54 protein-coding genes are annotated in these 56,331 nt (G+C 61.4%); 22 read left to right on the top strand and 32 right to left on the bottom strand.

Features of this window, described 5'->3' with window-relative positions:
- The first annotated feature begins 124 nt into the window (after window positions 1-124).
- Together VVD49_RS05065 and VVD49_RS05060 are read left to right on the top strand one after the other, a co-directional pair.
- A complete protein-coding gene (locus VVD49_RS05065; RefSeq protein ID WP_327598046.1) occupies window positions 125-1,348 on the top strand; it encodes a DUF2252 domain-containing protein in 1,224 nt (407 codons plus the stop codon).
- Window positions 1,345-2,058 (top strand): DUF1345 domain-containing protein, encoded by a 714-nt coding sequence (locus VVD49_RS05060; RefSeq protein WP_327598045.1) that lies wholly within the window; start codon window positions 1,345-1,347, stop codon window positions 2,056-2,058. The genes VVD49_RS05065 and VVD49_RS05060 overlap by 4 nt, the downstream gene beginning before the upstream one ends.
- 47 nt (window positions 2,059-2,105) lie before the next feature.
- Here the strand turns inward: VVD49_RS05060 and VVD49_RS05055 are convergent, their stop codons facing one another.
- The 4 genes from VVD49_RS05055 to egtB form a co-directional block, all read right to left on the bottom strand.
- Entirely contained in the window at window positions 2,106-2,480 is a 375-nt protein-coding gene (locus tag VVD49_RS05055) for a hypothetical protein (RefSeq protein ID WP_327598044.1), read from the bottom strand.
- 129 nt (window positions 2,481-2,609) lie between these two features.
- Complete coding sequence (locus VVD49_RS05050; RefSeq protein WP_327598043.1) at window positions 2,610-2,888, bottom strand: DUF427 domain-containing protein; 279 nt, start codon at window positions 2,886-2,888, stop codon at window positions 2,610-2,612.
- 63 nt (window positions 2,889-2,951) lie between these two features.
- Window positions 2,952-3,935 carry an L-histidine N(alpha)-methyltransferase gene (gene egtD / locus VVD49_RS05045; protein WP_327598042.1) on the bottom strand — a complete coding sequence of 328 codons (984 nt, stop codon included), beginning with the start codon at window positions 3,933-3,935 and terminating at the stop codon, window positions 2,952-2,954.
- An 11-nt stretch (window positions 3,936-3,946) separates the two neighbouring features.
- Window positions 3,947-5,260: an ergothioneine biosynthesis protein EgtB gene (gene egtB / locus VVD49_RS05040; RefSeq protein WP_327598041.1), complete on the bottom strand. Its 1,314-nt coding sequence runs from the start codon at window positions 5,258-5,260 to the stop codon at window positions 3,947-3,949.
- Between the two features lie 446 nt (window positions 5,261-5,706).
- On the opposite strand from egtB, the gene VVD49_RS05035 reads away from it, so the two are divergent.
- Window positions 5,707-6,609, top strand: coding sequence for a hypothetical protein (locus VVD49_RS05035; RefSeq protein ID WP_327598040.1), 903 nt, complete (start codon window positions 5,707-5,709; stop codon window positions 6,607-6,609).
- 146 nt (window positions 6,610-6,755) lie between these two features.
- Here the strand turns inward: VVD49_RS05035 and VVD49_RS05030 are convergent, their stop codons facing one another.
- The 3 genes from VVD49_RS05030 to VVD49_RS05020 all read right to left on the bottom strand — a co-directional run bounded on the left by VVD49_RS05030 (window position 6,756) and on the right by VVD49_RS05020 (window position 8,637).
- Entirely contained in the window at window positions 6,756-7,589 is an 834-nt protein-coding gene (locus VVD49_RS05030) for an aldo/keto reductase (protein WP_327598039.1), read from the bottom strand.
- Between the two features lie 23 nt (window positions 7,590-7,612).
- Window positions 7,613-8,245: a class I SAM-dependent methyltransferase gene (locus tag VVD49_RS05025; protein WP_327598038.1), complete on the bottom strand. Its 633-nt coding sequence runs from the start codon at window positions 8,243-8,245 to the stop codon at window positions 7,613-7,615.
- Between the two features lie 113 nt (window positions 8,246-8,358).
- A complete protein-coding gene (locus VVD49_RS05020; protein WP_327598037.1) occupies window positions 8,359-8,637 on the bottom strand; it encodes an HU family DNA-binding protein in 279 nt (92 codons plus the stop codon).
- A gap of 758 nt (window positions 8,638-9,395) precedes the next feature.
- On the opposite strand from VVD49_RS05020, the gene VVD49_RS05015 reads away from it, so the two are divergent.
- Window positions 9,396-10,382 carry a substrate-binding periplasmic protein gene (locus VVD49_RS05015; protein ID WP_327598036.1) on the top strand — a complete coding sequence of 329 codons (987 nt, stop codon included), beginning with the start codon at window positions 9,396-9,398 and terminating at the stop codon, window positions 10,380-10,382.
- Between the two features lie 11 nt (window positions 10,383-10,393).
- Here VVD49_RS05015 and VVD49_RS05010 read toward each other — a convergent pair whose 3' ends face one another.
- From VVD49_RS05010 to VVD49_RS04970, 9 genes are all read right to left on the bottom strand, one after another.
- Window positions 10,394-12,721 (bottom strand): ATP-binding protein, encoded by a 2,328-nt coding sequence (locus VVD49_RS05010; RefSeq protein ID WP_327598035.1) that lies wholly within the window; start codon window positions 12,719-12,721, stop codon window positions 10,394-10,396.
- Between the two features lie 150 nt (window positions 12,722-12,871).
- Complete coding sequence (locus tag VVD49_RS05005) at window positions 12,872-15,562, bottom strand: CHASE domain-containing protein (RefSeq protein ID WP_327598034.1); 2,691 nt, start codon at window positions 15,560-15,562, stop codon at window positions 12,872-12,874.
- A 7-nt stretch (window positions 15,563-15,569) separates the two neighbouring features.
- Window positions 15,570-16,535 carry a Bug family tripartite tricarboxylate transporter substrate binding protein gene (locus VVD49_RS05000; protein WP_327598033.1) on the bottom strand — a complete coding sequence of 322 codons (966 nt, stop codon included), beginning with the start codon at window positions 16,533-16,535 and terminating at the stop codon, window positions 15,570-15,572.
- Window positions 16,532-17,482 (bottom strand): Bug family tripartite tricarboxylate transporter substrate binding protein, encoded by a 951-nt coding sequence (locus VVD49_RS04995; protein ID WP_327598032.1) that lies wholly within the window; start codon window positions 17,480-17,482, stop codon window positions 16,532-16,534. Before VVD49_RS04995 ends, VVD49_RS05000 begins: the two co-directional genes overlap by 4 nt.
- Window positions 17,483-17,582: 100 nt before the next feature.
- On the bottom strand, window positions 17,583-18,527 hold the full coding sequence (locus VVD49_RS04990; RefSeq protein ID WP_327598031.1) for a diguanylate cyclase domain-containing protein: 945 nt from the start codon (window positions 18,525-18,527) through the stop codon (window positions 17,583-17,585).
- The gene (locus tag VVD49_RS04985; RefSeq protein ID WP_327598030.1) at window positions 18,524-19,117 is read right to left on the bottom strand and encodes an Hpt domain-containing protein; all 594 of its coding nucleotides are present in this window, start codon (window positions 19,115-19,117) and stop codon (window positions 18,524-18,526) included. The genes VVD49_RS04990 and VVD49_RS04985 overlap by 4 nt, the downstream gene beginning before the upstream one ends.
- Window positions 19,118-19,314: 197 nt before the next feature.
- Window positions 19,315-20,529: an alanine transaminase gene (alaC, locus tag VVD49_RS04980; protein WP_327598029.1), complete on the bottom strand. Its 1,215-nt coding sequence runs from the start codon at window positions 20,527-20,529 to the stop codon at window positions 19,315-19,317.
- Between the two features lie 115 nt (window positions 20,530-20,644).
- Entirely contained in the window at window positions 20,645-20,974 is a 330-nt protein-coding gene (locus VVD49_RS04975) for a hypothetical protein (protein ID WP_327598028.1), read from the bottom strand.
- 92 nt (window positions 20,975-21,066) lie between these two features.
- Window positions 21,067-21,522: an NUDIX hydrolase gene (locus tag VVD49_RS04970; protein WP_327598027.1), complete on the bottom strand. Its 456-nt coding sequence runs from the start codon at window positions 21,520-21,522 to the stop codon at window positions 21,067-21,069.
- Window positions 21,523-21,667: 145 nt separating this feature from the next.
- Between VVD49_RS04970 and VVD49_RS04965 the strand changes: the two genes are divergently transcribed.
- The gene (locus tag VVD49_RS04965) at window positions 21,668-22,555 is read left to right on the top strand and encodes a GGDEF domain-containing protein (RefSeq protein WP_327598026.1); all 888 of its coding nucleotides are present in this window, start codon (window positions 21,668-21,670) and stop codon (window positions 22,553-22,555) included.
- An 18-nt stretch (window positions 22,556-22,573) separates the two neighbouring features.
- On the opposite strand, the gene VVD49_RS04960 is transcribed toward VVD49_RS04965, so the two are convergent.
- Both VVD49_RS04960 and VVD49_RS04955 read right to left on the bottom strand, forming a co-directional pair.
- The gene (locus VVD49_RS04960) at window positions 22,574-23,542 is read right to left on the bottom strand and encodes a GGDEF domain-containing protein (RefSeq protein WP_327598025.1); all 969 of its coding nucleotides are present in this window, start codon (window positions 23,540-23,542) and stop codon (window positions 22,574-22,576) included.
- A gap of 247 nt (window positions 23,543-23,789) precedes the next feature.
- The gene (locus VVD49_RS04955) at window positions 23,790-25,277 is read right to left on the bottom strand and encodes a pectinesterase family protein (protein WP_327598024.1); all 1,488 of its coding nucleotides are present in this window, start codon (window positions 25,275-25,277) and stop codon (window positions 23,790-23,792) included.
- Window positions 25,278-25,624: 347 nt separating this feature from the next.
- Here VVD49_RS04955 and VVD49_RS21860 point away from each other — a divergent pair, with 347 nt between their 5' ends.
- On the top strand, window positions 25,625-25,708 hold the full coding sequence (locus tag VVD49_RS21860; protein WP_465188982.1) for a small membrane protein YohP: 84 nt from the start codon (window positions 25,625-25,627) through the stop codon (window positions 25,706-25,708).
- A gap of 61 nt (window positions 25,709-25,769) precedes the next feature.
- Here the strand turns inward: VVD49_RS21860 and VVD49_RS04950 are convergent, their stop codons facing one another.
- From VVD49_RS04950 to dnaA, 4 genes are all read right to left on the bottom strand, one after another.
- Window positions 25,770-26,873 carry a M23 family metallopeptidase gene (locus tag VVD49_RS04950; protein ID WP_327598023.1) on the bottom strand — a complete coding sequence of 368 codons (1,104 nt, stop codon included), beginning with the start codon at window positions 26,871-26,873 and terminating at the stop codon, window positions 25,770-25,772.
- A gap of 77 nt (window positions 26,874-26,950) precedes the next feature.
- Window positions 26,951-29,458: a DNA topoisomerase (ATP-hydrolyzing) subunit B gene (gene gyrB, locus VVD49_RS04945; protein ID WP_327598022.1), complete on the bottom strand. Its 2,508-nt coding sequence runs from the start codon at window positions 29,456-29,458 to the stop codon at window positions 26,951-26,953.
- A gap of 227 nt (window positions 29,459-29,685) precedes the next feature.
- Window positions 29,686-30,792 carry a DNA polymerase III subunit beta gene (dnaN, locus tag VVD49_RS04940; RefSeq protein ID WP_327598021.1) on the bottom strand — a complete coding sequence of 369 codons (1,107 nt, stop codon included), beginning with the start codon at window positions 30,790-30,792 and terminating at the stop codon, window positions 29,686-29,688.
- A gap of 276 nt (window positions 30,793-31,068) precedes the next feature.
- Window positions 31,069-32,496, bottom strand: coding sequence for a chromosomal replication initiator protein DnaA (gene dnaA / locus VVD49_RS04935; protein WP_327598020.1), 1,428 nt, complete (start codon window positions 32,494-32,496; stop codon window positions 31,069-31,071).
- A 611-nt stretch (window positions 32,497-33,107) separates the two neighbouring features.
- On the opposite strand from dnaA, the gene rpmH reads away from it, so the two are divergent.
- The 7 genes from rpmH to VVD49_RS04900 all read left to right on the top strand — a co-directional run bounded on the left by rpmH (window position 33,108) and on the right by VVD49_RS04900 (window position 38,166).
- Entirely contained in the window at window positions 33,108-33,242 is a 135-nt protein-coding gene (rpmH, locus tag VVD49_RS04930) for a 50S ribosomal protein L34 (protein ID WP_327598019.1), read from the top strand.
- Between the two features lie 49 nt (window positions 33,243-33,291).
- Window positions 33,292-33,720 (top strand): ribonuclease P protein component, encoded by a 429-nt coding sequence (gene rnpA, locus VVD49_RS04925; protein ID WP_327598018.1) that lies wholly within the window; start codon window positions 33,292-33,294, stop codon window positions 33,718-33,720.
- Window positions 33,623-33,952: a membrane protein insertion efficiency factor YidD gene (gene yidD, locus VVD49_RS21855; protein ID WP_465188847.1), complete on the top strand. Its 330-nt coding sequence runs from the start codon at window positions 33,623-33,625 to the stop codon at window positions 33,950-33,952. The genes rnpA and yidD overlap by 98 nt, the downstream gene beginning before the upstream one ends.
- 74 nt (window positions 33,953-34,026) lie before the next feature.
- On the top strand, window positions 34,027-35,703 hold the full coding sequence (gene yidC, locus VVD49_RS04915; protein WP_327598016.1) for a membrane protein insertase YidC: 1,677 nt from the start codon (window positions 34,027-34,029) through the stop codon (window positions 35,701-35,703).
- Window positions 35,687-37,048 carry a tRNA uridine-5-carboxymethylaminomethyl(34) synthesis GTPase MnmE gene (gene mnmE / locus VVD49_RS04910; RefSeq protein ID WP_327598015.1) on the top strand — a complete coding sequence of 454 codons (1,362 nt, stop codon included), beginning with the start codon at window positions 35,687-35,689 and terminating at the stop codon, window positions 37,046-37,048. Before yidC ends, mnmE begins: the two co-directional genes overlap by 17 nt.
- 11 nt (window positions 37,049-37,059) lie before the next feature.
- Window positions 37,060-37,386, top strand: a complete 327-nt coding sequence (locus VVD49_RS04905; protein ID WP_327598014.1) for a hypothetical protein — start codon at window positions 37,060-37,062, stop codon at window positions 37,384-37,386.
- 18 nt (window positions 37,387-37,404) lie between these two features.
- Complete coding sequence (locus VVD49_RS04900; protein WP_327598013.1) at window positions 37,405-38,166, top strand: TSUP family transporter; 762 nt, start codon at window positions 37,405-37,407, stop codon at window positions 38,164-38,166.
- Between the two features lie 46 nt (window positions 38,167-38,212).
- Here VVD49_RS04900 and ahpF read toward each other — a convergent pair whose 3' ends face one another.
- Window positions 38,213-39,799 (bottom strand): alkyl hydroperoxide reductase subunit F, encoded by a 1,587-nt coding sequence (gene ahpF / locus VVD49_RS04895; RefSeq protein WP_327598012.1) that lies wholly within the window; start codon window positions 39,797-39,799, stop codon window positions 38,213-38,215.
- A 145-nt stretch (window positions 39,800-39,944) separates the two neighbouring features.
- A complete protein-coding gene (gene ahpC / locus VVD49_RS04890; protein WP_327598011.1) occupies window positions 39,945-40,508 on the bottom strand; it encodes an alkyl hydroperoxide reductase subunit C in 564 nt (187 codons plus the stop codon).
- A gap of 195 nt (window positions 40,509-40,703) precedes the next feature.
- Between ahpC and VVD49_RS04885 the strand changes: the two genes are divergently transcribed.
- Window positions 40,704-41,882: a PQQ-dependent sugar dehydrogenase gene (locus tag VVD49_RS04885; protein WP_327598010.1), complete on the top strand. Its 1,179-nt coding sequence runs from the start codon at window positions 40,704-40,706 to the stop codon at window positions 41,880-41,882.
- On the opposite strand, the gene VVD49_RS04880 is transcribed toward VVD49_RS04885, so the two are convergent.
- Complete coding sequence (locus VVD49_RS04880) at window positions 41,869-42,645, bottom strand: DUF4184 family protein (RefSeq protein WP_327598009.1); 777 nt, start codon at window positions 42,643-42,645, stop codon at window positions 41,869-41,871. The genes VVD49_RS04885 and VVD49_RS04880 overlap by 14 nt on opposite strands.
- Window positions 42,646-42,724: 79 nt before the next feature.
- A complete protein-coding gene (gene creD, locus VVD49_RS04875) occupies window positions 42,725-44,089 on the bottom strand; it encodes a cell envelope integrity protein CreD (RefSeq protein WP_327598008.1) in 1,365 nt (454 codons plus the stop codon).
- A 263-nt stretch (window positions 44,090-44,352) separates the two neighbouring features.
- Here creD and VVD49_RS04870 point away from each other — a divergent pair, with 263 nt between their 5' ends.
- Complete coding sequence (locus VVD49_RS04870; protein ID WP_327598007.1) at window positions 44,353-44,997, top strand: PEP-CTERM sorting domain-containing protein; 645 nt, start codon at window positions 44,353-44,355, stop codon at window positions 44,995-44,997.
- A gap of 156 nt (window positions 44,998-45,153) precedes the next feature.
- On the opposite strand, the gene VVD49_RS04865 is transcribed toward VVD49_RS04870, so the two are convergent.
- Window positions 45,154-45,963, bottom strand: a complete 810-nt coding sequence (locus tag VVD49_RS04865) for a siderophore-interacting protein (RefSeq protein ID WP_327598006.1) — start codon at window positions 45,961-45,963, stop codon at window positions 45,154-45,156.
- A gap of 92 nt (window positions 45,964-46,055) precedes the next feature.
- Here VVD49_RS04865 and VVD49_RS04860 point away from each other — a divergent pair, with 92 nt between their 5' ends.
- Both VVD49_RS04860 and VVD49_RS04855 read left to right on the top strand, forming a co-directional pair.
- Window positions 46,056-46,523 carry a MarR family winged helix-turn-helix transcriptional regulator gene (locus tag VVD49_RS04860; protein WP_327598005.1) on the top strand — a complete coding sequence of 156 codons (468 nt, stop codon included), beginning with the start codon at window positions 46,056-46,058 and terminating at the stop codon, window positions 46,521-46,523.
- A gap of 79 nt (window positions 46,524-46,602) precedes the next feature.
- On the top strand, window positions 46,603-47,010 hold the full coding sequence (locus tag VVD49_RS04855; protein WP_327598004.1) for a DUF6892 domain-containing protein: 408 nt from the start codon (window positions 46,603-46,605) through the stop codon (window positions 47,008-47,010).
- Window positions 47,011-47,169: 159 nt separating this feature from the next.
- Here VVD49_RS04855 and creC read toward each other — a convergent pair whose 3' ends face one another.
- The 3 genes from creC to creB are packed head-to-tail and all read right to left on the bottom strand — an operon-like array spanning window position 47,170 to window position 49,785.
- Entirely contained in the window at window positions 47,170-48,600 is a 1,431-nt protein-coding gene (gene creC / locus VVD49_RS04850) for a two-component system sensor histidine kinase CreC (protein WP_327598003.1), read from the bottom strand.
- Window positions 48,597-49,085: a GNAT family N-acetyltransferase gene (locus tag VVD49_RS04845; protein ID WP_327598002.1), complete on the bottom strand. Its 489-nt coding sequence runs from the start codon at window positions 49,083-49,085 to the stop codon at window positions 48,597-48,599. Before VVD49_RS04845 ends, creC begins: the two co-directional genes overlap by 4 nt.
- Before the next feature lies 1 nt (window position 49,086).
- Window positions 49,087-49,785 carry a two-component system response regulator CreB gene (gene creB, locus VVD49_RS04840; protein ID WP_327598001.1) on the bottom strand — a complete coding sequence of 233 codons (699 nt, stop codon included), beginning with the start codon at window positions 49,783-49,785 and terminating at the stop codon, window positions 49,087-49,089.
- Window positions 49,786-50,047: 262 nt separating this feature from the next.
- Here creB and VVD49_RS04835 point away from each other — a divergent pair, with 262 nt between their 5' ends.
- Window positions 50,048-50,353 carry a hypothetical protein gene (locus tag VVD49_RS04835; protein ID WP_327598000.1) on the top strand — a complete coding sequence of 102 codons (306 nt, stop codon included), beginning with the start codon at window positions 50,048-50,050 and terminating at the stop codon, window positions 50,351-50,353.
- A gap of 81 nt (window positions 50,354-50,434) precedes the next feature.
- Here the strand turns inward: VVD49_RS04835 and VVD49_RS04830 are convergent, their stop codons facing one another.
- The gene (locus VVD49_RS04830; protein WP_327597999.1) at window positions 50,435-50,896 is read right to left on the bottom strand and encodes a hypothetical protein; all 462 of its coding nucleotides are present in this window, start codon (window positions 50,894-50,896) and stop codon (window positions 50,435-50,437) included.
- A gap of 196 nt (window positions 50,897-51,092) precedes the next feature.
- Window positions 51,093-52,109 carry an HTH-type transcriptional regulator GntR gene (gene gntR / locus VVD49_RS04825; protein ID WP_327597998.1) on the bottom strand — a complete coding sequence of 339 codons (1,017 nt, stop codon included), beginning with the start codon at window positions 52,107-52,109 and terminating at the stop codon, window positions 51,093-51,095.
- A gap of 226 nt (window positions 52,110-52,335) precedes the next feature.
- Here gntR and VVD49_RS04820 point away from each other — a divergent pair, with 226 nt between their 5' ends.
- From VVD49_RS04820 to VVD49_RS04805, 4 genes are all read left to right on the top strand, one after another.
- Window positions 52,336-52,884 (top strand): gluconokinase, encoded by a 549-nt coding sequence (locus VVD49_RS04820; RefSeq protein WP_327597997.1) that lies wholly within the window; start codon window positions 52,336-52,338, stop codon window positions 52,882-52,884.
- A 31-nt stretch (window positions 52,885-52,915) separates the two neighbouring features.
- Entirely contained in the window at window positions 52,916-53,419 is a 504-nt protein-coding gene (locus VVD49_RS04815; protein ID WP_327597996.1) for a TRAP transporter small permease, read from the top strand.
- 3 nt (window positions 53,420-53,422) lie between these two features.
- Complete coding sequence (locus VVD49_RS04810; protein ID WP_327597995.1) at window positions 53,423-54,700, top strand: TRAP transporter large permease; 1,278 nt, start codon at window positions 53,423-53,425, stop codon at window positions 54,698-54,700.
- 185 nt (window positions 54,701-54,885) lie between these two features.
- The gene (locus VVD49_RS04805; protein WP_327597994.1) at window positions 54,886-55,899 is read left to right on the top strand and encodes a TRAP transporter substrate-binding protein; all 1,014 of its coding nucleotides are present in this window, start codon (window positions 54,886-54,888) and stop codon (window positions 55,897-55,899) included.
- Window positions 55,900-56,331 lie beyond the last annotated feature (432 nt).

The raw sequence follows: 56,331 nt of genomic DNA, 5'->3' as shown, positions 1-56,331 counted from the left end.
CACTGTACGCCGAAGCCTGCATGGCGACCCGCGCCCCGTCTTGCAGTTCGGGATCGCCGCCACCCGCCGCAGCGCGAATGCAGGGAGAATGGGGCAAAGCAACGGGACCGGCCGGGGAGCATCGATGAAACAGCGCGGGGAAGACGTCGTCAGCGCCATCTTGAATTACAACGCCGGGCGCGACCCGGAGCGGCTGGCGATGAAGTTCGCCGCGCTACGCAGGGACGCGCATGGCTTCCTGCGCGGCACCTGCCATCGCTACATGGACTGCCTGCCCGGTCACGCGCTGCTCGACAGCGCGCCACTCGCATGGAGCTGCGGCGACATGCACCTGGAGAATTTCGGCAGCTACGTCGGCGACAACGGGTTGGCGTACTTCGACATCAACGATTTCGACGAAGCCGCGCTGGCGCCGCTGGTGCACGACCCGCTGCGCCTGCTGAGCAATCTATTCGTGCTTGTCGATGCGTTGTCGCTGAGCCCTGCCGACGCGGAAGACATGGCGCAGCACTTCATCGCTACCTACGCCGACACCCTCGCCAGCGGCAAGGCGCGCTGGGTCGAGCGCGACACGGCGCAAGGGCTGGTGCGCGATCTGCTCGATGATCTGCGCACGCGCACCGTCGCGAAGATGCTCGACAGCCGCACCGAGCGGAGAGCAGGTCGGCGGCGCATCCGCTGCGACGGCATCAAGGCCCTGCCCGCCTCGAAGGCGCAGCAGGTTGCCGTCAGCGGCTTGCTGGCCAGCTTCGCCGCCAGCCAGCAGGACCCGGCGTTCTACAAGCCCGTCGACATCGCACGACGCATCAGCGGCAATGCCAGCCTCGGGCTTGAGCGCTACATCATCGTGGTTCGAGGCTCGGGCTCACCCGGCAGCAATGCCCTGCTCGACCTCAAGCTGGCAACCCCTTCCGTGCTGGCTACAGCGCTAGGCAATACACAGCCCGCATGGAGCAATGAAGCTGCACGGGTGGTGGCCCTGCAGGGCGCCATGCAGGCCATGCCGGTCGCCTTCCTCCATGCGCTGCGCGCCGGCAAGAGCCGTGAGCCCTCCTTCGTGCTGCGCGCCCTGCAGCCGGGTCAGGATCGTGTCGAGCTGGAACGTTGCCGTGGCAAACCGAAGCGCCTCGGCAGACTACTTGCGACGATGGCACAGACTGTGGCCTGGGCACAGCTGCGCAGTTGCGGTCGTCAAGGCGCGGCGAGCACGGATGCGCTCATCGCCTTCGCACAGCAGAAGCCGTGGCGCAAACAACTGCTGGCGCTGGCGCGACAATGCGCAGCGCAGGTCGAGACGGACTGGCAGGCCTATGCAAAGGCCTTCGACAAGGGAGCAGTGAAGGCATGACAAAGGAATCACCCGCGCAGGTCGCATCACCCGCACAGCCAAAGCGCTGCCCTGGCTTCCTGACCCAGCAGGCGCATCTGCATCCACGACTGATCGCTTCGGTGCTGGTGGGCGTGGTGATCGCCTGGCTGATACCGCGCAGCGTCGTGAACGAAACCATCACGCGCGTGTTGCTCGGCTGGAACGTGAGCGCCTGGCTGTACCTCGTGCTCGCCGCCATCATGATGCTGCGCTCCACGCACGAGAGCATGCGCGCCCGCGCCGAGTGCGAAGACGAAGGCAAGGTGCTGCTGCTCATCCTCGTCATCATCACGGCCATTGCAAGCCTCGTTGCCATCGTCGTCGCCCTGCTGGCGGCGAAGGACTTGTCGGGTGGCGACAAGGCCGCGCACCTCACGCTGGTGGCCTGCACCATCGTCGCCTCATGGGCTTTCACCCACACCATGTTCGCGCTGCATTACGCGCACGACTTCTACGTGGCACTGGCCAACGAGCGCGATGGGGGACTGGTTTTTCCGGGCACGAAACACCCCGACTACAGCGACTTCCTCTACTTCGCCGCCGTCATCGGCACGTCCGGGCAGACCGCCGATGTGTCCTTCAGCTCGCAACGCATGCGCCGCATCGGCGCGCTGCATTGCGTACTGGCGTTTTTCTTCAACACCTCGGTGCTGGCGCTGACGATCAATATTGCGGCGAGCATGTTGTGAGGGCCGGTAATTTCATTGGCGCCTCGAGGTCCGATACTTCAAGGCGCTTACCAGTTGCCATCGACAAGGCCGAACACTCCTGCGACACACAGGTATGTGATGGCTGAGGCAAAAAGAATCCCGACGAGCAACAGCACCCATCGCCATCGTAGCCAGGCTTCTCGCATGGAAGATTGCTGAACTACGATGTCCGGCAGATATGCGGCGCAATAAACAACGTTTGCGAGAACCGCCAGGATAAAGATCACAAGCAGGAAGTCAGTGTGCAGCGCCCGCTTCGACACGGGCCAACCTGCTGCAAAGGCACCTGCAACGACGAGAAGCAACACGCTGTTGTAGATGAGACGGCGAGGCTCCCAATAGCAAAGAGCGTTTCCCAGTACTTCGCGCATTGGGGGAGATTGTGGTTCGGTCGTATTCATTTGGTGTGAAGTTGTCGGAGCTCGTGACATCGAGTACAGAAGTGTGGGCTGTCACTGCATTCGGCCTGACCTAGATGTCGTTGGCGAACGACTTGGTGGGTTGTCGCTTCGCTCCGAACCCACCCTACCTTACATCACCTCCACACCCTTCCAGAACGCCACGCGACCCTTGATCTGTTCGGCTGCTTCCGAGGGCTCGGGGTAGTACCAGCAGGCGTCGGCGTTTTCGACGCCGTCCACGACGAGGGTGTAGTAGCTCGCCGTGCCCTTCCAGGGGCAATGGCTGTGCTTGTCGCTGGTCCTGACGAAGGCGCGCTTGAGCGCTGACTCGGGAAAGTAGTAGTTGCCTTCAATCGTTACGAGGTCGTCACTTTCGGCAATGGTGACGCCGTTCCAGATTGCTTTCATGTTGCATCCTTTTCAGTCAGCCCGGTCAGCTGTTCTCATCCGCAATTCATATTGGCCGAGGCGTCATGCAGGCGCTTCGAGCCAGTGCATACAGAACCAGCGCTGCGCGTCGAACCATGAAGCGCGCGCACGGAAGCCGACTTCGGCGGCAAGCGCCTGGAAGCCTTCCACGGTGAACTTGTAGGAGTTCTCGGTATGGATGGCGTCACCCGCAGCAAAGTCAAAGCGTTCATCGGCAATGCGCACCTGCTGTGCGCAGCGGCTGACGAGGTGCATCTCGATGCGTTGCTGCTGCGGATTGTAGAAAGCGTAGTGCGCAAAGTCGTTGACCCTGAAACCGGCGTCCAGTTCGCGATTGGCGCGCACCAGCAGGTTGCGGTTGAACGCGGCCGTCACGCCGGCCGCGTCGTTATAGGCAGCGTGCAGGGTGAGCGGGTCTTTGACGAGATCGGTGCCGATGAGCAGGCCGCCACCGCGTAGCTGGCCCGCCAGCAGGCGCAGGAAGCGGCGCGCCTCGGCGGGATCGAAATTGCCGATGCTGGAGCCAGGGAAAAAGCCGACACGCCGGCCATGGCCCGGCAAGCGCGGCGGCAGGGCCACCGGACGCGTGAAGTCAGCGACGACGGGGCGCACATCCAGCGCCGGGTAATCCGCGCGCAATACCGCCGCCGAGGCGTGCAGGTGTTCGCCGGAAATGTCGATCGGCACGAAGCGCTGCGGTCGTTCGAGTGCGTCGAGCAGCAGGCGTACCTTGCGGCTGGCGCCAGCGCCGTATTCGATGATTTCCGCGTTTGCGCCGATCAACCCGGCCATGTCGGCAGCATGTTCTTGCAGGATGGCCAGCTCGGTGCGCGTCGGGTAGTACTCGGGCAGTTCGCAGATCTGGTCAAACAGTGCGGAACCGGTCGCATCGTAGAAGAACTTGGGCGAGACCTGGCGCGGCCGCGCACGCAGGCCGGCAGCAAGCTCCTGCGCGAACTCGCTCGGATCATCGTCGGCGACGAGCGATGGAAACATCGGCACTGCATTGCTGGCCACACTGATCATCGCCACTCCCCTTAGAGGTCTCGTGCCAGGCGCAAGCCGGAAAACTGCCAGCGCGCACCCGGTGGAAAGAAATTGCGGTAGCTCGGCCGTATGTGTCCTTCCGGTGTGGCACAACTGCCCCCACGCAACACGACCTGGCCGACCATGAACTTGCCGTTGTACTCACCCACGACGCCGTTCAGGGGCTTGAAGCCTGGATACGGATCGTAGGATGAGCGTGTCCACTCCCAGACATCACCATACATCTGTTGCAAACCCGCGCCGGGCTGCGCCGCTGCGGGATGCAGTCGCGCGGCATCGAGGAAGCGCCCGTCGAACGCAACGCCCAGACTCGCCGCCTCCCACTCGAACTCCGTCGGCAAACGCGCACCAGCCCACTGTGCGTAGGCCGCAGCCTCGTAAAGACTCAGGTGGCATACCGGCTCCAGCGGATCGATATCACGCAGGCCGTGCAGGGTGAAGTTGCGCCAGATGCCGTCACCGGCTTCCTGCGCCTCCTGCCAATACAAGGGTGCGCGCCAGTCCTGTGCCCTGCTCAGCGCCCAGCCATCGGACAGCCAGAACTCGGGCCGCCGGTAGCCGCCATCGGCCATGAACGCAAGATATTCGCCATTTGTGACACAGCGGTTGGCGAGCTGATACGGCCGCAGTAGCACCTCGTGCCGCGGCGTTTCGTTGTCGAACGCAAAACCGGCGCCTTCATGGCCAAGCTCGACACGGCCGCCCGGACAGTCCACCCAGCCGAGGGACAGCACATCCTGTGCCTGGATTGATGTGCCAATGGAATAGCTGGCGGGGTAACCGGCGCAGTAGGCGGGATTGAGCGCGTTGCGCGACAGCAGGTGCTTGATGTCCGTCAGCAACAGCTCCTGGTGCTGCTGCTCGTGATTGAGGCCCAGCAGGATCATCGGCGCGGCGACGGACCATGTATCTTCGTCTGCTGCCCTTGCAAAATCGCGCATGCTGGCGTCGACATGCTGGCGATAGTCCATCACCTCCGGCAGCGACGGGCGACTCAGCAGACCGCGCTCGGCACGTAACTGCCTCGGCCCGAGCGCTTCGTAGTAGGAATTGAAAAGGTAGTGGTAGTGCTCGTTGAAAACGCGGTAGCCGGGCATGTGAGCACGCAGCACCACCGTCTCGAAAAACCAGCTGGTATGTGCGAGATGCCACTTCGTCGGACTGGCGTCCGGCATCGATTGCACGCACTGGTCCTCCGCCGACAAGGGCGCCGCCAGCGTCTCGCTGAGTGCACGCACCACATCGTAGCGGCGGGTCAGCAGCTCGCGCCCATCGTGGATTCTGGTCTGATGCAGATCGAGCAACGCATTCTCCTGCTGGACGCCGGGACAAGCATAAGGGACAGGGACAACAGGATGCCGCAAGGCCGGGCCGCAAACGCCGCTGCTCACTTCGGTCTTTGTAGCATCGCTAGCGATGACACGCCAGCAGGCTACACAAGCAACAAAAAGGCCCGCTGTTCAGGCGGGCCCTTCTGCAATTCATCAGTAATCGAGTCGCGTTACCGGATGATCTACGCGGAGCACTCCGTCAAAGCACTCACGCTGACTTCACCCGACTTCACAACAGATGAAAAATACTCCACGGATCACCTCCTTTCGCGTTGAACGAGTCTGCATCGTTCAATAAAGTGCGGAGGGAGTCAAGTGGTGCAGGCATGACAGTGTGACGCTTCTGCCAGGTCATGATTCACTGGTCGACTTCCGCACTTAGAATATCTGCATACAAGAATTGAAACGGGGAGCGGCGAATGCGTTTGTACGGTTTTCCATTGCTGTTTGTGATGCTGGTGTGTGCAATGAGCACAGCAGGGGCACAAACGAGCGACAGATTCTATTTTTATAGTTTCCGGACGGCGCTTGCTTCACCTGAAGCCCGCGAGGTCCTCAATCCTGCCGTCAGGCTTTATTGGGGTGCGATGCCAGCTCCTGAGCTGGGAGAACAGGCTCGGCGGGACACATTCTCCGGAACGGAGAAGAACAGTCGCGTGTTCATTCGCTCTGAACCACGTGACGTATGCATGCGGGTCTTCGCCAAGGCGCTCCACTCATTCACCGTGGACGCTATTGCTCGAGGCTACGATGCGGTGGTCAATATCAAAGGAGAAACGGCGGGTGCTCAAGGCTCCAGCGACGTCGGTTTCGATTGCGATGCCGGATATCAGATTACAACCGTACGCCTGACGGCCCAATTGGCCCTGACCAAGAGTGCTTCGGACCTTGCTGCAGAAATCGAGCGTGATCCTGCGCGCTGGGTACCACCCAAACGCACGGTCCCCCTTTCGAAGAACGCGATCATTCTGTCCCTGCAAGAAATCCTGGACTCATCCGATGCAAGACAGATTCTCGGCTCGATCAAGACTCACGTCGGCTTGCACCATGCTCCCGCGTACAGCGAACGCTGGGGACCCGAAGAGTATGGGGATGACGCAAGAATCTCCGAGTTTGGAACCGAAGGCGCCTGCAAGAAAGCCACGCTGCTCGCCCTCGCCTCGATGGTCTCGGATGTAAAGGAGCAGGGTTACAACGGCATCATCAAGATCCAGAGCTATCTCGACGGACAGCCTGCGGGCAAGGATACCGACCTGGAATGCGAAGTCGACCGCAAATCCGCTTCAGTAAATCTGAAAGGTACGCTGGTTACGGTGAAGTAGCCCGATTCTGGAGACCTGCGGTTGGCAGTGCTTTCAGACTCATGGAAATCTGCACAGGAGACACCCTGCTTCCAAGCCCGACCGGGCGCCGATAGCAGAAACCTCTGCAGCCGTTGGAAAGGGCCGTGACATTCACGCCGTCGAATTCAGAGCATCTCCAGCGGCTGCGCTTTTGTCGGCGGCGGAAACAGGACGTCGAGTTCGGCGAGCTGCCCGGCGCTCAGCGGATGCTGCAAGGCCCGCATGTTCTCGCGCAGGCGATTGCGGTTGGCCGTCTTCGGAATGATCATGACGTTGTCTTTTGACAGCAACCACCCCAGCGCGACCTGGGCGGGCGTCATGGCGTGACTCTGGGCAAAATCGACGAGGCGTTTCTCGGCCACCAGACGTGCCTGTTCGATCGGGGAATAAGCCATCAGTGGAATACCGTGATCACGACACCAGGGCAGAAGGTCCCACTCGATGCCCCGCCGCGCGAGGTTGTAGAGCACCTGGTTGGTGGCGACAGCCTTGCCTTCGGCTTCGCCGAGCAGTTCCTGCATGTCATCGACGTCGAAGTTGCTGACCCCGAAATGGCGGATCTTGCCGTCGCGCTGCAGGCGCGTAAAAGCCTCCAGAGTTTCGTGCAGGGGTACGCTGCCACGCCAATGCAACAAGTAGAGATCGATGCAGTCGGTACGCAGGCGCTTGAGGCTGCGCTCACAGGCGGCAATCGCTTCGCGGCGCGAAGCGTTGTGCGGATAGACCTTGCTGACCAGAAACACCTCGTCCCGCAGACCGCTGATGGCCTCGCCGATGAGTGTCTCGGACTTGCCCTCGCCATACATCTCCGCCGTGTCGATCACCTTCAGGCCAAGGGAGACGCCCAATTGCAGGGTCGCGATTTCCTCGGCGCGCGCGGCCCTGTCGTCGCCGATGTTCCACGTACCCATGCCCAGCGCCGGAACGGTTTCGCCAGAAGGCAAGATGACGGTATTCATAGCGGGTCTCTCCATGGATGTGATCAACGGGAACGCCACACGCTCGCGAGCCAGGGCTGCTGCTCGCGCGGCAAGCCCGGCGGCCGGTAGTAGTGATCCACTTCGACAAAGCCCGCCGCGCTCACAAAAGCGCGCCAGGCATCGAGATCATGATATGCGCCGTAGCGATCACCGCTCCAGCCTTCTTCGTTACGCCCGCGCGGGTTGGAGCTGAACAGCACGCCGCCGGGTTTCAGGCAGACATGCAGCTGGCGCAATACGCGTGGCAACTCCTGCGTCGGCACGTGGAACAGTGAGGCATTGGCAAACACGCCATCGAAACGCGCAGCCGGCAGGTCGAGTGCGAGGAAGTCCTGGTGCAGCACTTCGCAGCCGCTGTAAGCGCGCGCCATCTGCGCAAAGCGCTCTGCGCCATCAAGGCCGACCGCGATGTGGCCTGCCTCGGTAAAGCGCTTGAGATCGCGCCCCGGGCCACAGCCGAAATCGAGAATCGTGAACGGCGCCTCGCCTTCGATATGCGTCAGCAGCGCCGCGATGTTCTGGCTCACGTCGTGATCGCGCGTGCCTTGCCAGAAAGACTCAGCGGACTGGTTGTAGTGGTTCAGCGTGACACCACTGATCTGGCGCAGCCTGTTGTCTTCGTCACTCGCCGTCATTGCACCCACCCGACCCACTCGTCATATCCGTGAAAACGACAAAGGCCCCGAAGGGCCCCTGTCACCACTGCCTGTGTGCGGCCTCGTCAGCGAGACCGCGCATCGGTCAGCAATCAAGCACCAGCAACGACATCCTTCAGCGCCTTGGCAGCGGAGAAGTCAGGCACGTTCTTGGCGGCGATGTCGATTTCCTTGCCGGTGGCAGGGTTACGACCCTTGCGAGCGGCCTTGTGCTTGACAGACAGCTTGCCGATGCCTGGCAGAGTCACTTCGCCGCCGGACTTCAGCTCGTCCTGCACAACGCTACCCACGGTCTTGAGCAGTTGCTCCACGTCGCTCTTGGAGAGGTCAGCAACTTCGGCCACTTTGGCGATGAGTTCGGATTGGTTCAATGCGTGCTCCTTGAGTAAATTTTCGGGTGGTTACTACGACTAGCCTGGAGCTTGCCAACTCGCACTCTGGCGCAGCCGGCGACCTCAGGCGGTGATCGGACTCGCACGGTCGTGATGGCCTGTTCTTGCTGCCTTCGACGACGGACTTCGTTCCAGGACCTGACGAACGAAAATCGGCGATGGGCGATTTATAGCGTGTTTTGCGCGTTCTGTGTCATTCCGCTCGGCAGGCAATCCCCCAGAACCTGAGCAACGACAAGGTTTGCTGCTTCGCAGCAATGACAATTGCAGGTTTTTCCGACGTGGAGCAACCGCCATGCCCGCGGTCGGAGTCCTCCTCCTTTAGGTAATGCTTTCAATGCTCTACTGCATCTTGCGAAGGCCCTGCACAAAGCACCTGGCCGGCAAGCCGGCGACGGCTTGCCGGATCGCGCGAGCAGACTGCAGCCCTGTCACGCTTCGTGTCAGGCGCGACCGCTCGACGGAAACCGGCTGCGATTCTGCGCGACGCAGATTGCAGGAATGTAAAGCTCACCACTTGTCGACCTGCCGCCAGGCCTGACATCACGTGTCAGGCGAGGGCTCGGCGATGGCACAAACTTATAACGCGCACATCACAACAATTTTCACTCTTGTCGCGCGCTGCGAGGCTGCGAGGTGGCATATTGCTGCACGGCATGGGTAGCGCCTGCCGCACTCAAGCGCCGTTATCCATCAACCGTAATATCGAGCATGCCGTACTGTCTGTTCCTCTTGCCATGATCCGTCCGCTCCTACCGCTCCAGCGCACCCGTCGACACCTGTTTGCATCTGCCGCACGCATCTATTGCGTGCTTGGCCTGGGCATTCTGGGCATGCTGCCATCGCATGCCGGCGCTGAAGACGTGCTGAAGCTGCATCGTCGTGAAACTGCAGTACGCGCCGTGGTGCACTCCGATCTCGTACTGGCAGAGGCCATGCGCCGCACCCGCGCCAAGTACGGCAGTTATCGCATCGAGTACACCAAGATCAACCTGGTACGCGAGCGTGTGCTGATCGAGGCGATCAAGGGCGATCAGATCAATGCGGCGACGGTAGCCATCCAGCCCACCTGGGAGGAGCGCATGATTCCGGTGTGGATTCCGCTCGACATGGGTGTATCGAGCTTCCGCATCGGCTTCGTCAAGCGCGACCGGCAGGACAGGCTCGCAAGCGTACGCAACGAAGCCGACCTGAAGAAATTGCGCGTGGGTGTCGGCCTCGGCTGGTCTTCCCGCCAGGTATTCGAGGCCAATGGCCTGACGCTTGAAACAGCGATCGACCAGGCGGCACTGACGCGCATGCTGCTCGCCGATCGTCTCGATTATTTTCCACGCGGCGTGAACGAAGTTTTCAGCGAGTACGACGCAATGGTGCAGCCCGATCCGCAACTGGCGATCGACAAAGAGCTGTTGCTGTATTTTCCACTGCCCAACTATGTCTTCGTTTCGCCACGCTACCCGCGTCTGGCCAAGCGCCTGACCGACGGGCTGGAATCCATGGTGCGCGACGGCACCCTCCTGAAAATGGTCAAGACGTATCACGCCGAAATGTTGCAGCGCGCCGAGCTGTGCGCGCGGCACATCATCCGCCTCGACAACCCCTTCCTGTCTGCGAGCAATCCACTGAGCCGCAAGGAGCTCTGGTTCGATCCCTATGACAAGAAGCGCGGCATATGCAATTCCGTCTCGACCGCGCGCTCCAGCGAGAAGGCCGGCAAGTCCTGAGCTCGCGTCACTCAGTCATTCGCAGCGCTGGCGGCTTTGGCTGCCGTACCTCGCGCCAGCATCTCCAGCAGGTTCTCCAGGGAGTCGGCCAGCTCCAGCGTCAGCACCGGCGCGTCGCTTTGTTCACCTTCGCCGGAATGGATCTTCTTCGCCAGCGCGTGCAGCTCGCCCGCTTCGAGATTGCCTGACACGCCTTTGAGGGTGTGCGCGAGAAACTTCATGGTCTGGGTATCGCGACTCCTGACGGCCTCGCGCAGTTTCCGCGGCGTGTCGCCATGTGTGCGCAGCAGGGTGGCGATGAGCTTCTCGACGAAAGCGGTGCGCCCCTTGTAGCGATGCATCAGGGCATCCCAGTCGATGAGACGGCGTACGTCATGCAGCATGTGCATGGGGGGCTGGTCGGCTGTCTGCACGCTGGCGGCAGCTACCACTTCGCGCGGCAGATCGCAGTACTGCAGGATCGTGGCGATCAGCAAGTCTTCCTCGATCGGCTTGATAACGTGCGCCACCATGCCGCAGGCGAGACACTTCTCGCGCTCTTCACTCATGGCGTGGGCCGTCAGGCCAATGATGGGCAGGCGCGGCCAGGTCTGCGCGATGCGCTGCGCCAGCTCGTAGCCATCCATGATCGGCATCTGGATGTCCGTCAGCACGACGTCATACACTTCAGCGCCCTTGCTGGTGATGAGCGCGAGGGCCTTTTCGCCATCCTCGGCGAAATCCACCGTCGCGCCCTCGTTGGTCAGCAGGTCTTCGAGCACGAAGCGATTGAGTTCGATGTCTTCCGCGGCGAGCACGCGCAAGCCCTTGAGCCGCTGCACGCGCACCCTTGGAACGGGGGCCCGCGTCTGCGCGGTTACGGCGGCCAGCGGCAAGCTCACGGTGAAGGTGCTGCCGACACCGGGGAAGCTCTCCACGCTGATGTCGCCACCCATCTGAACGGCCAGACTACGGCTGATCACGAGACCGAGGCCGGTGCCACCGTACTTGCGCGTTGTCGACGAATCCGCCTGTTCGAAAGCGCTGAACAGGCGGCTGACCTGGTCGGCGCTCATGCCGATGCCGGTGTCGGAGATGCGGAAGACGATGTCGCTGGATTCGCGCGAGCGCGACACCGCCACCGAGACCTCGCCACGCTGCGTGAACTTCACCGCGTTCGACAACAGGTTGATGAGGATCTGCTCGACGCGCAACCGGTCGCCGCGCACCCAGCCTGGCAGGTCGATGCCGATGTGCGAGTCGAATTCGAGGCGCTTGAGCATGGCGCGATCGCGCACCAGTTCAACCGCCTTGTTGACCGCCGCGGCCAGCTCGAAGGGCTGCACATCGATCTGCATCTTGCCGGCCTCGATCTTCGAGAAATCGAGGATCTCGTTGATCACGCCAAGCAGATGCTCGCCTGCCTGCAGGATGCGATTGGCGGTGTCCACGGAGCGCGGGTTGCTGTCGTCACGCACAATCATTTTCGCCAGGCCGAGTACCGCATTGAGCGGCGTGCGGATCTCATGGCTCATGTTCGCCACGAAGGCACTCTTGGCACGATTGGCGGCTTCGGCGACCTCCTTGGCCTCGGCCAGCTGCGTCGTGCGCTGCACCACGGTCTGCTCCAGTTCGGCGCGGTGACGTAGCTCGCTCTCGCGAATCGCCTCTTCCGCCTGGCGCCGCTCGACGAGGGCGTCGCGGAAACGATGCATGGCCGTCGTCATGCGCCCGAACTCGTCGCGCCGCTCCGTGTCGGGCAAGGCCACATAGGTCTGGCCCGCCGCCAGTTGGTCCAGCCCGTTGGTGATCTGCGCGAGCGGGCGCGTCAGGGAGCGAAACGCCCACAGCGCTGCACAGATGGTGGCAACCGCCATCAACAGGCCGCCGATGATGGTCTCGAACATGGCGTTGTAGAGTTCGGCGTCAAGGCTGGTACGCGAGAACGCCAGCTCGATGGAGCCTACGTCGAGCTGGCGCTTGGGCGTCTTGTGCGTGATCGCCTTCTTGATGGTCAGCAAGACCTCGCCCACCTCGGCCGGATTGGCGCGGTCGACGACCACTTTGCCGGCGCTGTCCAGCACACGCACGCGACGCACGTCGGCATGCGATTCCAGCGCCTTCACGCCGGCCTCGACAGCCAGCGAGTTGAATTCGTACATGGGCAATGCCAGCGATTCCGCCAGCAGGCTCGCGAGACGCGTGGCGCGCTCCTTCTGCCCCGTCTCCGAGGCGCGCGCGTGGTGCCAGAACAGCAGGCCGCTGTAGATCGTCACCGTCAGCGTGATCAGCACGATGGTGGCGAGAATCAGCTTGAAACGGAAACTGCTGCGCCAACGATGCGACAGGGCTTCAATCACCACCGGGCCTCCTCGGCCAATTCGAGTTTTGTCAGGTCTGCTGCCTTGCCGTAGGTCAGGAAGCCCGGTCTGATACCGGGATCACATTACCTTGACGACGTCCGGCATGAAAAGCTTTAGACGGCAGCGCAGCATTGCAAGGCCGTCCGCTCAGGATTCTGCGCGCGAATGAGCACGTGGCAGCCAATGCCTGAGCTTGATCAGCAACTCGTTGGCATCGATCGGCTTGGACAGGAAATCGTCCATGCCGACGGCAAGGCATCGTTCTTCGTCTTCGGCAAAGGCATCGGCCGTCACCGCAATGATGGGCACGCGTTGCTGGCTGAAGGCCTCCCACTCGCGGATCATGCGCGTTGCCTCGAGGCCATCCATGACGGGCATCTGGCAGTCCATCAGCACCAGATCGAAATGCGCACCGGAGGTCACGCTGGCAAACGCCTCGGCGCCGTTCGTTACCGACTGATACGTGAGGCCGTGGGTCTGCAGCAGCGACTCCAGCACCAGGCGATTGGAGGAATGGTCTTCGACGATCAGGATGTGGCCGCCATCCGCGGCGGGCCGGGCCTTTCTGTTGATGTCAGAGGACATGAGGGCCGCGCTCGGCTTGTCAGGCAGGGCGAGTTCGATGCGGAACCAGAACCTGGAGCCGCGATTGACCTCGCTGTCGACGCCCACGCTGCCGTTCATGCGCTCGGCCAGATTGCGCACGATGGACAGGCCCAGCCCCGTGCCGCCGAAACGACGGGTGTTCGAGCTATCAACCTGCGAGAACGGTTTGAACAGCAGGTCGCGATGCTCGGGGGCGATGCCGATGCCGGTGTCGCGCACGCTGAACTCAAGCACGGCAAGCCCGTCCCTGCGGTCCAGTTCATAAGCGTCGACACGGATCTCGCCCGCGAAAGTGAACTTGATGGCATTGCTGACGAGATTGGTGAGCATCTGGCGCACCCGCATCGGGTCGCCCACGTACAAGGCCTCATCGTCTTCATGCCATTTCGCTGCCAGTGAAAGCCCTTTTTCGGCAATCGATCCCGTCATCAACGACGCGACTTCGCGCACCAGTTGCGCCGGTGCGAAAGGTGCCGTGCGCAGTTCGAGCGCGCCGGCCTCGACCTTGGACAGATCGAGAATGTCGTTGAGCAGGGTCAGCAGGGTGCGCCCGGAATCGAGGATGACCTGCACGAACTCGCGCCGCTCTTCCTCGCTGTCGACCGGGCCCGACAACAATTGCGCCATGCCGAGGATGCCGTTCATGGGCGTACGGATCTCGTGCGACATGGTGGCGAGGAAGCGGCTCTTGGCAAGACTGGCTTCTTCGGCCACATGCTTGGCCTCGCGTAGCGCCTCCTCGGCGCGCTTGCGTTCGGTGATCTCGAGATGGGTCCCCGCAACCCATTCGGGCTCGCCCGCCGGCGTGCGCGAGAACAGCCGGCCGCGCGCCGAAATCCATACCCACGCCCCCTCCGCATCGCCCACCGGTTTGTGGCGCATGCGTAGTTCGCAATCGTAGTAAGCCAGCTCGCCGGAGAAATGTCGTGTCAGCATCTCGCGCGCACGCGTCACATCGTCGGGGTGCGTGTACCTGACCCAGGTATCGACAGTGATCGGCTCGAGTTCCGCCAGCGTATAACCCAGCATGCCGGCCCAACGTTCGTTGAGGTCCAGCGCACCGGTTTGCACATTCCACGCCCAGGTGCCCGCATTCGTACCTTCGAGGATGTTCGTCAATTGCTGGCGTTCAGCCTTCAGGGCCTCGTCCGCTGTCTCGATCTCGCGTCGACTGCGCTGCTGGCGATAGAGGGAGAACACCAGCAGGAACGTAAGCGTCAGGCCCGCAATGAAGGTAGCCAGCGCGTCGTTGCGCGCACCACTGCGCAGGAACTCGCTGCGCGGATGGAGAATGATTTCCCATGGCCGCGCACCGACCTCCACGGTCATGACCAGGTCCTGGTCGCTGGTCTGGTACGCGGCATCATTCGTTGTTGCGGCGCCGTCACCCCGTGCAGCGAAGATCAGCTGACGCGGTTCGGCAGCGCGGTCAAATACCAGCAGGTCGAGCTGTGCCGCGTCGGCGCGAAACGCAGCATCATGCAGGATGGCCGGGACCTGTATGACGCCGGCAACATATCCCATCAGCCGCTGACGACGCTCCGCCACGCTGCTGGTCGGGCCGGGGAAATAGACCGGGGCGGAAATCGCGAATGCGCTGGCTTCGGTCGCTTCCGTACCGCTGCTGATGATCTTGAAGGTTTCCGACGCAATCGGTCTGCCCGTATCGCGCGCCTTGAGCTTGGAGCGCATGCGCGCCGGATCGAAACCCATATCGACGCCGATGGCGCCGGTATTCTCGGGCCATGCGAACAGGATGGGCACGTACTCGGCGCGCGGCTGCACGGGCACCAGGCGCCCGTCGCGCGGTTCGGTCACGCGGAAATTGCCGAAGCCCTGGGCGCGGGCCATGGCTTCGAACTGCGGCAAGCGACCGGCGGGCACCATCGGCTGCCATTCGATGAAGGTCAGGGAGCGCGTGTCGCTGGTCAGTCGCTGGCTGTATTCGAGAAAGTTCTTGCGCTCCAGCTTCTGGCTGGCTGCGATCATCAAGCCAAGGCCGCGCACATTCTCGACCGTACGCATCAACTCCAGATCGAAAGAACCGATGACCGCCTGGCCCGCAGCCCCAAGACGCTCACGCTCCTGCAGATGCGCATTGCTGTCGATGGCGCGGTAGAGCAGCCAGGACCCGGTCAGGCCGACGGCCAGGGTGAGCACGACACTGAGCGCGTCAAACAGGCGCTTGCGTGACGAGGTCGTTGCGAGTCTGGCACCCCAGGTCTGGCTCATCGTGCGCTCACCTTGCGAGGTCAAGCGTAGTGATCAGTTCGTCATAGAGCAGGAACTGATCGCGCATGAATTGATCCGGGTCGCCCATGGTGCGGATCGCCGGCAACCCGCCCGAGCGGATGGTCGACGCAATCCATTCAGGATCGCGCGACACCTTGTCGAGCGCATCCTTCCAGCGCGCCACGATACTGGCGGGCAGGCGAGGCGGCCCCAGCAGGGCGGTCCAGCCAACGATGCGGCCCATGTCGCGCAGGCCTGCTTCGCTGGCATTGGGCAGTTGCGGCAGTACGCTCATGCGCCCCGGCGCAGTCGAGAACAGGCCGCGCAACTGGCCTTCCTTGATCGGCTCGATCAAGCCGCCCGCAATGCACGCAAACTGCACCTTGCCGCTCACCACCGCCTGCACGGCCTCGAGGCCGCTCTCGAAATGCACGGCGACGGCAGCGTCCCGCTTCAAGCCCGCCAGGTGCAGCATGTACTGCACACTCAGATGCGTGTTCGTGGCCGGCCCGACGGTGCTGTACTTCAGCGCGCCGGGCTGCTTGCGGATGGCGTCCAGCAGTTCGCGTGCACTCGCATACGGCACGTCCTTATGCACGGCACATATCAGCGGATCGATATCGAGTACCCCCAGTACCGTGAACTCGTTCCAGCGGTAGGGTGTCGCCGGCACCATGGCCGGGCGGATGATCTGGCTGGCCAGACGACCGAGCAACAGGGTGTAGCCGTCCGGCGGCGCAGCATGCACGAACGCCGCTGCGTTGGCCCCGCCCTCGCCGTGGCGATTCTCGATGAAGACTTTCTGCTTGAGGAACTTCGGTGCGCTGAGGCTGAGGCTCTTGCCAAATTCCACGCGTGCGGCGTAAGGCTCAACCAGTTTGATTGGTCGCGCCGGATAGGTCTCGGCAGCCGCAACGAGCCCCATCGTGCCGGCCAGCCACAACGCCGCGGTGCATTTCGCGATGCGCCTCATCTGGCGAGATCCAGCGTGGTGATGAGTTGATCGTAGAGCGCAAACTGATCGCGCATGAACTGCTCGGGGTCTGACATGGTGCGGATCGCCGGCAAGCCGCCGAAGCGTTCGTTGGAGGCCAGCCACTCCGGATCACGCGACACCTTGCTGAGTACATCCCGCCAGCGCTTCACGACGTCGGCAGGCAAGCCACGCGGGCCGAACAGCGCAGTCCAGCCGACGATGCGGCCCATGTCGCGCAAGCCTGCCTCGCTGGCATTGGGGAGTTGCGGCAAGGCCGGCAAGCGGCCGGGCGCCGTGGAGAACAAGCCTCGTAATTGCCCGGCCTTGATGGGTTCGATCACGCCGCCCACTGTGCACACGAACTGCACCTTGTCATTCAGCAAGGCCTGCACGGCCTGCTGACCGTTCTCGAAATGCACGCCAACGGCCGCATCCCGTCTGGCGCCCGCCAGATGCAGCATGTACTGCACGCCGAGATGGGTGATCGTCGTCACGCCGACGCTGGCGTACTTCAGGCTGCCGGGATTCTTGCGAATGGCATCGAGCAGGTCGCGGGCCGTCTGATAGGGGGACTCCGCTTTCACCGCACAGATCAGCGGGTCGATCTCGAGAACACCGAGGACCGTGAAGTCATTCCAGCGGTAGGGCGTCTCGGGCGCCATGGCTGGGCGGATGAACTGGCTGGCTGGTCGGCCCAGCAGCAGGGTATAGCCATCCGGCCGCGCATTGCGCACCGCGGCCGCACCCACCGCACCGGACTCGCCGAAACGTGTTTCGATCTGGACGGGCTGGTTGAGGAATTTCGGCGCACTGGCCGCGAGGCTCTTGCCGAACTCCACCCGCGTCGCCAGTGGCTCGATCAGGGTGACGGCACGCTCCGGATAGGTGGCCGCAAAGACAGGGGACTGCAGCAACATGCCTGCCAGCAGCAGCCATCTGCTCACGCCTGAAGCACCTGAGAGAGTCCGTCGTATCGATTGCATGCGCTGATTCCGCCCCTGTCCGGAAAACCTGCCGGGCCCGATGCCCGCTGCCGGTCGTTTTTCAGAGTTGTTGTGATTTGACCTGCGCACGGCCGGCGTTCTTGGCCTTGTACATCTGCAGATCGGCGCAGAACACCAGCTCGCCCGGATCTTCCGCGGCTTTCGGCACTGTGACCGCCACGCCCACGCTGACCGTCACGAGGTTGGTGACCTGCGATCTTGCGTGGGGAATGGCCAGCGCGCGCACGGCGCTTTCCATTTCCGTCGCGACCGCCAGCGCACCTTCCATGGGCGTATCAGGCAACAGGCATACGAACTCTTCGCCACCGTAGCGCGCCGCCATATCGCCGGGGCGCTCGAGGATCGCACTGAGTTGATGCGCGACACGCTGCAGACAGACGTCACCCGCCGGGTGGCCATAGAAATCGTTGTAGTCCTTGAAGAAATCCACGTCGAGGAGGATCAGGGCCAGCGGCGAACCTGTGCGCGCACAGCGCCGCCATTCGTTCTCCAGCGTCGCGTCGAAGTGGCGGCGATTGGCCACGCCGGTGAGGCCATCCATCAGCACCAGCGAACGCAGCAGATCGGTCTGGCGTTTCAGCGTGAGCTGGGTGCGCACACGCGCCATCACGACGCGCGCGTGGAAGGGCTTGGTGATGAAGTCGGCGGCGCCGGCATCCAGCCCGCGGGCCTCCTGGTAGGGGTCGTCGGTCCCTGTCACGAAGATGATGGGAATAGCCTCGGTCAGCGGCTCGCTCTTGAGGCGGTGGCAGACCTCGAAGCCATCCATGTCCGGCATCATTACATCCAGCAGGATCAGCTGCGGCTGACGCTCCTTGCAACGCTCGAGTGCCTGTGCGCCGCTGGTGGCGAAGCACACCTCGTATTCGTCCTTGAAGATCTCGTACAACGTCTGGATGCTGCCGGCATGATCGTCGACGATCAGCAGGGTCGGCTTTTCGTGCAGCATCTGCAGCAGGGGATTGTTCAGTTCGGCAGGCGTCATCTGTCGCTCTTCGAAAGTGCTGCGTCCAGTTGCCGGCAGCTTTCCTGTGCCGCCGCAAAATCAAGCCGGTTCACAGCTGTTGTCAGTTCCGCCAGGCGAGGCGAAGACTGCAAGGCTGAGTCGGCCCCGAAACGATACTGCAGCTTCGCGAAAACACTTAGTGCACGCATATTGCCAGCCGCCAGAAGGCTCGCGAGTTCGCCCAGCATGGCATGCAGCTCGCTCTCTTCAAAGGGCCCCGCAGCAAGGCCGGGCGCGGCGGGTCGCAGATCCGTCACGATGCGCGCCAGCGCCTGCACCGTCTGCTCGACCAGCGTATCAAGACCCGTTGGCAGCGTGCCAGCGTCGAGCGGCCGTCCGCCCTGCTTGAGCTGCTGCTCCAGGTCCGCAGCCCGGCTCGCCAGTTCGGCAGCGCCGACCGTGCCAGCCACGCCCTTCATGCTGTGCAGCACCGCCGCATGATCGGCAGTTGCCTGGTTCAGCTGCGCCAACATGCTCTTCGCGTCTTCCGGGAAGCTCAGCGCCAGATGAACATAGAGCGCCTTGTTGCCGGCCAGCCTGTGCAATGCGGGATCTAACTGGATTTCCATGCTGTCACGCCGTGGTTGCGGTGTTCATCTCGGGCGGCTTGTTCGAATACTTCTTTGCGCGCCAGTCCTGGTCCTGCGGCACGGAGGACCACAAGGGCTCCACGGCGCAGCAGGCTGAAAGCTTTAGCCGTGATCCATGGCGACAGGCCCTGATCAGCACTGTCGCCACAAAAAATCACAGACACCAGGGTCGGGTGCTAGGCCGCCGGCGCGATCAGGCCATCGACCTTGAGCATGGTCTTGATACCGCGAATCGCCTGGCGGATACGCGCTTCGTTCTCGATCAGCGCGAAGCGCACATGGTCATCGCCATGATCGCCAAAACCGATGCCCGGCGATACGCATACCTTGGCCTTGGCCAGCAGCTGCTTCGAAAACTCGAGCGAGCCAAGCGCGCGATACGCTTCCGGAATGCGCGCCCAGACATACATCGAAGCCTTCGGTGTTTCCACCGGCCAGCCGATCTCGTTGAGGCCCTTTACGAGCACATCGCGCCGGCTCTGGTACTGCGCGGCAATGTCCTGCACGCATTGCTGGTCGCCTTCCAGCGCGGCGATTGCCGCTACCTGCAGCGGCGTGAAGGTGCCGTAGTCGTGATAACTCTTCATACGCGCCAGCGCGGCGACGAGATCGGGATTGCCGACCATGAAGCCGATGCGCCAGCCCGCCATGTTGTAGCTCTTCGACAGGGTGAAGAACTCCACCGCGATGTCCTTGGCCCCTGCCACCTGCATGATGGAGGGCGCCTTCCAGCCATCGAAGACGATATCGGCATAGGCCAGATCGTGCACCACGAGGATGTCGTGCTTCTTTGCCAGCGCGATTACGCGCTCGAAGAAATCCAGCTCGACGCATTGCGCCGTCGGGTTTGAGGGAAAACCCAGCACCATCATCTTCGGCTTCGGGTAGCTGCCGCGGATCGCCTTCTCCAGCTCGGCGAAGAAATCCACGCCGGGCACCAGCGGCACCGAGCGGATGTCGGCGCCGGCGATCACCGCGCCATAGATGTGGATCGGATAGCTCGGGTCCGGCACCAGCACCGTGTCGCCACGATCCAGCGTCGCCAGCATCAGGTGCGCCAGGCCTTCCTTCGAGCCAATCGTAACGATGGCTTCCGTGTCAGGGTTGATGTCTATGGCATAGCGGTCGCGGTACCAGTGCGAGATCGCGCGGCGCAGGCGCGGAATGCCTTTGGACGAGGAGTAGCCGTGCGTGTCGGGCCGCTGTGCCACCTCGACCAGCTTGGCGACGATGTGCGGCGGTGTCGCGCCGTCGGGGTTGCCCATCGACAGGTCGATGATGTCGTCGCCACGGCGACGCGCGGCCAGTTTCAGCTCGGCCGTGATGTTGAAAACGTAGGGGGGGAGGCGATCGATGCGCGCAAAGCGGCGCTTGCCAACAGTGGCAGACATGGGTGATTCCTTTACGTAAGCGCCCGGAACCGTCCGAGCGACGTGAGCCGCGCGGGTTTGCGCGGCCTGCCGGAATCTTACCGCGCCTGTGCCCGAGAGCAAGGCCCCGGATGTGTCAGGCCTGCCACACCCCGTAGCCGGCTTCGCGCAGCGAGATCGCCAACTCAACCTCCATCTCGCAAGCCGCGTCGTAGGGCATCGGGTTGTAGCACTCGTAGAGCTGCGGCAAGAGGCGCAATCCGTATTCACGCACGAAGCGGTTCGAGCGGATGCCCGCCTTGTGCTTGTCGAAGCGTTCGTCCGGCGACAGGCCACTCATGCCGACGTACACGCAAGACTTGCTGATGTCATAGTCCGGATTCGATTTGAGGAAGCGCGCTTCGCGCAGCACATTGCGCGACAACTCGACGACGTAGACGTTGTGATGATGTTTGCGCTGACGCATGGCAGTTCAGGCCGGCACGGCTGTCAGCATGTCATGTGACTCGAGGCACACGGCTGCGCTCAGGTGCGATTCCATGGTCATTGCCAGCCTCATCATTCGGTCCAGCCAAAGCTCGAGAACGCCTCGCCACGGCCACTGCATTCGATGCCCTGTCGCGTGTAGGGGATGAGATTTTCCGGCAAGGCGTCGATCGCATACCAGGCGATATGGTCATGCTTGCCGGCTTCCAGCAGGGCAGGCGTACCGCTCCAGTTTTCCGCGACGAAGAACGCTCCCAGCCACTCGCCTCCGGTGTCGCCCGCGCGACAGTGCATCAGGTGGACCAGACGCATGTCGGCCTCCGCTGCGCTGATGCCCGTTTCTTCACGCAGCTCGCGCACGGCTGCTTGCGCAAGCGTTTCCGCGCCGTCATGCGCGCCTGCCGGCAGACTCAGGAAGCCGTCTTTCCAGCCCGTATTGGCGCGGCGAAGCAGCAAGACCTGCGGGCCGTCACGGACGATGACGAAAACACTGACACTCAACGCGAAGCGCTGTCTGGCCTGGTTCAAGACGACTCCTGGATTCGATGAACCTGCCCGCAAGGCAGGGGAGCGAAGGCCTGCCACGGCAGGCCCTGGGGGACAACAAGCTGCTGGACGCGATCCAGCCCGCCGCAGTACCCTTCAGGCTCCGAAAACCTGCCGCAAGCGCACCGTGAACAACGACGACATGGAAACCCGCGTCACGAGCCTGAAAAGTCCGCTGAGCGGGCCGGGGGAGGACTGTCTCGTCATCATACATTCACCGATTGCCAGCGAACTCGGTCGCCGCTATGTGCTCGACATACCGAGCGTGAAGATCGGCCGCGATGTCGACAACGACATCGTGACGCAGAGCGACGGCGTGTCACGCAAGCATGCGCGCATCGAGCGTCGCGGCAGCGAGCTCATCCTGCAGGACCTGAACTCCACCAACGGCACTTTCGCCAACAATGATGTGCAGCGCGTCACCGTGCGCAGCCTGATGCCCGGCGACCAGATCCATATCGGCGACACCGTTTTCAAATTTCTCGCCGGCACCGACATCGAGGCTCAGTACCACGCCGCCATCAATCGTGCCGCCATTACCGACGGCCTGACGGGTCTCGCCAACCGCAAGCGCATCGACACGCTGCTGGGTGAGGAAATCCCGCGCGCGCAGCGCTACGGTCGCGCCCTGTCCTTGCTGATGCTGGACGTCGACCACTTCAAGCGTGTCAACGATACGCATGGTCACCTCGCCGGTGACGCCGTGCTGCGCCAGATCGCCACCCTGCTGCGCCAGCGGCTGCGACCGAGCGATGAGCCGGGCCGCTATGGTGGTGAGGAGTTCTGCGTGATCCTGCCGGAGACGGCTATCGATCAGGCCGCGCTCATCGCCGAATCCATCCGCTCACTGATCGAATCTCATTCGTTCGTCATCGACACGGGAACGCTCAGGGCGACGGTCTCCATCGGCATCGCCACGCTGGGTTCGGCCATGCGCGCCGAAGACCTCTACAACGCCGCCGACCAGATGCTTTACCAGGCCAAGCACGGCGGGCGTAATCGCGTCAGCTACTGAAACCCTGCGCTGAGCAGCTCAGTACTGGCCGGCCGCAATGCGGTCACGGCCCTGCTGCTTGGCCTGATACAGCTGACGATCAACACCTTCGAGAAAAGCCACGACCTGGTCGTCATGGGTGGGCGTCACCGTGCCAACACCCAGGCTGATGGTCAGCAGCGGGTTGATCTGTGAGGCCGCGTGGGCAATCTGCTCGCTGAGGATCAGTTCGCGGCAACGCTCGGCAATCAGTTGCGCAGCGTCGGCAGGGGTCTCTGGTAAGACGAAGATGAACTCCTCGCCGCCGAAGCGCGCAAACAGGTCGCGGGGCCGTTTCGCCGCGCCCGACAGTACGCTGGCCACCAGCTTCAGGCACTCGTCGCCCTGTACGTGGCCGTAGTGATCGTTGTACTGCTTGAAGTAATCGATATCGACAAGGATGAGCGACAAGGGCTGGCCGCTGCGCTGCGCCTGGCTCCATTCCTGTTTCAGCACCGAATCGAACATGCGCCGGTTGGCCACGCCCGTCAGCCCGTCCTTGAACGAGAACTCCTCCAGCTTGCGCTGCAAGGCGACCAGCGCCTCCTCCGTCTTCTTGCGCTCGCTGATGTCGAACATGAAACCCACCAGCGCTTCCGTTTCACCCTTGTCGTCGCGCAACACATGCACGACGTCGCGGATCCACACGTAGTTTCCATCCGGCGTCAGCGCCCGGTAGTCGGCCTCGTGATCCACCCCGGCTTTTGATTGCCCGATGCAGAAGTTCACGACACGCTCGCGGTCTTCCGGGTGAATGCGCGTGGCCCAGTCTTCAGCCGTCAGCCAGCTGTCCACAGACCAACCCAGCAGAGGCTCGATTTGCGGACCGATGTAGGCGAACTGCATCGTGCGCCAATCGATCTTCCAGGGAATTGCGCGCGTCGATTCGAGAAGGGTCTTGTAGACGCCGCTCTCCGGCGTGGTGGTGGGTGTGCTATCGGGTGCGTGGTCTGCTGCTGGCTGGGTCATACCTGAGTGCTTCGTTGTGCGTCATCGTGGTTCGGTACGGCGGCTCCAGCCTACCGGAGCCATGCTTGAATTTGAATGAAAACCTCGGGCCCGGCCTGCTGTTTTTCTCACCTCGTGACACAGGTTTTTTCGCTCATGTCAGAGCTGTGTAAGGCTTGTCTGCGGCGCCCATGTTTCGCTGCGTACCGCTGAAACAAGAGGCCCCGCTGAGCGGGGCCTGTGTCAGTTGCTTGCTGGCTTTCCGGCGTCAGCCGCCGTTGCCTGATCCCGAGTTGTTGTATTCATAGAAGCGGTTGGCGGAATTCGTGCAGTTCGAAGAGCAGAAAGGACGACTCACCGTCGACGCGCCCCAGGGTGCCGTCTTGACGATATGGCCACCCAATGCGGAGTCGCGGATCACCGCCTGACCATTCGGCGAGGTGCCATTCACGTAGTTCGACAGCGATCCCACGCTTTCATCCCAGGCACGCCCGAGAGAGACCGAGTTGCTGGCCGAGCCCGACTGCGTAAGCGTGCTGTTGATGATGAGAATGCCGTATGAATTGCTGGCCGCCGTGCTCGGCGCGAGAATCACGCCGTTACTTTTGCGCGTGGTGAGGTACCTGATCTCGCAACCGTCGAACACTGCCGTGCCACGACCGAAGATGAAATCGGTATCCCCCTCGACGTAGCTGCTCTTGAAGTAATGATGCGCAACGGTACCCACCGCTGACGTGTTGGTCAGCAGCGAATCCTGGTTACCCAACACCCGCACATTCTCGTAGAGCTGTTGGTCGCCTTGCGCAGTCAGCGCCACGGCGGACTGGTTGCTGCTCGAGTACGTATCCTCGACATAGTCATTCGAGAAGGTCAGGTTCTTCGCCTGAAAGCCCTGGCTGAAGGCCGAGAAGGTCGTGCTGCCGCCGGTGCCATAGGTCGTCGCGGAAGCATTCGGCGAGCAGGGATTGGCTGCCGTACCTGAGGACTTCGGCTTCGGATTGGCGTTGTTGTAGACGATCACCGTCTTGCTCGCATCGGCAGTCGTGCTGTACAGCGTGATCGGTGGCGCCGCAGCTGGCACGCATACCACCTCACGATACGTACCCGCCTTTACGGCGATATAGATGCGCGAGCTGCCACCATTGCTGACCGCAGCCGAGATCGCCGCCTGCACGGTCTTGTGCGTGCCCGTGCCATCGGCAGCAACGGTGTATTTGGCCGTGAAGCTGCTCACATTGCCGACACCCGCCGTCGGATCCCAGCTACCGAGGTATTTGGCAATCGTATTGTTGGCCGCTGAAGTGCTCGACAGTTGCGGGCGCGAACTGGTCGATGGCACGGAAGACGCGTTGGCGCTGGACGACTTGCTCGAAGCAACCGAGGAGGCCGCCACCGACGATGACGAACTGCTCACGACAGACGACGATGAAGACGAGGACTTCGAACTCGATACGCTGCTGGCGGCAACACTCGAAGCGGCGCTCGAAGAAGCACTGGACGCTGCCGGGTCATAGGAGCACCAGGACGAATTGCTTGGCGCACCGGGGAAATTCGCCAGCGTGCAGGCAAAGCTCCCGGTGAAAGTGGCGTAGGCAAACACGCCAGACTTGCCGATGGCTGCCTGATGCGTGCCGCTCATGGCACAGGTACTGCCGAGCTGAACACACTTCGTATAACCGCTGGGCGCATCAGTCGCGGCAAAGGCGCTGCCAGCGAGCAACGCCATGGCGCTGCCCGTCAGGATCTTGCGGAACATTCTTTGTCTCCTCGTTTGTTTGCAACGGGTTTCCGGCGAAGACGTATGTGTGTTCGTCCTTCTCACGAACGACCCGAAGATCGTTTGTGTTACCGGTCTCTCCACTATGTGAGGGAGGAGGAGGCAAAGCAATGTCAAAAACGCTCTTTTTATGGAAAACGTCACGCGGCCGCAGTCCACGGATGGACACTGAAGGCAGCTCAAACCAGATCCCCTGGCTGGATCCCTAGGCCTTCACTCACTAGGCGGCAGCGCGGGAGCGGTGATTGCTGAATTGGTCAGGAGAGCGTCCATCAGGCGGCGCTTCCACACCATCAAGGCAAATCGCTCAACAAGGAGAATTGAAAATGAAAGTTCTACTGTGGATCTTCGGCATCATCTTTCTGGTCGGCTTGCTGACGATTAGCGGCGTGCTGAAGCTGATCTTCTGAGTGCGAGCCGGTACGCGGACCAATGAATGCAAACGCCCGGCTGGACCGGGCGTTTGCATTCCTAGTCCCGGTGATTCCGCCTCTGGTGCGAACCGAAGTAACTGTTGATGACAATGAGCAGCGCGGTGCCACCCGCAATCCACAACCAGTATTCCTTCAGGATTTCCTGGAGGGGAGACAAGCGCGGCACCGCCTCGATACGAACCACGGGTTTGTCTCCCTCCATCGGCGGGTAGGCTTCAGGTTGCTCGGCTTGCGGTGGCAGCGCTTCACGCAGGACGTTTCGCTGCACAGCGATACGTTCGTATGAAATGTTGGCCGGCCCGTCCGAGGCCGCTGTTGCCAGCAGCCCCTTCACCGGCACGAGAATCCGCACTGGATTGCCCGTCGCAAAATGCACGGGTAGCGCTTCCAGCACGAAACGATTGTCCGCCGTAATCTTCGGCCGCATCGACGCAAAGTGCAGATGCGGCCCGCTGCTGAAACCCGTATTGCCGGACTTCGCCAGCACCTCGCCGGCACGTACATGCTGACCGACCGTCACGCGTGCGCTCCGCGGAAACAGATGCGCATACACCGCGACCGTGCCGTCGGCATGCTGCACCATCACCTGGTTGGCCTTGTCGAGATATAACGCATCCGTGCCACCCGTCGTGAAACTGTCCTCCACCTCCGCCACCACACCATCCCGCGCAGCGACCACCGACGTCCCCTCCGGCATGTTGAAGTCCACCGCCTGCTGCACCAGTGGATCGGCGTGCGAAGTCAGCGTATTGCCGTAAGCCTGATCAATGGCATGGGCCTCACCGTCGAGATAGGGAAGCCGGAACGGTGGGTCCGTACTTTCCGGCGCAAGATAGCTCCCGGCAATGGATGACAAACGCGTACTGAAACGATACCCCGCTTGCGGGTTCGCACTACGCACGTAACCCAGATCCCGTCTCTCACCCGGCTTGATCACGAACACCTGCGGCCACGCCCGGTCCGTCGCCAGATTCGTCCCCGTCATCTCGACAATGACCGACTGCATTACCGGCCCTGTATTCGTCGCAAAGCCGTGGTGGCTGTTGTTGTTCTCGACGACGAACTGCAGCTTGACTGAGCTCTCGCGGGACCAGGCTGAAGTGATGAAGATACTCAGCACGAAAAAGACAATCAATTTCATGAAGCGTACTAAGTACCTTTCTGTATCAAGATCAAGAAAAAAGCCGCCCGAAGGCGGCTTGTTCAAAACTCTTGAAATTACACGTCGATGTTGCGCGCATTCAAGGCATTGCGCTCGATGAAGTCCCGACGCGGTTCCACGTTGTCGCCCATGAGCGTGGTGAAGATTTCGTCGGCGGCAATAGCGTCATCGATCTGCACCTTGAGCAGACGGCGCACGGCAGGGTCGAGGGTGGTTTCCCAGAGTTGCTCGGGATTCATTTCGCCGAGACCCTTGTAGCGCTGCTTGCTGATGCCGCGTTCGACTTCGTTGAGCATCCAGGTGATGGCTTCGGAGAAGCTCTTGACCGGTGTGCTCTTGTCATTGCGGCGCATGGTGGCGTCTTCGCCGATGAGGCCGCTGATTTGCTGGGCGGCACGGCGAATGGTGGCGTAGTCACCGGAGACGAGGAAATCGGCTTCGATGAAGGTGCGCTTGACGTTGCCGTGGTGCATGCGCTCGAGGGCGAGTTGCCAGGCTTCGGCGACAGCGTCGAACTGGGCGCGGATGGTAATGGCGTTACCAACCACGGCTTGCAGGCGGTTTGCCGAATCCATTGCAGCTGCTTCGTCAGCGAGGATGATGTCAACGTCATGCGCGAGGATGGCGTGCAGGACGTCGGTATCGATCCAGCTGGTGAGGCGGTTGATGACGGCTTCGGCAAGCAGGTAGCTGCGCGCGAGTTCGGCGAGGGTGTCGCCTTCGATCTCGGTACCACCAGCCTTCGAACTCAGTGCAGCGCCGTCGAGTGCGAGCTTGAGCAGGTGGCCGGAGAGTTCGTGGTCGTCCTTGATGTACATCTCGCTGCGGCCGTGCTTGATCTTGTAGAGCGGCGGCTGGGCGATGTAGATGTGGCCGCCTTCGACGAGCTCGGGCATCTGGCGATAGAAGAAGGTCAGCAGCAGGGTGCGGATGTGGGCACCGTCGACGTCGGCATCGGTCATGATGATGATGCGGTGGTAGCGCAGTTTTTCGGGCTTGTAGTCGTCCTTGCCGATGCTGGTGCCGAGCGCGGTAATGAGCGTGGCGATCTGCTCGGAAGAAATGAGTTTGTCGAAACGTGCGCGCTCGACGTTGAGCACCTTGCCGCGCAGCGGCAGAATGGCCTGGAATTTACGGTCGCGGCCCTGCTTGGCTGAGCCGCCAGCGGAATCCCCTTCCACGATATACAACTCGCATAACGCGGGATCACGTTCCTGGCAGTCGGCGAGTTTGCCGGGCAGACCGATGCCGTCGAGCACCCCTTTCCGGCGGGTGATTTCACGCGCCTTACGCGCGGCTTCGCGGGCGCGCGAAGCCTCGACGATTTTTCCGCAAATGGCCTTGGCGTCGATCGGGCGCTCGAGCAGGAATTCAGCAAGCTTGGCTGCGACGACTTCTTCCACGGCCGGGCGTGCTTCGCCGGAAACCAGCTTCATCTTGGTCTGCGAGGCGAATTTCGGATCGGGCATCTTCACCGACAGCACGCAGGCGAGACCTTCGCGCATGTCGTCGCCGGTGACTTCAACCTTAGCTTTCTTGGCGATCTCGTTTTCTTCGATGTACTTGTTGATGACGCGGGTCATCGCCGCGCGCAAGCCGGTGAGGTGGGTACCACCGTCGGACTGCGGGATGTTGTTGGTGAAGCACAGCACCTGTTCCTGGTAGCTGTCGTTCCACTGCATGGCGACTTCAACCGTGAGTTCGACGTTTTGCACTTGGCCGGTCGTGACCAGCGTCGTGCCTTGCGCGTGGAACACATTCGGATGCAGGACGGATTTCGCACGGTTGATGTAGTCGACGAAGCCCTTTACGCCGCCGGAGAAGGCGAAGTTTTCTTCCTTGCCGCTGCGCTGGTCAATGAGGCGGATTGCGACGCCGTTGTTGAGGAAAGACAGCTCACGCAAACGCTTGGCGAGAATGTCGTAATGGAATTCGACCGTGCCGAAGATCTGGTCGTCGGCGAGGAAGTGAACTTCCGTACCGCGCTTTTCGGTGTCCCCGATGATCTTGAGCGGCGAAACTTCGACGCCGTCACGCACTTCGATGATGCGATCAACAGCATGGCCCTGATTGAATTCCATGAAGTGCTTCTTGCCATCGCGGCGGATGGTGAGGCGCAGGAATTTCGACAGGGCATTCACGCAAGTCACGCCAACGCCGTGCAGGCCGCCGGACACCTTGTAGCTGTTCTGGTTGAACTTGCCGCCGGCATGTAGGGAACACATGATGATTTCGGCAGCCGAGCGTTTCGGTTCGTGCTTGTCGTCAAACTTGATGCCGACCGGAATGCCGCGGCCGTTGTCGGTCACGGAAATCGAGTTGTCTGTGTGGATGGTGACGACAATGTCGTCGCAGTGGCCGGCGAGGGCTTCGTCGATGGCGTTATCCACTACCTCGAACACCATGTGGTGCAGACCGGTACCGTCGGAGGTGTCGCCGATGTACATGCCCGGGCGCTTGCGGACAGCTTCCAGTCCTTCCAGTTGCTGGATGCTGGATTCGTCATAAGCCTCTTGAGCCTGTGGTTTCGGTTGCTCGTTGGGTACGTTCTCTTGCTCGGACATGTATTCGATCCCGGTAGGGTGTTGCGTGCTTCTGATTTGCTTTTGAGTTTTTCTCCCGCGTAGCGGGCGAAAATTTTTTTCAACTATCTGTGGATATCTTGTTCACAAACCCATGGACAACGGCTGTAAAAGCTGTGGACCGACGCGCGTTTTTCTGTGGATAAGCTGTGATCAGACAGTTGATGAGCTGTGGATGTTTTTACGCAACCACAGCTCGAAACAAGAACTTAGATCCGCATCGGCATCACGACTGCCTTGAAAGCATCATTTCCAGGCAAGGTGAACAGCGCGCTGGACATCGGTTCGTTGAGGTGGATTTCCACATCATCGGTGCCGACGTTGTTCAGCACATCGAGCAGGTAACTGACGTTGAAACCGATCTCCAGCGTGTCGCCGCTGTAATCGACTTCAAGTTCGTCCTGCGCTTCTTCCTGCTCGGCATTGGAGCTGAGCACTTTCAGGCTGCCTGGCTCGAGGAGCACACGCAGGCCGCGGAATTTCTCGTTGGTCAGGATAGCGGCACGTTGCAGGGCCAGCAGCAGCGCCTGGCGACGTGCCTTGACGAGCTTGGGATTGCCTTGCGGAATCACGCGGTCGTAGTCCGGGAACTTGCCGTCGATGAGCTTGGTGATGAGCTCGATCGGGCCGAACTGGAAACGCGCCTGGTTGCCTACGAGGGTGATGTTCACAGGATCGTCGCTGTCGGCAAGCTGGCGCGCGAGTTCAAGCACGGTCTTGCGCGGCAGGATCACTTCGGTATGCGGTGCATCGCCTTCCAGCGTGGTGTTGGCCAGCGCCAGGCGGTGACCGTCGGTAGCGACCATGCGCAGCTCGCTGCCGTCAGCAACCATCAGCAGGCCGTTGAGGTAGTAGCGCACGTCCTGGGCGGCCATCGCGTAGGCGACTTGCGTCAGCTGTTTCTTGAATGCCTTCTGCGTCAGCGAAAACTCGACTGCAGCGCCTTCGTTGAACTGCATGCGGGGGTAGTCACCAGCGGGCAGCGTTTGCAGCGCAAAACGGCTCTTACCGGCCTTCAGGGTCAATCGCTTGTCGTCGAGGACCAGACTGACCTCGGTTCCTTCCGGCAAAGCACGCAGGATGTCCTGCAGTTTCCGAGCAGCAACGGTGATGGCGATTTCTTCGCCACTGCCTGCACCTTCAGTCGTCGTACGGATCTGGATCTCGATATCAGTCGCCAGCAGGGTCAGTGCGCCCGCACGCTTTTCGATCAGGACGTTGGACAGGATCGGGAGGGTGTGTCGCTTCTCGACGATGCCGGAAACGGACTGCAGAGGCGCCAGCAGTTCGTCGCGTGTGGTTGTTAACAGAAGCATTTATATATATCTCCTACGTCTACAACTTATTGGGGTCCAAGTCTGTGGACAAGCCAGTATTGTCCCAGTTTTTCAGTCGTTTAGGGCTGTTGATGACCCTGTTCAGAAGCCTGTCAGAAGCGCTGTGTACAAATGGGGGCAAAAATTGACGCTGGGGATGAAAACCGGTTTTCCCACAATCCTTACAGCTGCTCAATGCGACTTATCAACAACATTTCTTTTCATCGTCCAGAGACTTTTGATCGGAAAAAATGATGGTCGGAATCAACGCTCATTTCATCCCCTGAGGACTTGCGTCAATACGTGAATGTCATGGTTGAGCTGTTGGTCTGCCAGACGCAGATCGGCAATGGTGCGGCAAGCGTGGAGTACTGTCGTGTGGTCACGGCCGCCGAAGCCTTCGCCAATGGCTGGTAGTGAGGCAGGCGTGAGTTCCTTCGACAGGTACATGGCGATCTGGCGCGGCCTGGCGATGTTGCGCGTGCGCTTGGGCGACAGCAGTTCGGCCAGTTTGAGCTTGTAGTAATCGGCAACCGTCTTCTGGATGACGTCGAGCGTGAGCTGGCGGTTGAAGGCGGCGAGCAGGTCGCGCAGGGCTTCACGCGCCAGTTCCAGGCTGATTTCGCGACCATGGAAGCGCGCGTAGGCCATCACGCGTCGCAAGGCGCCTTCGAGCTCGCGCACATTCGAACGCAGATTCTTGGCAATCAGGAAGGCGACGTCGTCGTGCAGGTCGAGTCCATCGACTTCGGCTTTCTTCTTAAGGATGGCGACGCGCATCTCGAGCTCGGGCGGCTCTATCTGGACGGTCAGACCCCAGTCGAAACGCGAGATCAGGCGGTCCTGCAGGCCTTCAATGTCTTTCGGATAGGTATCGCAGGTGATGACGATCTGTTTGCGAGCCTCTACCAAGCCATTGAATGCGTGGAAGAATTCTTCCTGGGTGCGTTCCTTGTTGCGGATGAACTGGATATCGTCGATCAGCAGCAGATCGAGTGAGCGGTAGTAACGCTTGAACTGGTCGAAGCTCTTCTGCTGGTAAGCACGCACGACGTCAGCGACGTAATCCTCAGCATGCACATAACGAATGACGGCGCGTGGATTGTGGCGCAGCACCTCATTACCAATGGATTGCACCAGGTGGGTCTTACCAAGGCCGACACCGCCGTAGATGAATAACGGGTTGTAGGAGCTGCCGGGGTTCTGCGATACCTGCATGGCCGCGGCACGCGCCAGATCATTGGCTTTACCGGTGACCAGTGTGTCGAAGGTGAAATCGTGATTGAGGCGTGTTTTTTCGCGGTTGCCGCTGGCGACGGGTTCGGCGGCTGGCTTACTGGCGGGAATCTCCGCGTTGCCAAGGCTCTTTTCACTGCCTGCTTCGTCAGATTCAGCTGTGGATCTGGTATGACTGGTCGCCGATCCATTATTCTGTTTGTTGGCAGCAGGTTTAGGTGTTTTAGAACCTAATTCGAGCATGATCTCGACAGGTTTGCCGAAGAACTCGTTACCCAGCTGTTCGATGCGGTGCAGATACCGCTCGCGTACCCATTGCAGGACGAAGCGATTTGGCGCCAATAGATTGACGTTGCCGCCGGCCGAGCCGGGGCTCGCTTCGAGCGCGCGGATCCAGGTGTTGAACTGCTGGGGTGGCAGTTCCTGTTCGAGTCGTGCCAGGCAGGCGTTCCAGAAATCGTGACTCACGTTCAATCGGCTACCGTTTGTTTGCCATTGATTCCCATACGAAGTGGAATCAGACGGCGATAAATATGCGTGGCTGAAGCTTCAGCCAATTTGAAATCAACAGGGGTTACTGCTTGAAAGTCAGTTCAGGTGAAGCAGAACTGACGTTTGAAGTCTTGCGTTCGTCGCAAGCGGCGTTGCAATTCACAACGGAATCGCACTGCGGCTAGAGCCCGCTGCAGGCAGCTTTTCACCGGCGTGGACAGGGCAGGATGAAGCTGGGCAAAAACGAAGCGAAGCAAATTGGTGCGCATACGACGAGTCTCCATCCCTTACCTGATACTCGGGGCCGTCATGGTTGTACCTAGCGTTATGCAAGTCCATGAATAAGTTCGGGAAAATTTTTTATAAACCCGAAAAAACGGTGTCCTTGCACGTTTCGAAAAGTGGTCCGCGACGTGTTTTGTGAAGCGCTTATGAAGCGTTTATCTTACCCGCTTGAGGGCGAATTATCCACAGGCTGAACACTCGAAGACGTGCTTCAGGTGGCGTACACCAAGCAGGCATGACTTGACAAGAGGCGGGTAAACCGATGTAATCGCGGGTTCTTCTGTGCCTACTAGAGATCTGTCATGAAGCGTACCTACCAACCCTCAGTGGTTCGCCGCAAGCGCACCCACGGTTTCCTCGTTCGCCAACGTACCCGTGGTGGCCGTTCGGTGATCGCTGCACGTCGCGCCAAAGGCCGTCATCGCCTGTCGGTCTGACGCAAATCTGTTTATCCCGGGCAATCCGGGATGGACAGGCGAGCAATAGATGAGCGGCACTACAAGTGAAAGCTCGAGTGGTTTGAATCGGGATCTGGAAGCGGAGTCTGCGACAGGAATGTCCGGGACTTCGGTAGTACTTCCAGAAAACTTTCCACCTGAGTGTCGCGTGCGAAAAACGGATGAGTATTCATCCGTTTTTGCTTTCCGGCGCAGCATCCGCGGGCGTTATTTTGTCCTGCATTATCGGCCGGGCAAGGATCTCGCACGTCTGGGCCTTGTGATGGCGAAGAAACTGGCGCGCCACGCGGTAACGCGTAATCTCCTCAAGCGTCTGGCGCGCGAGCATTTCCGTCACATTCGCGCAAGTTTGCCGGCGCATGATATGGCGCTTCGGCTGGCGCAAAAGACTGACGGGGCGACGCGTGCCCAGTTGCGTGAAGATATTGCATCACTGTTTGCGAGGCTGCCGCGTTGAGCAGTCCGATGAAAGCGCAATCGTGAAGAATGCCTTGCAGGCGTTGATCCGGTTCTATCGTTATTTCATCAGTCCCTGGCTGGGACGGCAGTGCCGTTTTCATCCCTCCTGTTCGGCTTACGCAATTGAAGCGCTTGAAAAGCATGGCACGATGCGTGGCAGTTGGCTGGCCGCAAAACGGGTTGCACGCTGCAATCCCTGGTCAGTCGGTGGATTTGATCCAGTGCCTTGAATTCCCTGATTTTCCTCCCAAGTTTCCCAATCCAATAAACCCTCTATAGCCCTCGCGGTACGCAGACCATGCCGATGGATCCAAAACGTCTTGTTCTTTCAGTGATTTTTGCCGTGTCCGTGTTCATCCTGTGGGAGAACTGGAACCGCTACAGCAATCCTCCCCAGCCCGTAACAGCTGCAAGCCAGGCTGGTTCGGCGGCCAGCCAGGGTGTCCCCAGCGCGACACCGGGTCTGGGTCAGTCGGCAGCAGTAGCTGCGCCAGGTGCGGTGGCGGCGGTACCGGCGACGGGCACGGTAGCCGATTACAAGTCGCAGCCACGTGCGGTTGTGAAAACAGACATGATCCGCGCGGAAGTGTCTGCATTGGGCGGCGACATCGTTCACCTGGAATTGCTCAAGCACAAAGCAACCGGTGATCTGGCGAACAACTTCGTGATCCTCGACGAAGGCAAAGTGCACACCTATATCGCGCGCAGTGGCTTGTTGGGCCAGGGTTTGCCGGATCATCGTACGGTGTTCACGCTATCGACGAACCAGCTGGAGTTGAAGGATGGTCAGGACAGCATTGAGCTGCGCCTGCAAGCGCCTGCGGCGGCCAATGGCGTCAGCGTGACCAAGGTGTTGCGTTTCCACCGTGGTAGCTATGTGGTGGATGTGAGCTACGAACTGGCCAATACCGGCCCTGCTGCTCTTCAGGCGCAGGCCTATTTCGAGTTGGCACGGGACGGTGCAGCGGCGGAGCACACAGGCGGCATGATTGGTGGCGTTTCGACCTTTACGGGCCCGGCACGTTATACCGAAGCCAAGCATTTCGAGAAGATCGCATTCTCGGATATCGACAAGGGCAAGGACGATTCGAAAGACGTAACGACGAAGGATGGTTGGATTGCCATGGTCCAGCATTACTTCGTGAGCGCTTTCCTGCCGAAGGGTGACGTCGAGCGCGTGTTCTTCACGCGCAAGATTGCTGACAATTTCTACGGTACGGGCGTGAAGATTTCGGTTGCCGTAGCAGCGGGTCAGAAAACTACGGTTGATATGCCGCTGTATGTCGGCCCGCAAGAACAGAAGAAGCTGAAAGCACTGGCGCCTGGACTCGACCTGGTGGTCGACTATGGCTGGGTGACGATGATTGCCGTGCCGCTGTTCTGGTTGCTGTCATTCATCCACGGTGTGGTGGGTAACTGGGGCTGGGCCATCATCCTGCTGACCATCCTGATCAAGGCGGTGTTCTTCCCGCTGTCGGCGGCGAGCTATCGCTCGATGGCGAAAATGAAGACCCTGATGCCGAAAATGAAGGCTATCCAGGAGCGTTACGCCAGCGACAAGATGAAGATGAACCAGGAGATGATGCAGCTCTACAAGACGGAGAAGGTCAATCCAATGGGCGGCTGTCTGCCCATCCTGGTTCAGATTCCCGTTTTCATGGCGCTGTACTGGACCCTGCTTGGCGCGGTTGAAATGCGTCAGGCACCGTGGATTGGCTGGATCCATGACTTGTCGGCGATGGACCCGTTCTACGTCCTGCCGGTGATCATGGCTGTGACGATGTTCATCCAGAGCAAGCTCAACCCGACGCCGCCTGATCCGGTTCAAGCCAAGGTAATGATGGCCATGCCGCTGATTTTCGGTGTGATGTTCCTGTGGATGCCTTCCGGTCTGGTGCTGTACTGGGTTGTAAATAACACTTTGTCGATCGCCCAGCAGTGGCAAATCACGCGGATGATCGAGGGTGGCAAGTCAAAGTAAGGTAGTCATTGCTGCCATAGCCACGCCACCCGGTCGCGGTGGCGTGGGTGTGGTGCGCGTCTCAGGCCCTGATCTGGCCGACTTCGCCCGGCGTCTGACCGGGCGTTTTTCGAGCAACAATTCTTTTCCACAAGTACGCAAAGCCCATCTATGCCGTTTTCTGGCGGCTGATGACTCGGCCCTCGACGAGGGCTTGCTGCTCTACTTTGCTGCGCCGAATTCCTATACGGGTGAGGACGTGGTCGAGTTGCAAGGGCATGGCGGACCGGTCGTCATGCAGATGCTGCTCGCCCGTTGTCTCGAACTTGGGGCACGCCTGGCCGAGCCTGGTGAGTTCACGCGGCGTGCTTTTCTGAATCAAAAACTGGATTTGGCGCAGGCTGAAGGCGTTATCGATCTCATCGATGCGAGTACGCAGGCCGCGGCACGTTCGGCGTTGCGATCCTTGTCAGGGGTATTTTCCGAGCAAGTGCATGTGTGGCGTGACAAGCTCGTCGACCTGCGCATGCTGGTCGAAGCGACGCTGGATTTCCCGGAGGAGGAAGTGGATTTTCTGCAGGCAGCAAATGCCTTTGTACGCCTTGATGCGTTGCATGCCGAGGTGTCCGCAATGCTCGGGCGTGCTCAGCAAGGCAGCCTGCTACGCAATGGTTTGCAGGTCGTGTTGGCCGGTCAGCCCAATGTTGGCAAGAGCAGCCTGCTCAATCAGCTTGCTGGTGATGATCGCGCTATCGTGACCGACGTGGCCGGTACGACACGCGATGTGCTGCGCGAGAGCATTCAGGTTGAAGGCATTCCGCTGCACATTATCGATACGGCTGGTTTGCGCGATACGGAGGATGCCGTGGAGCGCATCGGTATTGCACGGACCTGGAAGGAGATCGAACGTGCGGATGTGGTCCTGCGTCTGGTGGATGCCCGGGTTGGCATTACAGCCGAAGATCACGAGATCGATGGTCGTCTGCCTGTCGGTGTGCCGGTGATCTGGGTATTCAACAAGAGCGATCTTTCAGCGACGCCCGCGCATGAGGAGCCTGCTCGCGAATCGGCCATCTATCTGTCGGCGAAGACGGGCGTAGGTATAGATCTATTGCGAGCGGCCCTGCTGCGCATTGCGGGTTGGGAAGGACGGGCGGAAGATGTGATTCTTGCGCGCGAAAGGCATTTGTCCGCATTGCGTACTGCAGCCAATCATGTGCGTACAGCACGTCAATGCAGTGAGCAACTTGATCTGATGGCGGAAGAATTGCGTCTTGCCCAGGAAGCGGTGAATGCCATAACGGGTGAGTTCGGTGCTGATGATTTGCTGGGCGTTATCTTTTCGCGCTTCTGTATTGGAAAGTAGAGAGGTTATCCATGGCTGACTTTGAGGATCACGTTGGGGCGAGTGCGGGCATTTCTCTTGAGATCGAACGCAAGCTCGTCGCCTTGGGTGTCGATTGGCAAGATGAATCAGCACTCAGGCAGGTAGCTGGCGAAGTGTTGCAGTACGACGCTTCGACGACGGTCGAAGGAGTGGATAAGGGCGGTGACAGGAAGCTCGTATTCATGGAACTGTGTGGCCTGATTGGCCTGATGAACACGACGCTGGCAGAGAGTGCCACCGACGGACAACAAGCCCATGGACGAGATTCCTGGAAGGCCCTGGCCAAAGCACTCTGGGCGGCGAAGGGTTCGGCTTGATCTGGTTTCACGTGAAACATGGAAATTGAACTACTGCTGCTGGGCTGCGGAGCCTTTGTTGCCGGCTTCGTAGATGCGGTGGTTGGCGGGGGTGGTCTGATTCAGGTGCCCTTGCTGCTTGCCGTTTTTCCAGCGGCGCCGATCGCGGTCCTGTTTGGGACGAACAAGCTGTCGAGTGTTGCCGGGACGCTCACTGCGACCCTGCACTATGGGCGACGCATCAGGATTCCGAAATCCATTGCAGTGCCCGCAGCACTGGCAGCCTTGCCGGGCGCGGCGCTTGGCGCGGCGACCGTGTCATTTCTCCCGCCGGGTACGGTGCGGCCGCTGGTGCTTGGCTTGCTGATCATCGTTGGTACCTACACCTGGCTTCGTCCTGACTTTGGTCGCTTCCAGGGTCATGGCCTGGTACTGGGCTCGGTGAAGACGGCGTCCGCATTGACGGGTTTTGGACTTGGTTTCTACGATGGGTTCTTTGGCCCTGGTACAGGCAGCTTCCTGGTATTCGCCTTTGTTCGACTGTTCGGTCTGGACATGGTCCATGCATCGGCGAGCGCGAAGCTTGTCAATCTGGCGACGAATGTTTCAGCGTTGGCGTTCTTCCTGCTGCATCAAGGTGTGATGTGGAAGGTTGGGCTGGTGATGGCGGGGGCGAATGTCTGTGGTGCGTATCTGGGCTCGCACATGACACTCAAACACGGCAGCGGCTTTGTTCGCTGGATGTTGCTGGCGATTGTTTCGGTGCTGGTAGTGAAACTCAGCTGGGACTTGCTGCGCTAAAAAAGAAGGAGGTGTTTCACGTGAAACACCTCCTTTTTCATTTCGCTCAGGCTGCTTGCAGGTTTGCTGCTTCGGGCGCCGGCGTGCGGATCAGGTAGTCAAATGCCGAGAGCGCAGCCTTCGCCCCATCACCGGTCGCGATGATGATCTGCTTGTACGGCACCGTGGTCACATCACCCGCAGCGAGAACGCCAGGCAGATTGGTCTGGCCCTTGGCATCGACGATGATCTCGCCGTGCTTCGACAGCTCGACCGTACCCTTGAGCCATTCCGTGTTCGGCACCAGGCCAATCTGGACAAAGACACCTTCCAGTGCGACATGACGCGACTCACCTGATACCCGATCGGTGTAGGTAATGCCGTTGAGCTTGTTGCCGTCGCCGGTGAGCTCGGTCGTCTGTGCGTTGGTGTGTATGCGCACATTCGGCAGGCTCTTCAGCTTGGCCACCAGCACTGCATCGGCGCGCAGCTGCTCGCCGTACTCCAGCAAGCTCACATGCTCGACGATTCCGGCCAGATCGATAGCGGCCTCGACACCCGAGTTACCACCGCCGATCACGGCTACTCGTTTACCCTTAAACAGCGGACCATCACAGTGCGGGCAGTAGGCAACGCCCTTGTTGCGGTACTCCTGCTCGCCCGGCACGTTCACCGTGCGCCAGCGCGCGCCAGTAGAGAGAATCACGGTACGGCTACGCAGCGTGCCGCCATTGGCCAACTCGACAGTCACCAGACCACCGGGCTCGCTCGCCGGCACGAGCTTCGCAGCACGCTGCAGGTTCATGATGTCCACATCGTAGGCACGCACGTGCGACTCCAGCGCGGCCGCGAACTTCGGTCCTTCTGTTTCCATGACGGAGACGAAGTTCTCGATCGCCAGGGTGTCATTCACCTGGCCGCCGAAACGCTCGGCTGCTACGCCCGTGCGGATGCCCTTGCGCGCCGCATAGACAGCCGCCGCAGCGCCAGCAGGACCGCCGCCGACGATGAGCACGTCGTAGGCCTCACGTGCGCTGAGCTTGGCCGCTTCACGCGCACCTGAATTCGTATCCAGCTTGGCAAGCAATTCCTCGACTGTGATGCGGCCGGAGTTGAAGTGCTTGCCGTCCAGATAGACGCTGGGCACGGCCATGATCTCGCGGCTCTCTACTTCTTTCTGGAACAGGCCACCATCGATCACCACCGTCTTCACGCCGGGGTTGAACACCGCCATCAGGCTCAGCGCCTGCACCACGTCCGGACAGTTGTGGCAGGAGAGGGACATGTACACCTCGAAGTTGTACTCCCCGTCCAGCGACTTGATCTGCTCGATGACTTCCGGCTCGACCTTGGGCGGATGGCCGCCGGTCCACAGCAGGGCCAGCACCAGCGAAGTGAACTCGTGGCCGAGCGGGATCGCCGCAAAGCTCAGGCTTTGATCGGTGCCCGTGCGCTTGAGGCTGAAGGAGGGGCGACGTGCATCATCGCCGTCCGTGCGCAGGCTGATCTTGTCGCTCATGCCGGCGATCTCCTGCAGCAGCTCATGCATCTCGCGCGCAGCATCGCTGTCGTCCAGTGTGGCAACGATTTCGAAAGGCAGGGTCACGCGCTGCATGTAAGCGGCGAGTTGTTCCTTGATGGCAGCGTCAAGCATGGGGGTGTTCCTTTCTGTTTCTGCGTTACGTGAGGGGGTCACGTTGAAAGCGTCCTGTAGCGGGCGCTTTCAGCGAGACCCGGAAGGGGGAATCCGGCGATTTCGAAGTCGCTGGATTCCCGCCTTCGCGGGAATGACGATCCGATCAGATCTTGCCTACGAGGTCCAAAGACGGAGCGATCGTCTTCGCGCCTTCGTTCCACTTGGCCGGGCACACTTCACCCGGATGCGCTGCCACGTACTGGGCTGCCTTGAGCTTGCGCAGGGTTTCCTTGACGTCACGAGCGATCGCGTTGTCGTGGATTTCCAGGGTCTTGATCACGCCGTCAGGATTGATCACGAAGGTACCGCGCAGCGCCAGGCCGGCTTCCGGAATGTGCACACCGAAGGCATTGGTCAGCGTGTGGGTAGGGTCACCCACCAGCGGGAACTTGGCCTTGCCCACGGCTGGCGAGGTTTCGTGCCACACCTTGTGCGAGAAATGCGTGTCGGTGGTAACGATGTACACCTCGGCGCCCAGCTTCTGGAATTCGGCGTAGTTGTCAGCAGCGTCTTCGACTTCGGTCGGGCAGTTGAACGTGAAAGCGGCCGGCATGAAGATCAGCACGGACCATTTGCCCTTCAGGGATTCTTCGGTGACATCAACGAACTTGCCGTTGTGGAAGGCCTGGGTCTTGAACGGTTGAACCTGGGTATTGATGAGGGACATATCTGCTCTCCTGTTAGGCGGGTTGAGGTCGAAAAACGATTCGAGGTTTCATCGTAGCCCTGTTCAACAAATAGTTCTAATTGATGTTGAACATACAATCGATAGAAAATTACTATCGAAAGATGTGGTCCGACATTGAACCTCGCTGCTGCCGGAAACAGCTTGCGTGGCATTCATTACAGAAAGGGTCCGGACATGAGAAGTTCCTCGCACGCGCAGCACCCCCTTGACTTCCTTGTTCCAGGTCAAATCCTCGTACTGATGGCGCTCAGTGCCTGTGCCACCGCCGCCGACGGTCCCGCCGCCCGTTGTGACGCCAACGCCATCAGTGGCCCCGCCACCAGCATCACCCCGGTCGCCAGCGGCCTCGTCAATCCCTGGGGGCTCGCCTTCCTGCCGGACGGGCGCATGCTGGTCACGGAGCGCGAGGGCCGCATGCGCATCGTTTCTATCAACGGAACGACTGCTGGAACAATCTCCACGCCCGTCAGTGGCGTGCCGGCGGTGCACGCGGCCGGGCAGGGCGGCTTGCTGGACGTGGTGCTCGACCCGGCCTTCGCCAGCAATGGCCGCATCTACTTCGCCTACTCGGAGGCCGGTCCGGGCGGTTCCGGAACAGCCGTTGCAAGGGCCGTATTGGACCCTCAGGCGCTTTCCCTGAGCGCGGTGACCCCGATCTACCGGCAGACCCCAAAAGTCTCTGGAAACGGCCATTACGGGGCTCGCCTCGCATTCGGTACGGACGGCAAGCTCTATGTCTCCCTCGGCGAGCGCCAGAAGTTCGACCCGGCGCAGGACACGCAGCAGAGCCTCGGCAAGATCCTGCGGCTGAATACCGATGGCAGCGTGCCGGCCGACAACCCTTTCGCCGGCAACAAGGCCTATCTGCCGGAGATCTGGAGCTACGGCCATCGCAACCCGCAGGGCATGACCCGCCATCCCGTCACCGGCCAGCTATGGACGGCCGAGCATGGCGCCCGGGGTGGTGACGAGATCAACACGCCGGAAGCCGGCAAGAACTACGGCTGGCCCGTCATCAGCTATGGCGTGAACTACAGCGGCACGAAAATCGGCGAGGGCGCGGTCAAGGCCGGCATGGAGCAACCGCGTTGCTACTGGGACCCTTCGATTGCTCCCGGCAATCTCGTCTTCTACACGGGCGGCAAGCTGCCGGCGTGGTCCGGCAACCTGTTCGTGACGGCACTCAAGGACACCGCCTTGATGCGCCTCAGCGTCGATGGCAACCGCATCACTGGCCAGCAACGCATCGAGGTCGGCAAGCGCGTGCGTGACGTACGTGTCGGGCCGGATGGCTGGCTCTACCTGCTGACCGATGAAGCGGCCGGGCAGATCCTCCGCGTCAGCGTTCCCTGACAAGCGCGCCGGGGCGCTTCGGGTGCTGCAATCCGTGACGCCGGTGCCACCACAGGGCGTAGGCCAGCAGGCACACACCCGCCGCCTGCAGGCTGCGCGCAGCGGCCATGGCAGCGACGCGCTCGATCTCGTCGAGCGGCAACCTCGCCAGCACGCTGAGCAGCCCGGCACTCATCGGCACCATGAGAAACGCCAGCGCCCAGAACACGCGGTACTGCATGGCACGCGCTTCGCCCGGCGAACTGCGGCTGAACCAGCGGCAGGCATACATCGCCAGTGCCACCAGGCCCAGCGCACTGCTGGCGTGTTGCAACACATCGCAGACCAGTAGCGGCGCTTCGCCGAGCATGAAAAGCCGGTAACGCAGCCAGGGCCAGGCATGGGCGACGAAACCGTCGACGTGGGTGAAGCCGTCCCACGCGATATGGCTCAACGAACCCACCAGCAGGGCCGCAGAAACGTGCAACAGGCTGCGTGACTCCCTGCCCAGCACGGTTTGCAGACGCCGCTGCAAAGGACGCGGTACGAGATCCAGCAGCGGACCTTGCAAGCCGCGCCAGAACAGCCATTGCGCCAGCCAGCCCATCGGCAGGCAGAACAGGAACAGGCCGGCGAAGCTGTGGCTGAGATGGCGATCCAGATGCGGAATCAGGAAAGCGAAGTCCGGAACCATGCTGCCGATGACCATGGCGGTGAGTGGCAGGGTGGGCAGGTAACGACGCAACGGCAGCACGGCGGCGGCGTGGGAAACGGTAAAGGGCATCGTAAAGTCCTTCTGCGAATGTGATCGATGACATAGGCGTATCAACAACGCCCTCCGTGAAGAGGGCGTGAGACCTACCTCATTCGTACTGGTGCTCCTCGATCACCCTGGGGGTGACCGGCCGCTCGGCGAGGAGTGCATGCCAATCCACCTTGCGCGTGCCGAGCATCACCGCCGCCAGCAGGGCGAAGATCAGCAGCGAGCCCATCAGCAGCGCGTTCTGCTCCGACAGCAGGATCACGTAGAGCGCGCCATACAGCGCCCCGAGCCCTATCGTGAAGCCCAGTGCCAGCCACTTGCTGCGCAAGAGATTGATCGAGTAGATCCCGATGAGCAGGACGCAGGCGCTCGAAGCAATGGCGTAGGCCCGGCCGAAGCCAAGTTGCTCGGACAAGGCCAGCAGCAGCAGGAAGAAGATCAGCAGCGCCGCGCCGATCAGCAGGTAGTGCAGGGGATGCAGGCGCAGGCTGCGCAGCAGCTCGAACAGCAGGAAGCCGCCGAGCGTGATGCCGACGAAAAGGCTGGCGTACTTGCCGGCGCGATCGGACATGACGTAGATATCGACGGGCTCGATCAAGGAAACGGAGAAGCTCTCCGCGCTCTGCGGCCGGCCATCAGGCGCCGCTTTCCAGCTGGTGCGCGCATTGGTGGCGAGCGACGACACGCGCCACTTGGCATCAAACCCGCCATTGCCGACATGACTTTCAGTAGGCAGGAAGCGGCCACCAAACGATGGATGTTTCCAGGTGGAGTTGAGCGCCGCGGTGCTCTCGCGACCGAGGGGCACGATATTGAGAGAGTCGGTACCGACCAGTTCCAGATCAACATCGAATCGCGCCGTGCTGCCCAGGCTGGCCAGCACACCGCCAACCACCGCATGCGCGCCAGGTGTCGCACTGCCGGCGCCGGTACCCGGCTCGACATTACGCACGACATCATTGAGCTTCATCTCCAGCCTGCGTATGCCACGTGGGTCACTGATGCCCAGCACCATGCGCGCCGGTCGCAACTCCAGTGCCGAATCGGCCTTGTTGCGTGGCAGGAGTTCGGCTGCCGGCATCGCGAAATCGCCGCTGAGCCTGCCGTTCAGGATGTAGCCATTCACGCGGAACAAGCCACGCCGATGCGGATCGGTGGTCAGCATGCCTGTCAGATCGGCATGCGCAGGCAGTACTTCGAACTGGTGCTCGACGCGCCGTGATTCAACGCGCGTGAGCTTGGTGCGCTCGTCGGTGATGGTTTCCTGATAGCGCTCGACATACGGAATCACCAGCGTGACGCCGGCAATCGTCTGCTCGGCCGCGAGGCTGTTGGTGATGGATGCGCGGGCCTGTGCGAGGTTCTGCAGACGGTCATTGACGACCGAGCGCAACAACATCCCGGCGACCAGCAACAGCAAGCCGACGGCGCATACCGTCAGCATTTTCGACGCAAAGCTCTTCATGACTTTCTCCCTGGTTGTGAACGACGAGGGAGAGATTGCGCGGTGCCTGTGGGTTGCTGATGAGGATGGCGTGAGCGCCGTGTGAAGGAAACGTGAAGTCGCACCAGCCGGATCGTGCAGTGCATCACGCTGCCACTCAGGGCCTCGCCAACTTTCTGACAGGTGCATATAACATCACCCGAACCAGCCTGGCGGGGGTCAGGCATCGATTCCCATCACAAGCGGCCTCCTCAAACCCAACTCAATAACAAGAAAGCCATTTCATGAAAAAAACACTTCTGAAATTACTGGTCGGTGGAATATTCAGCGCGTTTGCAGCGCAGTCCTTTGCTACCGTCGTCAGCATTTCCTCATACGACATCAGCAATGCCAGAACCAGTGGTTTTGGCGGCTGGGCGCATTACTACAATGGCGCCATCACGCCTACCGGCGCCACGGCCAGCTACAAGGGAGGCAGCGGCACGCTCAATGACGGCATTCAGGGGACCTCGGTAAACAATACCGAGCTGTTCTACACGTCAGATGCTGCCGTGATCACCCTGCATCTGAGCGCGGCATCGGCCATCGACACCCTGACCCTTTTCAGCTTTGGCGGCGGTGGCAACGGCATTCCCGGCAACATCACCGGCTTTGATGTGACCATCAACTCGATCACCCAGTCTTTCCTGTCGACAGCCTTCGGTAGCTTCAGCGAGAACGAACGGGTAGCGCTTGGCAACTCCTTGCTTGCAGGTCTGGTGAGCGACACGATCACCTTGTCGAACTTCAAGACGACGGGATCGTGGGCAACGCACTACTCCATTTCGGAAATCGTGCTGGACGGCAACGCTGTCCCCGAGCCTGCGTCGTTGGCGCTGGTCGGGCTGGGCCTGACGGGCCTGCTCGTAAGTCGTCGCCGCAAGGCCTGATCAACTGACCCGGCGTGTGGCGTGCTTCCATCAGCACGTCGCCCCGGGTGATCAACGAAATTCCGGACGAGGACGCCACGGGACCAGGCTTTGCCGATGCGTCCCCTGCGTGTGCGGAAACTCCCGGCCAGGGGCGGGCGTCTTTGGCGCTCTGCCTTACTCGATCTTGCCGTGATGGCCCTTCTCGCCTTGTTTCCAGTACGCAGATGCCTTGACCTGATGCTTGTCGAGGCCCTGCTCTTCGATCAGCACCTCACGCACCGCCGTGATCGTGGCGGACTCGCCCGCGGCCCACGCGAAGCCCTCGCCAGCGGGTAGCTGCAGCGCACGCACGGCTGCCACCAGTCCACTTGCTTCTTGCTGCACCAGCCATTGCACCTTCACGTTTGCCGCACTCGCCAGGGCACGCTGATCTGCGGCATCGCCAGTTTCAACAATGACAATGGCCTGCACACTTGTCGGCAGTTCTTCAAGCCGGCGAGAGATGGCGGGCAAGGCCGTCTCGTCGCCAATCAGCAGGTGCCAGTCGTAGTCGACGGGGATCACCGTCGAGCCGCGCGGCCCGCCGATGCCGACTTTCTGACCGGGCTTTGCTTGGGTTGCCCATTGCGCGATCGGGCCGTCGCCATGCAATGCGAATTCAATCGTGATCTCACGGCCTTGCGTGTCGAAGCGGCGCGGCGTGTAGTCGCGCATCACCGGCCGTGCGCCCTCGGGAAACTTCGGGCCCTCCGGGCCGAGTACTGGCAGCGTCAATTCGCCATCCGGCGTGGCGGGCAGCATGAATTTGACGTGATCGTCGAACGAGGCGCTGACGAAGTCGTGCAGGTCTTCGCCGCGGAAATCGACGCTGACGATGTGTGGCGTGATGCGCTCGACGCGTAGCACTTCGAGCTGGCGGAACTTCGGCGTGTGGCGGATACGCTCCGGGCGGCGTGTTGAATCAGGGCGTGTTGCGCTGGTCATTGCTGTTTCTCCTCGCTGCTCACGCAGCACATGAAATGGTTGATACAATCAACCAATATTGAAACAACAAGTTGATACTGTCAACCAATATCATGCCCGACCGGACCGAAGACGTCATCGACCAGCTCCACGCCCTCATGCACCTGTTCAAGGATCGCATGCGCCAGGCGCTCAACGTCGATGGTGGCGGGCTAGGCCCGACGGAAGCGCGTGCCCTGCGCTTCTTCTCGCATCACCCCGGCAGCACGCAGCAGGATCTGGTGGCACACAGCGGCCGCGACAAGGCGCAGATCACGCGCATCGTGCAGCAGCTCATGGAGCGCGAGCTGCTCGCGCGCGAGCCCGATCCGAACGATGGCCGCCGCTTCAACCTGCAGCTGACGAAGAAGGGCCTGGCCCTGCAGGAAGCCATGCACACCCAGCGCAAGAAGCTGGCAGCGGACATGCTGCGTGATTTGAGCAAGGATGAGCGGCAGCAACTGGGTGGCTTGCTTGAGCGCATGCGCGAGAGCGCGGAAGGCTCATCGACCGCAGCAAGTGAGCGCATCGCATCTCGTTGAAGCCACGGGTCTGAACGGTCTTCAGATTTCTATAACAGGATTCGCCAGTACGTCTGGCGCCACAACAAGGATCGTCGTCATGTACCGATTCCCCGACCACAACCTCACGCTGGTTGTCGTGAACCAGCTACTCGAGACCGGGTCGTTCGTCGCCGAACTCGAGCAACTCAAGAGCATTCCCGCGATCCGCGCCCGCCTCGATGGCGAATCAAACTATGGAGAAACGATCCCGGAGATGGACGCGTTTTTCCGCAAAGTCGAATTGACGGATGAAGATCTCGCGCAGGTAACCGAGCTCTGGTTTGATGGCGGGGACGACATCTACCACCTGATACGACCATTCTGGAGCGGGGCCGATGACGACTTCGACGTGCAGTCCGTTGACGGTTTCGAAAAGCTCCCGAATCTCAAAACGGTCTATCACAACGCCATGGTGTCAGAAGCAGAGGTGGACCGGTTTCGGGTTGCTGGTATCGAGATCGAGTAGTACGCGGGGTGGGCAACCCACCGCAAGCCAGTTGGCATACCAATGGCGGGTTGTCGCCGTTCTTTGCCAAACTCGCCCGAAGCCGGCGAGGCGTTATCAACGCTCGATCTGGATCCCGGCCTTCGCCGGGATGACGGACATTTCTTCGGGACTGGTATCTCAGACTGACGCGGGGAGCGTCAGCGTGGCGACTGCACCCCCGTCACCGTGATTGGCCAGCGCCACACTTCCCCCATGCAGCACTGCCACCTCCTGCACGATGGCCAGCCCGAGGCCGGAACCCTTGCTGCCATCTGGCCGTGGCAGGCCGTAGAAGCGCTCGAACAGGCGCGGTAGGGCGTAGTCCGGAATGCCTGGCCCGGCGTCGCGTACCGACAGGGCGATGCGTTCACCAGCGCGCTCAAGACTTACGCTGATCGTGCTGCCAGCAGGCTCCTGGTCCAGCGCGTTGTCGATCAGATTGCCGATGGCCAGCGCCAGCCGGTCGCGTTCGCCGCGCAAATTTCCGCAGGCGGGCAGGTTGCCTGAAAGGGTGACACCTGTTGCTTCGGCGCGCCCCTGACGTGTCGCCAGGACCTCGCTGACCAGCTCCGCAAAGTCCAGCGTCTCGGCATGATCGAGCGAGCGCCGCGCCTCGAGTTGCGACAGCGCCAGCATGCGTTCGATGCAGGCCTGCATGCGCGCGCCCTGTTCCAGCACGTGGCTGGCAAAGCGCGTGCGGTCGGTTTCCGGTAGGTCGGGTTCGGCGAGGATTTCACCTGCGCCGCGCAGAGCCGCCAGCGGGCTTTTCAGTTCGTGGGTCAGTGCTTGCACATAGCGCTCAACATATTGCTTGCCGTCCAGCTCGGCGCGCATCGCGTCCATGGCCAGCGCCAGTTCGCTGAGTTGCTTGCCACCGCCGGTGGGCGGCGTCACGCGTTTGCCCGCGGCCACGTCGCGCGCGTAGGTACGCAGGCGGCCGATGGAGCCGGTGAGCCACAGCGTCACGGCGAGACCGATGATGGCCGAACCGGCCAGCAGCCAGGCGCCGTCATGCAGGATGGCGCGCTCGGCGCGCGCGATGATGGGTTCGACCGTCGACACCGGTTTGGCAATCGTCAGGACACCGATGATTTTTCCATTGTCGAGAATCGGCGCCGCCACATTGAACACATTGGACTTGTCGTCGGCTGGGTCGGTCCGCGTCGAGCGCGCGCCGTACTCGCCCATCAGCGTCTTGTAGACGTCGTTCCACTTCGAGTGATCAAGCCCCTCGGCAACGTGATCCGAATCCAGCCGCACGATGCCCTTGTCGTCCGTCACCAGCACGCGGAAGTCGAGGGACTGTTTGCGGAAATGCCAGATCGGCGCGTCCACCGTGCGATGCCGATACGCCTCGAGATTCTTCGCGAAGGCACCGTCAGCGATGTGGCCGTTCTTCAGGTCCTCGGCCGCCAGCACGGCCAGCATGTTGGCGGAATCGACCATCACCTCCTCGATCGTCTCGCGCACGCTGGGCCGCACTTCATTGACGAAGATACGCAGCACGAAGAACGCGGCAAGGCCGAGCACCATGAAGTAGCCGAGCAGGACGCGGAGGGGTAGGTTCATGTGGGCATTGCTCCCTCACGCGCCGAAGTTTCGCCGACAAGCCTCATCGGCACGAAGACGACGCCATTGCGCTCGACCTGCTCGCCTGCCACGAAGAAGCCGAAGCGTTCGTACATTGCTACGGCGGACAGACTCGCGTTGACGGTGACATCACCTGCATCCAGCAAACGGTCGCGCCCGTTTTGCCACAGCAAGCGTGCGATGCCTTGTCCTCGAACTTCTTCTGCAATGAAGAGATGAAAGATGTGGCGTCTGTCGCGCACGCCGAATGCGCCGATCACGGTGTCATCCAACTCAGCGACAAGATACGCATGACGTTCGCCAAGCAAGTATTGGCGTATCGCGTCCGGTGAGGCGGCGAGCATGAACGCCTTGGTGCCGCGACCATCGGGATGCGCAAAGAAGGAATACCGTGACTGCATCACAAGCGCGCTGATGGTTTCAGCGTCCTGCCCGATACCGGCGCGCACATGTACCCGATCCATCTCAGGCCGGGCTCTTGTCGAACGAGTACCCCATACCCCGATGCGTAAGGATCGGGTCCGCCTCCGGCGCCGCCGCACGCAGCTTGGCGCGCAGGGTCTTGATGTGGGTGTCCACCGTGCGGTCGGTGCTGTCACGTTCGTTGCCCCACACGGCGTCGAGCAGTTGCTCGCGCGAGAAGACGCGGCCGGGCTGGCGCATCAGATGGCGCAGCAGCAGGTATTCGAAGCGGGTAAGTGGCAAGGGTGTGCCGCACCAGCAGACGCGTGCGCCGGGTTCGTCGAGCACGAGCTTCTCCGGTACAGCGGTCGTACTCGTGTGGCCGTTACCGTTGCCGCCGTTGCGCCGCAGGATCACGCGCACGCGCGCCACCACCTCACGCGGGCTGAAGGGCTTGAGTACGTAATCGTCCGCACCGATCTCGAAGCCCAGCACGCGGTCGATCTCTTCGCTGTGCGCGGTGAGGAACATCACGGGCGGCGAAGCCGGTCGTGCTCGCAGGCGGCGGCACACTTCGAAACCGGACAGGTCCGGCAGGCCGACATCGAGGATCACCAGTGCGGTATCGGGCCCAATAGCAGCGAGTGCCGCTTCACCCGTCGCCACCCACTGCGGCGCATAGCCCTCGCTGCGCAGGGAGTAGCTGAGGGTGTCGGCGATGGCAGGTTCGTCTTCGACGATGAGGATGGTGGCTGAGGGCATCACGGCGTTCCGCTGGAGATGCGTGATCTTACTTTGCGTGAAGCTGCGCTTGATGTAGCTGCTCACGAGAGCCCCACAAGTCGCGGATTGCACAATTTATGGTGCACTGCGGTATAAATTTCATCTGCGGGTGTGCATCAGCGCGCCATCAGAATCGCCAAACCCAGTAAAGACGGGCCTGTCAGCACTTGTTCTGTTCTGGCATAGCCAATGCTTGATAAAACCAGTCAGGTATTCCTGAGTCATGTGGAGGCCCACGATCATGCCTCAACTCTCCAGAGCCAAAGCGGGCGCGGCGCCGGGTCAGATTGCCGCCGTTGCTTCCATTCCACTCACCCGGCTGGATATTGCGACGCTCGCTGCGGGGGCGACGGGGCATGCGGCTGACCACGCGTTGCTGCACAAGCTGCTGGCCAATGGCCTGTTGAGCCAGAACGCGCTTACCGGAAGTCTCGAACTTACGGATCGGGCGCGTGCCCTCCTCGAGCTGAACGGCTATACGTTCGACGCCAAGCTGGGCTGGCGTCTGGACATTGCGCGCACTGCACGCGCGCTACAGCTTCGCTAGCTGAAGCGCACGGTACGGGCCGCGTTTGAGATCCGGGGATATCTGTCCCCGTGACGGTGCGAAATACTGCGCCCGATATGCTTACTGCGACGCGACTGGTTTCTTGCAGACCAGACCCGGATTGCTCGCGCGGTATTCGGTCTCGAGCTTGAAAACCTGGGCGCGTTCGGCCTCCGACAGTGGCTGGTAGCCACGCCCCTGGGGCCAGCCGTAAGCCCAGCGGTAGGTGGTGGAGAACTGTGGTCCGCCGCCCGAGCGCACGCCGGCGTACATGAACTCGGCCAGAGCCTTGTTCTGCGTTGATTCGAGTACGCAGCTACGCAGGTCCTTGTCGGCCTGCAGGCGCTCTTCTGCGGTACCGCCGCGCCAGTAGGCGAGGTCGTGTGCGAGACAACAGCGACACCAGTCGCCCTGACCGACCAGTGCTCGGTCGGGGAACAGGCTGCAGCCATCGGTGGAGAAAGCGGCGATCTGACTCTGCGCGAGTGCGCTGGCGCAGGCCGCCGTCATGACCAGGGTAGCAAGGATGGAGTGTGCTTTCATCCGTCTGGGTGGGAGAGATCCTTGGTGCTGCTCAGGATAGCGCAGACGAGCTGGCGTACCTGCAAGCCTGCTTCGACACCACATGTCGTCCAGAGCAACGTCGCTGGACTCCTGCTTTCGCGGGAATGACGAAGGCATGTTCGCTGTGGCGGCTCTTGTCAGGCCCGGCGACCATTCGCATCGCGTGCAGCTTCCCTCATGTACTTTGCCGCTCCACCAGCCGGCATTCGAGCTCGATGCTCGATTGCGCTGGCACCTGGCCGTTCATGAGTTGCAGCAGCATGCGTGCGCCTTGCTCGCCGATCTCGAGGCGCGGCGTGTGCACCGTGCTCAGCGCCGGCACCATCTGGTCACTGCCGGCGAGGTCGTTGAAGCCGGCGATGGCGACGCGGCCGGGCACTCCCAGGCCGAGCCGATGCGCGGCGAGCAGGCCGCCATGCGCGAGGTCGTCGTTGTTGAAGAACACGGCGTCGACTTCCGGATGGGTGCGCACCAATTCTTCAAGCAGTCGGCCGCCGAGCGCCATGGAAGAGCGCTCCGGGCTGAGCAGTTCGAGGCGCGCGTCATAACAACCGGCGGCCTTCAGCGCCGAGCGATAGCCCTCGGCGCGCTGCAGGGTGCGCGGGTCGAGCTGGGCGGCGGCGAAGGCGATGCGACGGTAACCGCGATCCAGCAGGTGCTGCGTCATGGCCGAACCGGAGGCGCTCTGCGAGAAGCCGACGCAGTGCACGCCGGGTGCGTCGGTCGTTTCCATCAAGTACACGCAGGGCACGCCGCTGCCGGCGATGAGCTGGCGCGCCGCTTCGGTGCGATCGAAACCGGTGACCAGCAGGCCGGCCGGGCGATGCGCGAGGTAGTTGCGCAGCAGCAGTTCTTCCTCGGCGGGGTCGTAGTGGGTGACGCCGATCATGGGCTGGAAGCCGGCCGGGTAGAGCACGCGGTGCACGGCTTCGAGCAGATCGACGAACAGCGCGTTGGACAGCATCGGCACGAGGATCGGTACCTGCGTGCTGCGCGACGAAGCCAGCGCACGCGCCGCCGGGTCGGGCACGTAGCCGAGTTGCGTCGCCGCTTCCTGCACGCGGGCAACCAGCTCGGCACCGACCACGCGGCCGCCGTGCAGAGCGCGCGAAGCGGTGATGCGGCTCACGCCAGCGGCCTGGGCGACGTCATCGAGGGTGATACGACCGGTGGAGCGACTTTTTCTGACCATGTTGTGAGGCAGGGCTGGATTCTGTTTTCAGAGGGATGGTGCCACGGCTGCGTGCATCGCTACGTGTTATCCCCAAGCGCAATTATCCACATACCTGACTAGGATAGCGCTATCCGATCATCACAACAACGCAGGAAAGCCCTGATTACTACCTCATGATCGCCCTCGAGCGGTTGAGGAAACGTAATTCAGGATCACCCTGCAGGTTCAACAGCACCTCAATTCAATGGATAGCGCTATCACTCAAAACACCAGATCTTCGCAAGTGCCCCCCAAGGCCTTGGTGGTCATGGGCGTGGCCGGTTGCGGCAAGTCGAGCTTGGGCGAGGCGGTAGCCGCGCGTCTGGGCTGGCACCTCATCGAGGGCGACGATTTTCATTCGGCCGAGGCCGTGCAGAAGATGCGCAGCGGCACGCCGCTGACCGATGCCGATCGTGAAGGTTGGCTCGACCGGCTGGGTGCGCTGCTGCAGAACGAGGCCGCGACGGGCGTCGTGCTGACCTGCTCGGCCTTGCGCAAGGTGTATCGCGAACGCCTGCGGGCTGCCGTGCCGGGCCTCAGCTTCGCCTTCATGCACATCGAGCAGGCCGTGGCCGAAGCGCGCGTGGCCGCGCGGACCGACCATCTTTTCCCGGCCAGCCTGGTGGCGAGCCAGTTCGCCACGCTGGAGTCGCCCACGGGCGAGGCGGGTGTGGTGACGCTGGATGCCACGCAAGCAATCGCCACGCTGGCGCAACAGGCCGAGGCCTGGATGACGCGCCCGGCCAGTAACTGAACACGACCAGAACAGAGAACGGAGACAAGCAATGACCCACACCCATGACGCACCCAAACACTGGGGGCGCACCTTGATCGAAGCCAGCATGGCCTTCAGCCTCGGGCTGATGGTGCTGGCCGTGTTCGTCAACGTCGTGTTGCGCTACGGCTTCGACACGGGCATCGCATTTTATGAAGAACTCTCGCGCTTGCTGTTCGTGTGGCTGGTGTGTATCGGCGCGGTGCTGGCCTCGGCCGAGGGCAAGCATCTCGGCTTCGACATGCTGGTCGCGCGCATGTCCGGCAAGACGTTGAAGACTTTCACTTTCATCGCCCAGCTGCTCTCCGTGTATTGCCTGCTGCTGGTTGTCAAAGGCTCGTGGGAACAGGTCAAGGCGGGCCTGCATTCGTTCAGCACGGTGATCGGCTATCCGCTGGCGCTGGCCGCCGCAGGCACGCTGGTGATGGCGATCGGCATGCTCGTCGTGCTGGCCCTGCAGATGAGTGGCCGCATGCAGGTCGTGCATCACGAAACCGACGTAGGGGTGGAGTGAGCGATGCTTGTCACAGTCATTTTTCTCTCCGTCCTGATCATCGGCATGATGATCGGCATGTCCATCGCCAACGCGCTGATCCTCACCGGCGTGGTGCTGATGTGGCACCTGGACTTCTTCGATTCGCAACTGCTCGCGCAGAACCTGCAGGCAGGTTTCGACAGCTTCCCGCTGCTCGCCGTGCCCTTCTTCATCCTCGCTGGTGAGCTCATGAATACCGGCGGGCTGTCACGCCGCATCATCGATCTGGCGCGTGCTTTCGTTGGTCACATTCCCGGTGGGCTCGGTTACGTGGCGATTGCCGCAGCAGTGCTCCTGGCCTCGATGAGCGGCTCGGCGATTGCCGATACGGCCGCGCTGGCAACGCTGCTGATCCCGATGATGCGTGCCCAGAAATACCCCGACAGCTACGCCGCAGGCCTGATCGCTTCGGGCGGCATCATCGCGCCCATCATCCCGCCGTCGATGCCCTTCGTGATCTACGGCGTCACCACCAATGTATCGATCAGCAAGCTGTTCCTGTCCGGCGTTTTCCCCGGCCTGATGATGGGCCTGTTCCTGCTCATCACCTGGTGGTGGATCGCACGCCGCCACCAGCTCTCGCCGATGGAACGCTTCAGCTGGGGCGAGCGCCTGCGTGCGCTGGGTCGCAGCCTGTGGGCGATGATGATGCCGGTGATCATTCTCGGTGGTCTCAAGGGCGGCATCTTTACGCCGACCGAAGCCGCCGTGGTCGCCGCCGTGTATGCGCTCGTCGTGTCGATGTTCATCTATCGCGAGCTGAGCGCACGCGACGTCTACCACGTGCTCGTTGCCGCCTCGAAGACCACCGCCGTCGTCATGTTCCTGTGCGGCGCTGCGACCGTCACCGCCTACATGATCACGCTGGCCGACTTGCCCAACCAGCTCGCCGCAGTGTTCGCGCCGGTGATGGGCAACCCGACGATCTTTATGGCGCTGATGATGCTGTTCCTGCTCTTCGTCGGCACGGCCATGGACCTCACGCCGACCATCCTGATCTTCGGTCCGGTGTGCGCGCCGCTGGCCATCAAGGCGGGTATCGATCCGGTGTACTTCGGCTTCATGTTCATCTTCGTTGGCTCCGTTGGCCTCATCACGCCGCCGGTGGGCACGGTGCAGAACGTGGTCGCCGGTGTTGGCCGCATGCGCATGGAAACCGTCATCAAGGGCACCACGCCTTTCCTGATGATGTACCTCGTCCTGCTGGTGCTGTTCACGATCTTCCCGCAACTGGTGCTCGGTCCGCTCAAATGGTTCTAGGAAACCCTGACAAAACGGGCTGCGCGCACTGGGGGCGTTGTTGGCTCGCTCGCCGTGCTCGAGCACTGCTCTGCGCGAGCCGCCTAGCCCGCAGCGCGCTCGCGCCATTTTGTCAGGGCCTCCAAACGCAATGACTTTGGCATTTTATCTTTTTAACTGACAACCGCCCGACCCAAGGAGACATCATGAAACTCAATCAACTCTTCGCTGCCATCGGCCTGTGTCTGCTGGCCATCGGCAGCGCCACCGCCGCCGACATCAAGCCGCGCCTGATCCGCTTCGGCTACGGCCTCGTCGAGCAGTCCAACCAGGGTCGCGCCACCAAGGTCTTCGCCGATGAGGTCGACAAGCTCTCCGGCGGCAAGATGAAGATCCGCGCCATTGGCGCTGCGGCGCTCGGCTCCGACATCCAGATGCAGCAGGCCCTCATCGGTGGCGCGCAGGAAATGATGGTCGGCTCGACCGCAACTCTCGTCGGCATCAGCAAGGAAATGGCGCTGTGGGACACGCCCTTCCTGTTCAACAACGCCAAGGAAGCGGACACCATCCTCGACGGCCCGATCGGCGAGAAGGTGAAAGCCAAGCTGGCCGACAACGGCATGGTCGGCCTCGTGTATTGGGAGAACGGCTTCCGTAACCTCACCAACAACAAGCGCCCGGTTGCCAAGCTCGAAGACCTCGACGGTGTGAAGCTGCGCGTGATGCAGAACACCGTCTTCCTCGACAGCTTCAAGACCCTCGGCGCCAACGCTGTGCCGCTGCCCTTCTCCGAACTCTTCACTGCGCTGGAAACGAAGACCGTCGACGGCCAGGAGAATCCCTACAACACCATCCTCTCCAGCAAGTTCTACGAAGTGCAGAAGTACCTGACCGTCACCAACCACGTGTACAGCCCGTGGATCGTCACCGTCAGCAAGAAATACTGGGACGGCCTGTCGAAGGACGAGCAGAACGTGCTGATGGAAGCCGCCAAGAAGAGCCGCGACTTCGAACGCAAGGACACGCGCGACGAAGCCGGCAAGGCACTCGCCGAGCTGAAGACCAAGGGCATGCAGATCAACGAACTCACCCCTGCCGAAGCTGCCCGCATGCGCGACAAGCTGACCCGTGTGAACGCCAGCATCGGCGCCGGTGTCGGCATGGAGTTGTGGAATGAAACGCAGGCCGAACTGGCACGTATCCGTGGCGCCAAGAAATGAAATTCATGTTGTACCCGCAGTAGCAGTACCTCGTTGTCTCCACTCCTTGGCCCCGCGAAAGCGGGGCTTTTTTCTTGTCAGGCCCCGAACTTGTGTCCTCTTCCGGGGCTCCTCGCACGTGACCGGGCGACGTGTTCCGCACGTCGTCATTCCCGCGAAAGCGGGAATCCAGTGACTTGGCCCAACGTCTCGAACGACGCTGGATTCCCGCTTTCGCGGGAATGACGGGGCGGGCGATGTCCTCCTCTGTCCCCTGTAGGAGCGGGCCATGCCCGCGACACCACACTTACAACAACGGTCAGTGCTGCATCGGAGCCAGCGTCGTCGCGGGCATGGCCCGCTCCTGCATCTGGCCTGGAAACCGTGCGCGAAGTGTTACAAACCCCTGTTTCAACTAGGATTCTTGCCCGCGAAGTCGTATCATTCCGCTCT

The sequence above is a fragment of the Uliginosibacterium silvisoli genome, assembly GCF_036017035.1.
GTDB classification, from domain to species: Bacteria; Pseudomonadota; Gammaproteobacteria; order Burkholderiales; family Rhodocyclaceae; genus Viridibacterium; species Viridibacterium silvisoli.
This window is presented reverse-complemented; position numbering and strand designations above follow the sequence as displayed.

Coding starts and splice junctions, on each gene's coding strand:
- VVD49_RS04810 (WP_327597995.1), top strand. CDS start 53,423: ATGCTTGTCACAGTCATTTTTCTCTCCGTCCTGATCATCGGCATGATG.
- VVD49_RS04905 (WP_327598014.1), top strand. CDS start 37,060: ATGGCTGACTTTGAGGATCACGTTGGGGCGAGTGCGGGCATTTCTCTT.
- VVD49_RS05060 (WP_327598045.1), top strand. CDS start 1,345: ATGACAAAGGAATCACCCGCGCAGGTCGCATCACCCGCACAGCCAAAG.
- VVD49_RS21860 (WP_465188982.1), top strand. CDS start 25,625: ATGAAAGTTCTACTGTGGATCTTCGGCATCATCTTTCTGGTCGGCTTG.
- VVD49_RS05015 (WP_327598036.1), top strand. CDS start 9,396: ATGATCCGTCCGCTCCTACCGCTCCAGCGCACCCGTCGACACCTGTTT.
- VVD49_RS05035 (WP_327598040.1), top strand. CDS start 5,707: ATGCGTTTGTACGGTTTTCCATTGCTGTTTGTGATGCTGGTGTGTGCA.
- VVD49_RS04815 (WP_327597996.1), top strand. CDS start 52,916: ATGACCCACACCCATGACGCACCCAAACACTGGGGGCGCACCTTGATC.
- VVD49_RS05055 (WP_327598044.1), bottom strand. CDS start 2,480: ATGAATACGACCGAACCACAATCTCCCCCAATGCGCGAAGTACTGGGA.
- ahpC (WP_327598011.1), bottom strand. CDS start 40,508: ATGTCCCTCATCAATACCCAGGTTCAACCGTTCAAGACCCAGGCCTTC.
- VVD49_RS04870 (WP_327598007.1), top strand. CDS start 44,353: ATGAAAAAAACACTTCTGAAATTACTGGTCGGTGGAATATTCAGCGCG.
- gntR (WP_327597998.1), bottom strand. CDS start 52,109: ATGGTCAGAAAAAGTCGCTCCACCGGTCGTATCACCCTCGATGACGTC.
- VVD49_RS04900 (WP_327598013.1), top strand. CDS start 37,405: ATGGAAATTGAACTACTGCTGCTGGGCTGCGGAGCCTTTGTTGCCGGC.
- creD (WP_327598008.1), bottom strand. CDS start 44,089: ATGAAGAGCTTTGCGTCGAAAATGCTGACGGTATGCGCCGTCGGCTTG.
- yidD (WP_465188847.1), top strand. CDS start 33,623: ATGATATGGCGCTTCGGCTGGCGCAAAAGACTGACGGGGCGACGCGTG.
- VVD49_RS04955 (WP_327598024.1), bottom strand. CDS start 25,277: ATGTTCCGCAAGATCCTGACGGGCAGCGCCATGGCGTTGCTCGCTGGC.
- VVD49_RS04835 (WP_327598000.1), top strand. CDS start 50,048: ATGCCTCAACTCTCCAGAGCCAAAGCGGGCGCGGCGCCGGGTCAGATT.
- VVD49_RS04855 (WP_327598004.1), top strand. CDS start 46,603: ATGTACCGATTCCCCGACCACAACCTCACGCTGGTTGTCGTGAACCAG.
- rnpA (WP_327598018.1), top strand. CDS start 33,292: ATGAGCGGCACTACAAGTGAAAGCTCGAGTGGTTTGAATCGGGATCTG.
- ahpF (WP_327598012.1), bottom strand. CDS start 39,799: ATGCTTGACGCTGCCATCAAGGAACAACTCGCCGCTTACATGCAGCGC.
- VVD49_RS04960 (WP_327598025.1), bottom strand. CDS start 23,542: ATGACCCAGCCAGCAGCAGACCACGCACCCGATAGCACACCCACCACC.
- VVD49_RS04820 (WP_327597997.1), top strand. CDS start 52,336: ATGGATAGCGCTATCACTCAAAACACCAGATCTTCGCAAGTGCCCCCC.
- creB (WP_327598001.1), bottom strand. CDS start 49,785: ATGCCCTCAGCCACCATCCTCATCGTCGAAGACGAACCTGCCATCGCC.
- creC (WP_327598003.1), bottom strand. CDS start 48,600: ATGAACCTACCCCTCCGCGTCCTGCTCGGCTACTTCATGGTGCTCGGC.
- VVD49_RS04830 (WP_327597999.1), bottom strand. CDS start 50,896: ATGAAAGCACACTCCATCCTTGCTACCCTGGTCATGACGGCGGCCTGC.
- alaC (WP_327598029.1), bottom strand. CDS start 20,529: ATGTCTGCCACTGTTGGCAAGCGCCGCTTTGCGCGCATCGATCGCCTC.
- yidC (WP_327598016.1), top strand. CDS start 34,027: ATGGATCCAAAACGTCTTGTTCTTTCAGTGATTTTTGCCGTGTCCGTG.
- VVD49_RS05065 (WP_327598046.1), top strand. CDS start 125: ATGAAACAGCGCGGGGAAGACGTCGTCAGCGCCATCTTGAATTACAAC.
- VVD49_RS04985 (WP_327598030.1), bottom strand. CDS start 19,117: ATGGAAATCCAGTTAGATCCCGCATTGCACAGGCTGGCCGGCAACAAG.
- VVD49_RS04860 (WP_327598005.1), top strand. CDS start 46,056: ATGCCCGACCGGACCGAAGACGTCATCGACCAGCTCCACGCCCTCATG.
- VVD49_RS04885 (WP_327598010.1), top strand. CDS start 40,704: ATGAGAAGTTCCTCGCACGCGCAGCACCCCCTTGACTTCCTTGTTCCA.
- dnaN (WP_327598021.1), bottom strand. CDS start 30,792: ATGCTTCTGTTAACAACCACACGCGACGAACTGCTGGCGCCTCTGCAG.
- VVD49_RS04880 (WP_327598009.1), bottom strand. CDS start 42,645: ATGCCCTTTACCGTTTCCCACGCCGCCGCCGTGCTGCCGTTGCGTCGT.
- VVD49_RS05030 (WP_327598039.1), bottom strand. CDS start 7,589: ATGAATACCGTCATCTTGCCTTCTGGCGAAACCGTTCCGGCGCTGGGC.
- VVD49_RS05005 (WP_327598034.1), bottom strand. CDS start 15,562: ATGAGCCAGACCTGGGGTGCCAGACTCGCAACGACCTCGTCACGCAAG.
- egtD (WP_327598042.1), bottom strand. CDS start 3,935: ATGATCAGTGTGGCCAGCAATGCAGTGCCGATGTTTCCATCGCTCGTC.
- VVD49_RS05025 (WP_327598038.1), bottom strand. CDS start 8,245: ATGACGGCGAGTGACGAAGACAACAGGCTGCGCCAGATCAGTGGTGTC.
- VVD49_RS05000 (WP_327598033.1), bottom strand. CDS start 16,535: ATGAGGCGCATCGCGAAATGCACCGCGGCGTTGTGGCTGGCCGGCACG.
- VVD49_RS05050 (WP_327598043.1), bottom strand. CDS start 2,888: ATGAAAGCAATCTGGAACGGCGTCACCATTGCCGAAAGTGACGACCTC.
- VVD49_RS04845 (WP_327598002.1), bottom strand. CDS start 49,085: ATGGATCGGGTACATGTGCGCGCCGGTATCGGGCAGGACGCTGAAACC.
- VVD49_RS04950 (WP_327598023.1), bottom strand. CDS start 26,873: ATGAAATTGATTGTCTTTTTCGTGCTGAGTATCTTCATCACTTCAGCC.
- rpmH (WP_327598019.1), top strand. CDS start 33,108: ATGAAGCGTACCTACCAACCCTCAGTGGTTCGCCGCAAGCGCACCCAC.
- VVD49_RS04865 (WP_327598006.1), bottom strand. CDS start 45,963: ATGACCAGCGCAACACGCCCTGATTCAACACGCCGCCCGGAGCGTATC.
- gyrB (WP_327598022.1), bottom strand. CDS start 29,458: ATGTCCGAGCAAGAGAACGTACCCAACGAGCAACCGAAACCACAGGCT.
- VVD49_RS04990 (WP_327598031.1), bottom strand. CDS start 18,527: ATGACGCCTGCCGAACTGAACAATCCCCTGCTGCAGATGCTGCACGAA.
- VVD49_RS04975 (WP_327598028.1), bottom strand. CDS start 20,974: ATGCGTCAGCGCAAACATCATCACAACGTCTACGTCGTCGAGTTGTCG.
- VVD49_RS04805 (WP_327597994.1), top strand. CDS start 54,886: ATGAAACTCAATCAACTCTTCGCTGCCATCGGCCTGTGTCTGCTGGCC.